The organism is Mycobacterium sp. AT1 (genome assembly GCF_002043095.1).
Lineage (GTDB): Bacteria > Actinomycetota > Actinomycetes > Mycobacteriales > Mycobacteriaceae > Mycobacterium.
On record NZ_MVOC01000028.1, the window covers coordinates 57,096 to 114,766 of the forward strand.

Consider the following 57,671-nt stretch of genomic DNA (forward strand, 5'->3'; position numbering starts at 1 on the left):
GGCCGCCGCGTCCGAAGGGCTACGAGTGATTTACCACTGACCGAGCTGGCACTGCAGGTTGTACGGTGCGTCCTGCTGCACGGCGATCTGACCGTCGACGGCGATGTCGCAGTGCGGGTTCGGCGCCGCGCGACCACCGTGAGTGGTGCTGCTGACCGTGAGGATCGCCCACTGCGGGTCTGCGAGCGTGGTTTCGAACACCCACGGCACACCGGCGGCCAGGGTGATTTCTTCCTTCTTCAGATAGGCGTAGGAATCGGCGTTGTACGCCGCCTTGTCCGCCGGCTGGTTGACCAGATAGAAGAGGTCGAAGTCCGCGTCGCCCGCCGAGACCAGCGTGTATCGAACCTGATGACCTGCAGGTTCGGCGTTCGAAGTGGCCGGTGAGGCCAACCCTGCGGCGGCCACCAGCGCCGCCATTCCGAAGGCTGCCCCGATCTTGCTTGTCGCTTTTCGCATGATCGTCACATCGTCGAACGGTACCGGACCGTTACACCGCGGGGGCGGTCAGAGCTCCAGCATCAGCGTCACCGGACCGTCGTTGACGAGCTCGACGGCCATGTCGGCGCCGAAGACACCCGTCTCGACGTGCGCTCCGAGGCCTCGTAGCGCGTCGGCGAAGGCCGACACCACCGGTTCGGCGACCGCCCGAGGTGCGGCGGCGTTCCACGACGGCCGCCTGCCCTTGACGGTGTTGGCGTAGAGGGTGAACTGACTGACGACGAGGATCGGCGCACCCACGTCGGCGGCCGACAGTTCGCCGTCGAGGATGCGCAGCCGCCACAGCTTGTCTGCCATCCGCGACCCGACGTCCGCGTCGTCCCCGTGCGTGACACCCACCAACGCGACCAATCCCTGTCGGTCGGGGTGTATCTCCCCGACCGACACGCCGTCCACCACGACCCGAGCCGACGTCACCCGCTGCACCAGAACTCGCACGCTCGCTCCTGCGGGTCAGGTCAGCCGGGAGCGAACCTCGGCCGCGACGGCGTCGGATCGAACGTCGACCTGCTCCCCAGTCCCGAGGTCCTTCACACCCACGGTTCCGGCCTCGACGTCACGGTCACCCGCCACCAGGGCGATCCGCGCACCGGACCGGTCGGCCGCGCGCATCGCGCCCTTGAGTCCCCGGTCCCCGTAGGCGACGTCGACCCGAAGGCCTGCCGCGCGCAGTTCACCCGCCACCGTCGCCAACGCCAGCTTCGCCGCGTCACCCAGCGGTACGCAGAACACCTCGACGCGGGCGGTCTCCCCGACGGTCTTGCCCTCGGCCGCCAGCGCCAACACCGTGCGGTCGACGCCGAGACCGAAGCCGATACCCGAGAGATCTTGGCCGCCAAGCTGTTTCATCAGACCGTCGTAACGACCACCGCCGCCGATGCCCGACTGCGCGCCGAGCCCGTCGTGGACGAACTCGAACGTCGTCTTGGTGTAGTAGTCCAAACCGCGCACCATCCGCGGGTTGATCACGTACGGCACGCCCAACGCGTCCAAGTGGCTGAGCACGGTGTCGAAGTGCTGCTTGGCGACGTCGGAGAGGTGGTCGAGCATCAGCGGTGCCGCGGCCGTCATCTCGCGCACGTGCGGGCGCTTGTCGTCGAGCACGCGCAGCGGGTTGATCTCGGCGCGACGACGGGTGTCCTCGTCGAGATCGAGACCGAAGAGGAACTGCTGCAACAACTCCCGGTACTGCGGCCGACACGTCTCGTCGCCGAGGGAGGTGAGCTCAAGCCGGAACCCGTCGAGGCCAAGTGAGCGGAAACCCTCGTCGGCAATCGCGATCACCTCGGCGTCCAGCGCCGGATCGTCGACCCCGATGGCCTCGACGCCGACCTGCTGCAGCTGACGGTATCGGCCGGCCTGCGGTCGCTCGTAGCGGAAGAACGGACCCGAGTAGCGCAGTTTGACGGGCAGTTGGCCGCGGTCCAGGTTGTGCTCGATGACGGCCCGCATGACGCCCGCGGTGCCCTCCGGCCGCAGCGTCACCGATCGCTCGCCGCGATCGGCGAAGGTGTACATCTCCTTGCTGACTACGTCGGTCGACTCGCCGACGCCACGGGCGAACAGCGCGGTGTCCTCGAAGATCGGCAGCTCCACGTGGCCGTAGCCAGCCCGACGGGCGGCGTCGAGCAAGCCGTCGCGGACCGCCACGAACTGCGCCGACTCCGGCGGAAGGTAGTCCGGGACGCCCTTGGGCGCCTGAAAGTCACTCACGTGCGGCACATTTCAGTCAGATTCCTTCGAGGAACGGGTTGGTGCGACGCTCGGCACCGATCGTGGTCTTGGGACCGTGCCCAGGTAGTACCACGGTGTCGTCGTCGAGCACCAACAGTTTTGACACGATCGACGTCAGCAGGTCGCGCCCGCTGCCGCCGTAGAGATCGGTACGCCCGATCGACTGCTTGAACAGTGTGTCACCGGTGAACGCCAGGTCGCCGCTAGCGCCCGGCGACACCCGAAACACGACCGACCCCCTGGTGTGCCCCGGCGTGTGGTCGACGGTGACGGTGACGCCGCCCAGCTCGATCTTGTCGCCGTCGCGGTCCAACTCGACCACCTGGCGTGGTTCGCGGAACATCGTCGACAACGCCAGCTGAGCCAGTCGTGGTCCCAAGCCCTTGATGGGATCGGTGAGCATCTCCCGATCCTCGGGATGGATGAACACCGGGCACCCGTAGGTGTCGGCGACCTTCTGCGCCGACCACATGTGGTCGACGTGGCCGTGCGTCAGCAGGACGGCGGCCGGGGTCAGCCGGTTCTCGTCGAGGATCTTGCGCAATGGCGCCATCGCGCGTTGGCCAGGGTCGACGACGATCGCATCGGCCCCCTGCTTCGGGGCCAGCACGTAGCAGTTGCACTGCAACATGCCTGCCGGAAACCCTGTGAGGAACACGCCGACCAGTTTCCCATCCACCACAATCGCGGGTCGCAGGGCCTCTTCTCAGACATTGCTGGCACACTCGTTGCCGATCACGAACACGAGGAGGACTTCGCGGTGCCGACGAACGAACAGCGGCGGGAAACGGCCAAGCGCAAACTGGAGCGGCAGCTCGAGCGCCGCGCCGCCCAGGAGCGCAAGCGACGCCTCTTCACCATCATCGGTTCCGCGGCGGGAGTGCTCCTGGTCATCGGCGCCGTCGTCGCAACGGTGACCTTGACCAGCAAGGACTCCGACACCCAGGCCTCGGCCGACACGCCGTCGCCGACGAGCGCCGCCGAGCCGACCCCGCCGCCGGGCGGCAGCGGTCTTCCGCCGTTCGTCGCCCCGGCCGACCTTGGCGCCGATTGCCAGTACCCGGCCTCGCAGGGCGAGCCGGCCAGCAAGAAGAACAACCCACCGCGTTCGGGCAAGGTGCCGACGGAACCGGCGCAGATCAGCGCATCCATGACGACCTCGGCGGGCAACCTCGGGCTCCAGCTCGACAATGCGAAGGCGCCGTGCACGGTGAACAGCTTCGCCAGCCTCGCGCAGCAGGGCTACTTCAACGACACCCCCTGCCACCGGCTGACGACGTCCCCGGGCCTCTCGGTCCTGCAGTGCGGCGATCCGACTGGCAAGGGCACCGGCGGACCCGGCTACGGCTTCGTCAACGAGTACCCGACCAACCAGTACCGGCCCGACGACCCAGCGTTGCAGTCGCCGGTGATCTATCCCCGCGGCACGTTGGCGATGGCCAACACGGGCGCACCCGGGTCCAACGGCAGCCAGTTCTTCCTGGTGTTCAAGGATTCTCAGCTGCCCCCGAACTACACCGCGTTCGGCACGATCGACGCGACGGGTCTGGCAACGCTCGACAAGATCGCCGCAGGCGGCGTGGTCCCCGGCGATCGCGGTGCCGACGACGGCGCGCCCAAGACGCCAGTTCAAATCAAGTCGCTCCAACTGGACTGACGCCGGACCGGGCCGACCGCAGTGACCATCCCGCCTCCCCCGCCCTACGGGGAGTACCCGCCATTGCGGTCGGGCCCGGTGCCCGGACCCCCTTATTACGGACCGCCACCGCAGCCGCAGAACACCAACGGGTTGGCGATCGCGTCGCTCATCTGTGCGTTCCTGTTCTTTCCGCTGGGCATCGTCTTCGGACACATGTCCCTGTCGCAGATCAAGAAGTCCCGCGAAGGTGGTCACGGCCTGGCGATCGCCGGCCTGGTGATCAGTTACGTGGTGGCGGTGTTGACTGTGCTGGCAGTCGTCGCCACGGTCGTCCTGGCGGGTGTGCTGATCCGCTTCGCCGAGGACGTCGACGCGAACCGCTCGCGGTCGGGCTCACCGGGCGTCACCGCCTCGCCGCCGGGTCAGCCGCTACCGCCGTTCAAGCCGTCGGCGACACTCGGGTCCAACTGCCAGTACCCGGCCACGACCGCGCCGGCCAGCAAGCCGGTGAACCCGCCGCGGACGGGACGCATCCCCACCACCCCGGAGACCGTCGAGTCCACCGTCGTCACCAATGACGGTGCCATCGGGCTCAGCTTGGACAACGGCAAGGCGCCCTGCACGGTCAACAACTTCGTCAGCCTGGCCCAGCAGGGGTTCTACGACGAGACGCCGTGTCACCGGCTGACCACGTCGAGCACCCTTGGCGTGCTGCAGTGCGGCGATCCGACGGGTGAGGGCGACGGCGGGCCTGGCTACCGGTTCCCCAACGAGTACCCGACCAATCAGTACCGGCTCGCCGACCCGGCGCTGCAGTCCACGGTGATCTATCCACGGGGCACCCTCGCAATGGCGAACTCCGGGCAGGGAACCAACGGCAGTCAGTTCTTCATCGTCTACGAGGACTCCGAGATGCCGCCGACCTACACGGTGTTCGGCACGGTCGACGAGACCGGACTCGCGGTCGTCGACCGGATCGCCGCGGGTGGCGTCAAGGATGGCGGTGACGACGGCAAGCCCGCCGTCGACGTGACCATCGGGTCGATCCGACTCGACTAGGAGCCGGGCGCGCTCAGTTCGCGGTTGGCCTTGCCGACGATCGACCCGAGGAGACCGGGGACTTCCGCCTCGACCGGCTCGACCCGCAATCGCAGCACCGTGTGTCCGTCGATCGCCAGCCGCTCGGTGATCCCCGCTTCGCGGAGGATCGTGAAGTGGTGGGTCGCCGTGGATTTGTTGATGCCGTCGTACAGCGCCGAACAGATCATCGGCCCACCGCTGTTCATCAAGCGTCGGACCATTTCCAGCCGTACCGGGTCGGCGAGCGCGGCCAAGAGCTGCTGCACGCCGGCGACGGGGAACGTCGGAAACGGCGACTCCACCGTGTTCTCCCCCACTGCCGGTTCGACGTTCATCGAACCGAGCGTACTCTTGACCGAGTTCGACGCCCGTCGAACTCCGTCCGCACGAGGAGGATTCGTGGCAGTGGTCGCCTCCGCACCAGGCACCGCCGAGACACAGCGCGGGGCCTACACCCTGCTGCTCGTCCTGAGCGGCGTCGCGCTGGGAGTCTCGGGCCTGCCCGCACCGCTGTACGGCATGTACGAGGAGCAGTGGCACCTCTCCCCGCTGTCCACCACCCTGGTCTTCGCGGTCTACGCCGTTGCCGCACTTGCCGCCGTCCTGGTCGCAGGCAAGGTCTCCGACGTCGTCGGACGCAAGCCCGTGCTCATCGGTGCCGTGGTGGCGATGATCGTCGGTCTCGGCATCTTCCTGATCGCCGACGGCATGGCGATGCTCATGCTCGCCAGGGTCATTCACGGCGCTGCCGTCGGCTCGATCGTGGTGGCAGGCGCGGCGGCCCTGCTGGACCTGCGCCCCAACCACGGAGTCCGTTCCGGTCAGCTCAGCGGGGTGGCCTTCAACATCGGCATGACGGTCGCGATCGTCGGCTCGGCGGTGCTGGCGCAGTACGCGCCGCATCCGATGCGCACGCCGTACGCGATCGTCGCGGTGCTCTGCGCCGTCCTCGGCATCGGCCTCGTCGCGCTGCGCGAGCCACACCTGGCGCGAACCCGCGGCCCCATCCGCATCGCCAAACCCGCCGTGCCCCCCGAGATCCGCGCCGACTTCTGGTTCGCCGCCCTCGGCGCCACCGCGTCGTGGTCGGTTCTCGGCGTCCTGCTCTCGCTCTACCCGTCGTTGGCGGCCCAGCAGACGCACGTCCACAACCTGGTGTTCGGCGGCGCGGTGGTCGGGACGACGGCATTTGCGGCGGCCTTGGCCCAGCTCTTCTCGACCCGGATACCGGCCCGCCGGTCCGCCATCGTCGGCGACGTCGGCATGGCGATCGCCCTGATCCTCACCGTGCCCGTCTTGGCGACGCACAGCTGGCCGATGGTGCTCGTCGCAGCCGCGTTCCTCGGCGCGACGTTCGGGCTCGGCTTCGGCGGCTCGCTGCGCCATCTGTCCCACGTCGTGCCCGCCAACCGCCGCGGCGAGACGATGTCGGCGTTCTACCTGATGGCCTACGGCGCCATGACAGTGCCGACCATCGCCGCGGGCTGGGCCGCGACCCGCTGGCCGCTCGGTGAGGTGTTCCCGTGGTTCGCCTATGCGGTGGCCGCGGCGTGCTTCGTCGCCGCCGGCGTCGGCGCGATCAGCTCACGCAACCGCTGACCTGACCCCGCCGAGTGTGGACTTCGCCCACGCCGGGCAGTCGAATCGCGTGACAAATGTCCACGTTCGGCGGAGGGGATCTAGGCGGCGGACGTCACCCGGTAGACGTCGTAGACGCCCTCCACGTTGCGGACCACGTTCAGCACGTGACCCAGGTGCTTGGGGTCGCCCATCTCGAAGGTGAAGCGGCTGATCGCCACCCGGTCGTTGGACGTCGCGACCGACGCCGACAGGATGTTGACCTTCTCGTCGGCCAGCACGCGCGTCACGTCGGACAGCAGCCGATGACGGTCGAGGGCTTCCACCTGGATGGCGACGAGGAAGACCGACGACGGGGACGGCGCCCACTTGACGTCGATGATGCGTTCGGACTGCGCTTCCAGCGACGTCGCGTTCGTGCAGTCGGTGCGGTGCACGCTGACACCGCCGCCGCGGGTGACGAAGCCGAGGATGTTGTCACCGGGCACCGGAGTACAGCACTTCGCCAACTTGGTGAGGACCCCGGGCGCACCGGGAACCGCGACGCCGACGTCCTCGCTGGTGCGTTGCCGCACCGGCATGGTCGCCGGCGTCGACCGCTCGGCGATCTCGTTCTCGGCCTCTTCGTCCCCACCGAGCTGGGCGACCAACCGCTGCACGACGTGCCGCGCCGAGACGTGTCCCTCGCCGACCGCGGTGTACAGCGACGACACGTCGACGTAGCGCAGCTCCCGAGCCAGCGCCGCCATCGACTCGGCATTCATCAAGCGCTGCAACGGAAGACCGCCGCGGCGCACCTCCCTGGCGATCGAATCCTTACCGGATTCGAGGGCTTCCTCACGGCGCTCCTTGGCGAACCACTGCCGGATCTTGGCCTTGGCCCGCGGGGACACCACGAACGTCTGCCAGTCCCGCGACGGGCCGGCGTTGAGCGCCTTGGAGGTGAACACCTCGACCACTTCGCCGTTTTCCAGCTTGCGCTCCAGCGCCACCAGTCGACCGTTGACCCGCGCACCGATGCAGCGATGGCCGACCTCGGTGTGCACCGCGTAGGCGAAGTCCACCGGCGTCGACCCGGTCGGCAGCGTCACCACGTCACCCTTGGGGGTGAAGACGAAGATCTCCTGCACCGCAAGGTCGTAGCGCAGCGACTCGAGGAACTCACCAGGGTCGGCGGCTTCCCGCTGCCAGTCGAGGAGTTGACGCATCCACGCCATGTCGTCGATCTCGGCGGCGGCGTTGTTGGCCGGAATGCCGTTGCGGCCCTTGGCTTCCTTGTACCGCCAGTGGGCGGCGATGCCGTACTCGGCGGTGCGATGCATGTCGCGGGTGCGGATCTGCACCTCCAGCGGCTTGCCCTCGGGCCCGACCACCGTGGTGTGCAGCGACTGGTAGACGCCGTAGCGCGGCTGGGCGATGTAGTCCTTGAACCGGCCCGCCATCGGCTGCCACAGCGAGTGCACCGCACCGACGGCGGCATAGCAGTCGCGGATCTCGTCGCACAGGATGCGCACGCCCACCAGGTCGTGGATCTCGTCGAAGTCGCGGCCCTTGACGATCATCTTCTGATAGATCGACCAGTAGTGCTTCGGCCTGCCCTCGACGGTGGCGTTGATCTTCGACGAGTTCACGGTGTTGGCGATCTCGGCCCGCACCTTGGCCAGATAGGTGTCCCGCGACGGTGCGCGGTCGGCAACCAACCGCACGATCTCGTCGTACTTCTTCGGGTGCAGGATCGCGAACGACAGATCCTCGAGCTCCCACTTGACCGTCGCCATGCCAAGCCGATGAGCAAGCGGCGCAATCACTTCCAGTGTCTCGCGGGCCTTGCGGGCCTGCTTCTCCGGCGGCAGGAAGCGCATGGTGCGCATGTTGTGCAGCCGGTCGGCGACCTTGATCACCAACACCCGCGGGTCGCGCGCCATGGCGATGATCATCTTGCGGATCGTCTCGCCCTCGGCGGCGTTGCCAAGAACCACCTTGTCGAGCTTGGTGACGCCGTCCACCAGGTGGCCGACCTCGACCCCGAAGTCGGTGGTCAACGCCTCGAGGGTGTAGCCGGTGTCCTCCACGGTGTCGTGCAGCAGCGCGGCGACGAGCGTGGTGGTGTCCATGCCGAGTTCGGCGAGGATGTTGGCCACCGCCAAGGGGTGGGTGATGTACGGATCACCGGAGCGGCGCAACTGGTCGGCGTGCCGCATCTCGGCCACTTCGTACGCGCGCTGCAGCAGTGCCAGGTCGGCCTTCGGGTAGACCTCGCGGTGCACCGCAACCAGCGGTTCGAGGACCGGGTTCACAGCGCTGCGCTGTGAGGTCATCCGGCGGGCGAGCCGGGCCCGCACTCGTCGGGATGCACTCGAGGAACTCTTGGCGGTCTCGGGCGCGACCGTGTCCGGGGTGATGACGGGCATCGGCTGGGTTTGCGTCAACGCGTGATCGTCGGCCACCGCGCTCACCTCCTGCCCATGCCGGTACCCACCGAGGATATCCCCGTCGGCCCCGCAACTGTTCGCATCACACCACGTACAGGCTGGTGACTGCCAGGTCTGGCAGTTTCGCGCGGCCGGTGAGCGCCGCGAGTTCCAACACGACCGCGGTGTCCGTTACCGTCGCGCCACCGGTCCGCAGCAGCTTGGCCGCTGCGGCAAGGGTGCCACCAGTCGCGAGGACGTCGTCCACCAGCAGAACGCGCAGACCCGTCAAATCCATTCCGTCGGCCGGAATCTCGAGCGCCGCGCTGCCGTATTCGAGATCGTAGGTCTCGCGGTGCACCGGCGGCGGCAGCTTGCCACCCTTGCGGATCGCCAGCACGCCCGTGCCAAGGCGGATCGCGACCGCGGCGCCCAACAGGAAGCCGCGCGCGTCGATGCCCGCCACCAGGTCCACCTCGCCGGCGACGGCGGCCAGCGCGTCGGTCACCGTCGCGAGTCCGCGCGCGTCGGCGAGCACCGGAGTGAGGTCCTTGAACTGGATTCCTGGCTCCGGGAAGTCGGGAACCTCGCGCATCAACGACTCGATCACCGCCGCAACGTCGACGGCGGAGCCGCTCACGGTCGCTTCACTCATCGACTCAGTGCCCAACGGTCCATGTTCCACCCTGCACCCCATCGCGTCGGACTGCTGTTCACGGCCGTCATCTTCGTCGACGCCAGCAGAGTTCGCTGCTGACGGTACAACGGCAGAGTTGGCATGTCGTCCCACAGTACGGGTGCACCCTCACCCAACAGGCGGGCGAACTCCTTCGGGTCGGACGTCACCGCCAATGCGCCGATGACACCGTCCACCTGCTCGTTTGCGTACCCCGACAGGTTGTTGCCGTTGCCGCTGAACAGGTCGTAGGCGTCCATCGCCGACGAACCGGTCGACCCGCTGCCCGCCGCACCGCCCGTGCTCGCAAGCAACACGTCGATCTGGTTCTGCCGCAACGAGTCCGGGCCGATCGCATCCGACGCGGCATCCTCGACCGCGATGCCCGCCGGCTCGCACGCCTTCGCGATCGCACCGACGGTCGCCGCCAGTCGCGCATTCGGGCTTTGATAGCCGATGCGAACGGTCAGCGGCTTGCCGCCAATCGCTTCTCGCGCCGCCACGGGATTCGACGCGCTGAACCGGCCGCCCTCCGCGGCGTTCTCTGCGGCCGTCGTCGAGTCCTCCGCGGTCGGATTCAGCCGACTGTTGGACACCGGCACTTCAGCGTTCCTGGCAATCGCGTCCCGCGGCGTGCACAGGGCAACCGCGCGACGCGCCGCCGGGTTCAGCAGCGGCCCGCTCGGCGCGAAGATCAATTGTTCGATGCCCGCCGACGGGCTGTCGGTCCGCACGAAGTCGTCGGGCAGGTTCAGTGTGCCCGAAGACCCGGCCGCGATGTCCACGACGTCGTAGTCGCCCGCGTTCACCCGCTCCTGGACGTCGGCGCCACGCGGCCACACGGTGATCTTGCCCGTGACGGGCATTGCGCCCCACCACTTGTCGTTGGCCACCAGCACGACGGCACCGTCGTCGCCGACCGAGCTCAGCTTGTACGGCCCCGACGACGGGAACCGTTTCAGATCCAGATCGGGGGTCAGATTCCAGATGGTGTTCCACAGCTGGGCGATGCGCTCGATCCTCGGCAGGTCACCGGACTGGATTGCGGCGGTGACCGCGCCGTCGCCCGCACCGAGCTCGTCGGCGATGACGTGTGACGGCATCATCGCCGTCGCCGCGAACAGTTGTCCGAAGTCGACGAACCCGCGGTCCTGGGCGAACGACACCCTGGCCTTCTTCTGTCCAGGGGCGCAGTCGACGTCGGCCACGTCGCCGTACCCCGCCCGGCTGGCGGCGTCGAATCCGGGGAACCGGCCGGACTGCGCCGCCCACGCCAACACCATGTCGTCACACGTGACGGGCTTGCCATCGGAGTACACGGCGTCGTCGCTGATCACGTAGTCCAGCAGCAACGGTGCGCGCCCCACCACCGAGATGGTGCCGAAGTCGCGATCGCCGACGACCTGGCCCTCGGGCCCGTGATAGTTGAACCCGGTCAGCACGCGCGCGAACGCCTGCGGTCCCGCCGAGGCGGCCCCCGTCACCGTGTTGGTGTTGTAGGTGACCAAGGTGCCGTCGACGGCGTAGTCGACGTCGTCGGCCGGTCCGCTCGCGCAGGACGACAAGCCGAGACAGCCGACCAGCGACATCACTGCCGCCAGGATCGAGACCCGCCGAGGTCGGGCGATCATCGAGGCTTACCGCCTGGTGTTCCGCTTACCCGACGGCCTACCGGTGGGACGGCTCGGCTTGGCACCGGGTACCGGCTTCTCGGGGGCGGGGGTGGCCGCGACGGACACCTTCTCGGGCTCGGCATCGGTCACCGAGTCGACGGGATCCCCCGCCGAGTCCACCGGCGTCGAACTCCGGCCCTTGCGCCTGTTGTTCACCCGCCGGGTGTGTGCCTTGACCAACTCCGTCCGCTCCCGCATCGCCACCAAGAGCGGCGTTGCGAAGAAGATCGACGAATACGTGCCGACGACGACGCCGACCAGCTGCACCAACGCGAGGTCCTGCAGGGTGCCGACACCGAGCAACCAGACCGCCACGACGATCAGCGCGAGGATCGGCAGCACCGAAATCAAGCTGGTGTTGATCGACCGCATGAACGTCTGGTTGATCGCGAGGTTGGCCTGTTCGGCGAAGGTCCTGCGCGTGGTGTGTTCGAATCCGTGCACGTTCTCCTCGACCTTGTCGAACACGATGACCGTGTCGTACAGCGAGAAGCCGAGAATCGTCAGAAGACCGATCACCGTGGCTGGGGTGACCTCGAAGCCGACCAAGGAGTAGACCCCGGCCGTCACCAAGAGGTCGAACACCAGCGCCGCCAGCGACGCCGCCGCCATGTACCGCTCGTAACGAATCGCGATGTAGGCAGAGACGAGAACCAAGAAGACCACCAGCGCGATGAGCGCCTTCTTGGTGATCTGGCCGCCCCAGGTTTCCGAGACGTCGGAGCTGCTGACCTCGGCCTGGCTGGGTTGACCGTCGGCAGCCTTGGGCTGGAACGCCTCGAACAGCGCGGTGCGCAGTTTTTCGTTGTCCGGGTTGCTCAGCTTCTCGGTACGGATCTGGATCGTTGCCGAGGCACCGTTGCCCACCTGGACCACCGACTCGGGCGTGCCGCCGAGCGTCTTGTTGAAGACGTCCTCGACCTGCTGGGTCGTCACCTGACCCTGCATGCCCGCCGCGGGCATCGACACCTTGGTGCCGCCCTCGAAGTCGATGCCGAAGGTGAAACCGCGAATGGCGATGCTGACGAGGCAGACCAGGACGATCGCGCCACTGATGCCGAACCACAGCTTGCGCTTGCCGACCACGTCGAACGCGCCGGTACCCGTGTAGAGGCGGACGAAGAAATTGTGTCGAGGTGCGCCTGCGCCTGCCGTGCCCAGATCCTGGGCAGCCGAGTCGTCGAGTTCGACTGCAGCACCGTCGTCGGTCACGTCGTTCTTGGATTCATGCTTGGCCATGTCGCTACCGCCCTCCCGCTGACGTGGCGGCGGCTCGGCGTTCACGGGCAATCTGCTGCACCGCACCGAGGCCGTTGAATGCCGGCTTGGACAACGTCGCCGACTTGGATGCGAGGAACACCAGCGGCCAGGTCACCAGGAACACCACGACGACGTCGAGGATGGTGGTCAGGCCAAGGGTGAACGCGAAGCCCTTGACCTGTCCGACGGCGAGCACGTAGAGCACCGCGGCGGCCAGGAAGCTGACCGCGTTGCCGGACAGGATCGTCTTGCGGGCGCGGGCCCAGCCTCGTGGCACGGCCGACCGGAAGGAACGGCCCTCCCGGATCTCGTCCTTGATGCGTTCGAAGAACACCACGAACGAGTCGGCGGTGGTGCCGATGCCGATGATCAGACCCGCGATACCTGCCAGGTCGAGCGTGTAACCGATGTACCTGCCGAGCAGCACCAGGATCGCGTAGACCATCGCGCCCGAGGCCACCAGCGACAGCGCCGTCAGCAGTCCCAGCACGCGGTAATACAGAAGCGAATACAGCAGCACCAGCCCAAGGCCGATCGCACCGGCGATGAGACCAGCCCGAAGCGACGTCAGCCCGAGGGTTGCCGAGACGGTGTCGGCCTCGGAGGACTCGAACGACAGCGGCAACGAGCCGTACTTGAGCACGTTGGCGAGCTCACGGGCCGAGTCCTGGGTGAAGTTGCCGGTGATCTGGGTGCGCCCGCCGGGAATCGCCTCGTTGATCTGCGGGGCGCTGACCACCTGCGAGTCGAGGGTGAACGCGGTCTGCGTGCCCACGTTGGCTGCGGTGAAGTTGGCCCAGATGTCGGAGCCCTCGCCCTTGAACTGCAGGTCGACGACGTACTCGCCGCGCTGCTGGTCAAGGCCGGAGGACGCGCTCTCGATCTGCTCGCCGCTGATGATCGACTTGTCGAGCAGATACACCTCCTTGTGGTCCTGCGAGCAGGTCACCAGGGGGAGGTTGGGGTCGTCGTTTCCGGCGAGGATGTCCTCGTCGTTGCAGCGAGTGGCCTGGAACTGCAGAGCCAGGAGCTGGATCTGCTGATCGGCGCTCTGCCGCAGCGCCTTCTCGTCGGAGATGCGTTGCGCCAGATCCGCACCCTTGGGGTTGGGATTGGGCGCGGCAGGACCGCCGGGAGCGGGCGCGCCGGGTGCCGGTGCAGGTCCTGGCGTCGGTGCGGGCGTGGGCGCCGGTTCCTCGGGATAGGGCCGCGGCTGGGGTGCGGGTTCGGCGGGTGCCGGTTCGCCGGCGGGTGGCGCGGTTACCCCAGCGCCGTCCTGGCTGGGCGGCACGATCGGAGCGCCCGGCTCCGCAGGTGAGATCAGGGGCGGCATGCCCGGCGGCATCCCCGGCTGACCAACGGGAGCTCCCGGCAAGCCACCGGGTGCTCCTGGTGCGCCGACCGGCGCTTGACCTGCCGGCGGTGGCGTCTGTCCCGCGGGGATGGCGTGGATGACGGGGCGGATGTACAGCCGCGCCGTTTGGCCGAGGTTGCGGGCCTCGTTGCCGTCGTTGCCCGGCACGGTGATGACGAGGTTGTCGCCGTCGACGACGACCTCGGAGCCGGAGACGCCGAGCCCGTCGACGCGGGAGGTGATGATCTCCTGCGCCTGCAGGAGGGACTCACGAGTTGGTCGGGTGCCGTCCGGGGTGCGGGCGGTCAGGGTTACGCGGGTGCCGCCCTGCAGATCGATGCCCAGCTTGGGCTTCGGTTGCTTGTCTCCGGTCAGAAACACCAGCAGATATGCACCGATGAGTAGAACCAGAAAAAGCGTCAGGTAACGGTAGGGATGCACCGGCGCCGAAGGCGATGCCACGTTCTTGGTTCTCCTCAGATCGGTACGTCAACCCGCAAAGAGTACGTGGTTGCGCTGTGTGCTCAGCCGTCAGTCTTTGGTGAGACGGTCCGGGTCGGACTTGACCTCGGTGCCGGCGCCGGGTCGGTCGAGTTCCTGAGCCGTCGACTCCTCGGCCACGACGGTGTCGTCGTCCTCGTACTCGTCGGCGTCGTACTCGTCCTCGTCGACCACGGTCTTTTCCTTGACGGCGAGCTTCAGCATGGTGACCACGACGCCGGGGGCGATCTCGACGTCGACCTTGGAATCGGAGACGGCGGCGATGGTGCCGTAGAGCCCGGCCGTGGTCATGATCTCGTCGCCGACCGCCAGCGAGTCGTGCAGGTTGATGGTCGCCTGCATGGCCTTCTTTTGCCGACGTGACGCGAAGAACATGAACGCGCCCATGACGACGAGCAGTGGGACGAAGATGGCGAGATCCATGTCAACTCTGACTTTCGTATCGATTTCGGTCATGGCTCCCCGGAACGGATGCAATTACACGGGGGCCTAGTCACCGACCAGTGTGCCATTACCGCGACCGTCCGCCGACCTGCCCCGTCACGACGTCAGGGCAGTTAGTGCCGCTAACCGCTCATTCCGTCGCACCGAGCGCCGCGCAGCACCGAAAGCGTCAGAAATGTGGTCCCTTGGGCACGAATCCGAGCGTCGGATTGCGCACATGCCGAGGTTTCCGTTCGCGTCGTCCGTAGCGGCGACTAGGCTTTGCCCTGACGTTTCGACGTCTCCTCCCCCTCTTCGTTTGCAGGAGTCATGACGTGAGCACCATCGAACAGAGCCGCCACCTCGCCACCGCGATCCCCGGCCCCAAGTCCTCGGCGTTGATCGCCCGCAAGTCCGGCGCCGTTGCTCGTGGCATCGGCAACACGATGCAGGTCTACGCCGCCCGTGCAGGTGGCGGCATCGTCGAAGACGTCGACGGCAACCGGCTCATCGACCTGGGGTCCGGCATCGCCGTCACCACGGTCGGAAACGCCTCCCCTCGCGTCGTCGAGGCCGTCGCCGCCCAGGCCAAGGCGTTCACCCACACCTGCTTCATGGTCACCCCCTACGAGGGGTACGTCGCCGTGTGCGAGCAGCTCAACCGGCTGACCCCCGTGGCAGGCGAGGCGCGGTCGGCGCTGTTCAACTCGGGTTCGGAAGCCGTCGAGAACGCGGTCAAGATCGCGCGCACCTACACCGGCAAGCAGGCCGTCGTCGCGTTCGACCACGCCTACCACGGCCGGACCAACCTGACGATGGCCCTGACCGCCAAGTCGATGCCCTACAAGCACGGTTTCGGTCCGTTCGCGCCCGAGGTCTACCGCGCGCCGATGTCCTACCCCTACCGCGACGCGGAGTTCGGCAAGGAGATGGCGACCGACGGCGAGTTGGCCGCCAAGCGGGCCATCAACGTCATCGACAAGCAGGTGGGTGCCGCCAACCTGGCCGCGATCATCATCGAGCCGGTCCAGGGCGAGGGCGGGTTCATCGTTCCCGCCGAGGGCTTCCTGCCGACCCTGCTCGACTGGTGCCGCAAGAACGACGTGGTGTTCATCGCCGACGAGGTGCAGTCGGGGTTCGCCCGAACGGGTGCGATGTTCGCCTGCGAGCACGACGGCGTCGAACCCGACCTCATCGTCACCGCCAAGGGCATCGCCGACGGACTGCCGCTGGCGGCAGTGACGGGCCGCGCCGAGATCATGGACGCCCCTCACGTCGGCGGCCTGGGAGGCACCTACGGCGGAAACCCGATCGCCTGCGCCGCCGCCCTTGCGACGATCGAGACGATCGAGAGCGAGGGCATGGTCGCCCGCGCCCGCGATATCGAGGCCTTCATGAAGGAGCGCCTCGGGCGGATGCAGGCCGACGACGACCGTATCGGTGACGTGCGCGGCCGCGGCGCGATGATCGCCGTCGAGTTGGTCAAGTCCGGCACCAACGAGCCGGACGCGGAGCTGACCAAGGCCCTGTGCGCCGGGGCGCACGCGGCCGGAGTGATCGTATTGTCTTGTGGCACTTACGGAAACGTGCTTCGCTTCCTTCCGCCGCTGACGATCGGTGACGAACTGCTCGAGGAAGGTCTCGACGTACTCGCTCTGGTCCTCAAAGACCTCTGACCATGACGACGGTCAAGAACTTCATCGGCGGGGAACTCGTCGACTCGGTGAGCGGCGCGACGATGCCGTTGGTCGACCCCACCACCGGTGAGCGGTACGGCACTGCGCCCGTGTCCAACCAGCAGGACGTCGACGACGCCTACGCCGCGGCGGCGAAGGCGTTCAAGGACTGGAAGCGCACCACCCCGTCGGTTCGACAGAAGGCACTTCTGGACTTCGCCGACGAGGTGGAACGCGCGGCCGACGACCTGGTCGCTGCCGAGGGCCGCAACACCGGCAAGCCGGACCACGTCACCAGGGCGGAAGAGATTCCGCCGATGGTCGACCAGATTCGGTTCTTCGCCGGTGCCGCAAGGATTCTCGAAGGCAAGTCGGCCGGCGAGTACATGCCGGACCACACGTCGTGGATCCGGCGCGAGCCCGTCGGCGTGGTCGGTCAGGTGGCACCGTGGAACTACCCGATGATGATGGCGGTCTGGAAGTTCTGCCCGGCGTTCGCGGCGGGCAACACCGTCGTCATCAAGCCCAGCGACACGACGCCCGTGACCACCGTCATGCTCGCCGAGTTGGCGGCCAAGCACTTCCCGCCCGGGGTGCTGAACGTCGTGACCGGTGACCGGGTCACCGGTGCCTCCGTCGTCGCCCACCCGACCCCGGCAATGGTGTCGATCACCGGGTCGGTGGCGGCGGGCCGAGCGGTCGCCGTCAGCGCCGGCGGCCACCTGAAGCGCACCCACCTCGAACTGGGCGGCAAGGCACCGGTCATCGTGTTCGGCGACGCCGACCTCGCCGCGGCGGCCGAAGGCATCGCGTCGGCCGGCTACTTCAACGCCGGGCAGGACTGCACCGCGGCCACCAGGGTGCTCGCGCATGCCTCGGTCGTCGACGAGCTGACCGCGGCGCTCGCCGAGCAGGCCGGCAAGGCCTTGACCACGTTCGGGCGAGCCGCCGGCGACGAGGATGCCTGGGTGCCACCGGTCAACAACGTCGACCAGATGGAACGCGTACTCGGCTTCTTCGACGACGTGCCCGACCACGCCACCGTCGCGGCCGGCGGACATCGGCAGGGCGACACGGGCTTCTACGTCGCCCCGACCGTCATCGGCGGCGTAAGGCAGGACGACCGGCTGGTTCGGACCGAGGTGTTCGGACCCGTCATCACGGTGCAGTCATTCGCCGACGAGGACGACGCCCTCGAGAAGGCGAACGGCGTGGAGTTCGCGCTCGCGTCATCGGTCTGGACGAAGGACGTGTCCACCGCCGTTCGCGTGTCCAACGCCCTGGACTTCGGGTGCGTGTGGATCAACACCCACATTCCGCTCGTCGCGGAGATGCCGCACGGCGGATTCAAGTCGTCGGGACACGGCAAGGATCTGTCGATGTACGGCCTCGAGGACTACACCCGCATCAAGCACGTGATGGTCTACACCGGATAGTTCGGCGCTACCGACCGACGAGGGTGTCTTCCTGGCCGCGGCGCTTGAACCGGTCCCGCCAGCTGCGCCGCGGAACGTTCCCGCCGTACGTATGGCTCGTAGGCGTCGGCCCGGTCGCGGGGAGCATCGTCGTGGTCGGCTGATTGCCGGCGTCGACGTGCTCGACACGGTCGGCGGTGGCCACCCGTTGGGCGTAGTCGACGTCACGCACGCTGCGCACGGACAACCGTCCCAGCCCCATTGCGCCGAGGAAGATGATCAGCGCCCCGAGACCGTAGAAGTACGTCAGCTCCAACCAGGCCGCCTTGATGTCGTTGTCCGCGACCGGACGCCCGATCTCGCCGATGGTCAAGGTCGTCGCCATCACGCGCCCGATGACGAACCACGCGCCCGCGACGACGCTGAGCCATCCGCCGAGCATCGCAGTGGCACGGTTGCGGGAGCGCACCAGAAGCAAGCCGCCGATGACGGCGACGACACCCGGAAGCACCTCGAGCCAGCCTCGGGGGCTGCTCCACTCCGAGCCCTGGTCGGGGTTGTACGCAAAGTCGAACGCGGGCCCGACGAACGGCACCAACGCACCCCACAGACCCAAGACGACGATCAGCAACCCGCTACCCGCACCACGGCTGCGGGGGATGCGCATCCTTCCGCCGTGCACCGCATCGTCCGAAACGACCCGTGACATGTCGACCTCCTCTTTAGCCGCAGGAGTACCCAAGTTCTCGACGACCTAACGAGTTGGTCGCCGGCGAATGTTCTTGGCGACCCCAGCGAAGGTAGCTCTGCGCGAGACGACGGCACATCGGTCCCGGTACCCGCCCCTGGCTGCGGGTCGTCACGATGTCGTCGGGACCGTGGCGGCAACGCCGCATCCGTTCGCCACCATGCGCGATTCGTGGACCGCCAGCAATCCGCCGGTCACGACGGGTCCATCGGGGTACCGTCCGCCCGCCAATCCGCCGGCAGTATCTCGTCGACCTCCGGCAAACTGTCCCTCGTTCTTGTACGATCCGGCTGGGGAGTTCGTCACGTGAGCTGAGACAACGCCGTGACGGCCGAGGCACTCGAACGGCAAGGGCGAACAGGCAAAGTGGACTGGATGTGTCGCTGGTGGCGGCAGCCCGATCACTACCAGTGGCTGTCTGCGTATCTGGCCGTCCGCAACCTCCAACGGTTCACCCGTCACATGATGGCGACCATCGTCTTCTCTCTGGGCGTCGTGCCGGTGCTGATGTTGTTCACGCCCGCAGGCCCGCAGGCCACCGCCGCCAGGGTGGCCTCGATCGTCATCGCCGTGGGTTGTGCGGTGATGGCGGCACTGTGGTTGGCGAGGTGGCCCAATCGGAGCCAGTCCGCCGCCTTCGTCGTCGTCGCCAACGTCTTCATCGCCGCGACCTGCCTAGTCGGCGGCCGACCGGGCACCGGAATCCAGGGTGCGACCGTCTTTGCCGCGCTCGCCGGATACGTCGCCTTCTTCCACACCGCCCGATATCTGGCGTTGACTCTGGCGGCCGCCGTTGGCACCGCGCTTGCCTGCGCCGCGGAGATCGCGAGCGAAGGGGATCTCCCCTTGGCCGCCAGCAAGCTGCTGGTCCTCGGCATCACCATCTTCGCCGTGCCGTTCTGCGTCCAGGTGCTGGTCCACACCCTGGGCATCGACGCGCTCAATTCGGACATCGACCCCCTCACGGACCTGCCCAATCGACGAGCGTTCAGACGGTCGGTCCGAATCCTTGCCGCCGAGTCGAGCCGAGACGGCGCGGCCCATCTAACCGTGGTGATGGTCGACCTCGACGACTTCAAGCGCATCAACGACACCGCCGGGCACGCGGCTGGCGATCAGACCCTGGTCGTGGTCGGCGGCATCCTGCGGCACATCCGCCGCGGCGACTCCATCGCCGCGCGAATCGGTGGCGAGGAGTTCGTGGTCGCGGTGTCAGGCGATCGCAAGGACGCCATCGGCCTCGCCGAGCGGATCCGCCGGGAGATCGCCCAGGCACCAACGCGGGTCACCGCCAGCATCGGCGTGGCCAGCGCGTCGCTCTACCGCGTCCCGTCGCGAGACCTCATCACGCACGTGGACTGCCTGGTCGAATCGGCGGATCGGGCGATGTACCGGGCCAAGCGGTCGGGTGGCAACCGCATCCACGTCGTCGGCCACCCCCAGGAGACCTACGTCGAGAAGCCGATGGCGAGCAGTGCGACGGCCACCAACGGCAACGCTCCCTGGGTCACGGCGGAGCGTGCCTTGTCCGGAGCGGACGCCAGGAGCACGGCGGCCGCGGCCAACATCGATCCGACACCGGCGAAGAGCAGCGCAGCGCCGACCCGCGTGCCACCGGAGATCGTGAATGCCACCCCGACGAAGGTGACGATCGCCAAGAAGAGGTTGTAGAAGCCCTGGTTGAAGGCCATCAGCTTGGTGGTCTCGGCTTCCTCGGCCGACGTGCCGAAGGTTGCCCGGGTGCGCGGCGCCGTCCACCGGAACGATTCCAGAATCCAGATGTAGACGTGCAGTAGGGCGGCCAGTCCCGCGAAGATCACACCGGCAATGATCATGTTTTTCGTTGAATCCGTTCGGTCGGCTAGTCGTAGAGGGCTTGTTGCCCGAGGCCCATCACGCCGCTGGGCGGCGTCATGCCCAGATGCATCCAAGCTTGAGCGGTCGCCACGCGGCCACGCGGGGTCCGCGCAATCATGCCCGCCCGCACCAGAAACGGCTCACACACCTCTTCGACCGTCGTCGCCTCTTCGCCAACGGCGACCGCAAGCGTCGACACACCCACCGGGCCACCGCCGAAACTGCGGGTCAACGCCGTCAATACCGCCCGGTCGAGCCGGTCAAGCCCGAGCTCGTCGACGTCGTAGACCGCGAGTGCCGCCTTCGCGACGTCGCGGGTGATGATGCCGTCCGCGCGGACTTCGGCGTAGTCGCGCACCCGGCGCAACAGCCGGTTGGCGATCCGTGGCGTGCCACGCGAACGCCTGGCGATCTCCGAGGCGGCATCGGCACCGACCCCGATGCCGAGGATCCCCGCCGAACGCACCAGCACCCGTTCCAGTTCGGCGGGCTCGTAGAAGTCCATGTGCGCGGTGAACCCGAAGCGGTCCCGAAGCGGACCCGTGAGCGCCCCCGATCTGGTGGTCGCACCGACCAGCGTGAACGGTGCGACCTCGAGCGGAATGGACGTGGCGCCCGGGCCCTTCCCGACGACGACGTCGACGCGGAAGTCCTCCATGGCGAGGTACAGCATCTCCTCGGCGGGCCGGGCGATCCGGTGGATCTCGTCGATGAACAGGACGTCGTGCTCGACCAGGTTCGACAACATCGCGGCCAGGTCACCGGCGCGCTCCAGCGCCGGGCCCGAGGTGAGGCGCAACGACGTGCCGAGCTCGGCCGCGATGATCATGGCCAGAGACGTCTTGCCGAGCCCGGGCGGCCCCGACAGCAGGATGTGGTCGGGGGTGCCACCGCGGTTCTTGGCTCCCTCGAGGACCAACTGCAGCTGCTCGCGAACCCGCGGTTGGCCGATGAACTCGTTGAGTGTGCGGGGTCGCAGGCTGGCGTCGACGTCGCCCTCCCCGACCGTCAGCGCGGCGGACACCTCGCGGTCGGTGGTGTCTTCGTGTTCGTCGGAGTCGAAGCGGCCCACGTGCTAATTCTTCCCCAGCGTCGACAAGGCGGCACGCAGCGCGCTCGATGTCGTGACCTCGGGATCCGCCGCGAGCACCTTGTCGGTGGCGTCCTCGGCCTGTTTGATCGGAAAGCCGAGCCCGACAAGGGCTTCGACGACGAGCCCGCGGATGGCGTGACCACCGACGGCGGTGGTGCCGCCGGCCGTGACGACCGACCCGATCTTGTCCCGCAACTCGAGGACCATGCGCTCGGCGCCGCGCTTGCCGATGCCGGGCACCCTCGTCAGTGCGGTGACGTCGCCGTCGGCCAACGCCTGCCGCAGGGCCTGGGCGTCATAGACGGCCAGCGTGGCCAGACCGATCTTCGGGCCGACGCCGGAGACGGAGAGCAGGATGGTGAACAGGTCTCGCGATTCGGCGTCGGCGAACCCGTACAGCGTCATCGAGTCCTCGCGCACGATCATCGCGGTGATGAGCCGTGCCTCGGTACCGCGTCGCAACGTCGCCAGCGTGGTCGGCGTCGTCATCACCTTGTATCCGACCCCGGCAGCTTCGATGACGGCGTGGTCGAGGGCGATGTCGAGGACCTCGCCGCGCACCGAGGCGATCACGTGGCCGCCTTCAGCTTGGCCTTGTACTTTCGGCGCTGTTCGGCCGCCATCGCCTCGGCCTCGGCCATCCTGGCGATCATCGGCGCCCGCCAGCAGTGACAGATGGCGAGCGCCAGCGCGTCGGCGGCGTCGGCAGGCGTCGGCTTGGCTTGCAGCGCAAGGATTCTGGTGACCATCTCGGTGACCTGCGCCTTGTCTGCGCGCCCGTTTCCGGTGACGGCCGCCTTGACCTCGCTTGGCGTGTGGAAGTGGACGTCGATGTCACGCCTGGCGGCGGCAAGGGCGATGACTCCGCCCGCCTGCGCGGTGCCCATCGCGGTGTTCGCGTTGTTGTTGGCGAAGACCCGCTCGATCGCGAGCACGTCCGGCCGGTGGGTGTCGAGCCAGTGCTCGACGGTGTCGCTGATGGTCAGTAGCCGCATCTGCAGCGGTTGGTCCGACGGGGTGCGGACGACGTCGACGTCCAATGCGATCACCTGTCGACCGCGGCCGCTCTCGATGACCGAGAGCCCGCATCTCGTCAGCCCAGGGTCGACGCCCATCACCCGCACTGCGACTCCCTTGCGACGAATGCCGCCCGTGGTACGAACAGCTGTTCGATACCTTAGTGGTCCGCACCGACGTTGGCGGTTAGGGACACGCCCGGCGTCAGCGTCGTGCCGCGATACCGGGCGCCGAGGACGCGACCGACGGCACGCAGCGGCTCGGCGTCGCGCAGACTGCGCGCCAGGATGAACGCGCCCTCCAGTGCGCCGACCACCGTGATCGTCAGATCGCGGGCGGCCGTCGGCGGGATGCCCCGCGACGCGAAGTACGCGGTGCCGCCGTCGAGCCAGCCGGTGAAGACGGCCGCGGTCGCGTGGCGCAGCTCCTCCACCGTGTCGGCGACCTCGGCTGCGACGGTCCCCACAGGGCACATGTTCGCGAACCCGGTCTCGGCCATGTCCGTCGCGGCCTGCGCGAACACCGATTCGACGGCCTCCCCGAGGTCGTCGTGCGGCGCGACCAGCGTGGGGATCAGGAGGCCGTAGGCGGCGCCTGCGGCGACGAGTGCCTCTCGCGCGATCTGCGTCTTGCCGCCGGGAAAGTGGTGATAGATGGAGCCGATCGGCGCGCCGGACGCCGCGACGACGTCCTTCATGCCGACGGCGCCAAAACCCTTGACGCGCATCAACTCCGCGGTCGCGGTGAGAATCGACTCCCTGGTTGACCTTGCCAACGTCGCCTCCTCAAGACACACTAGAGCATACGTTCTAGAATGGTCGTTCTAACAGGGTGGCTCAGATGAAATCGGTCGACGTGACGGCGGGGACCCTCGAGTACCGAGACGAAGGCGACCCCACCGGTCCCCCGGTCGTATTGCTGCACGGCCTCCTGATGAACGACAGCCAGTGGGACTTGGCGCTCCCCCTGCTGCCCGCCGGCCACCGCTACCTGCTGCCCGTGCTGCCCTTCGGTGGCCACCGCGTGCCGATGCGAGACGACGCCGACCTCACGATGCCCGGCATGGTGAACCTGGTCGCCGACTTCCTCGACGCACTCGACCTGACCGACGTCGACCTGGTCGTCACCGACTGGGGCGGACCGCTGTTCCTCACCGACATCGGCCGGGACGACCGAGTGGGCAGGATGATCATCTGCCCGTCGGAGGCCTTCGAGAACTTTCCACCGGGACTTCCCGGCAAGGTCACCTGGGTGGCTACCCGTAGCCCATTGACGGTGTCGATCGCGATGCGGATGCTCGCCGTCGGCTGGCTGCGACGGCGGTACCTCGTCTTCGGCATGATGGCCAAGAAGCCGATTCCGCAGTCCATCGTCGACCACTGGTTCGGCAACGCGTTGCAGCACACTGCCCTTCGGCGCGACGTCATCAGGTACGCACGATCCCGGTTCGTCAAGAGCGAGCTGGTGCGGGCCACCGAGAGCCTGGCCCGCTTCGACGGCGACGTCCTGGTGCTGTGGAGCCACAACCCGGTGATGCCCGACTGCCATGCCCGCAGACTGGCCGACCTCACCAACGCCACCCTGCGCTACGTCGACGACGCACACGTGCTGATCATGCTCGACCAACCCGAACAGACCGCCAGGGAGATCGGCGCATTCCTCTCTCGGGGCTAGCTTGGAGAGGTGACCGTTCTCGACTCCCCCATCCCACGCTTCCATCTGGCCATCCCCGTCGACGACCTCGACGCCGCATGCCACTTCTACGGCACCATGCTGCAACTCGAGCAGGGCCGCAGCGCGGAATCGTGGGTCGACTGGAACCTGCACGGTCACCAGCTCGTCACCCATCTGACTCCCGTCGGGCCGGCCGGCGCGCACAATCCCGTCGACGGCCACGACGTGCCGGTGCCCCACTTCGGACTGCTGCTGTCCGTCACCGAGTTTCACCGGCTCGCCGAACGGCTACGAGGCAACCACACCGAGTTCGTCATCGAGCCGTACCTGCGCTTCGAGGGCAAACCCGGCGAACAGTGGACGATGTTTCTCCGCGACCCGGCTGGAAACGCGTTGGAGTTCAAGGCTTTCGCCGATGATTCACAGGTCTTTGCGACGGAGGGACACAACTGATGCGCGTAGTCATCGCCGGCGGACACGGCAAGATAGCCCTGATCCTCGAAAAGCTGCTCGCCGAACGCGGCGACTCGGCGGTGGGCCTGATCCGCAACCCCAAGCAGTCGGGTGACCTCGAGGCCGTTGGCGCGGAGGCCGTCGTCGTCGACCTGGAGAACGCCACGGTCGACGAGGTCGCCGGTCATCTCAACGGCGCGGACGCCGTGGTGTTCGCCGCGGGCGCGGGGCCGGGCAGCGGGATCGACAGGAAGACCACGGTCGACCGCGACGCCGCCATCCTGCTGGCCGACGCCGCCGAGGCAGCGGGAGTCGGCCGCTACCTGATGGTTTCCGCCATGGGGGCCGACGAGCCTGCCTCGGGCGAGGATCCGGTCTTCACCGCATATCTCGCGGCCAAGGCGGCCGCCGACGACGCGGTGCGGCGACGGTCCGGGCTCAACACCACCGTCGTCCGGCCCGGCGGCCTCACCGACGACCCGGCCACGGACCGCGTGCGCGTCGCAGAGTCGACGGGACGCGGAACCATCCCGCGCGCCGACGTCGCGGCGATGCTGGTGGCGCTTCTCGACGCACCCGCGACCGGCGGGGTGACGTTCGAACTGATCTCCGGCGACATGTCGATCGCGGAAGCCGTCGCCGTTCTGACGCCCTAGCGGTCAGTCCTCGTCGAGCTGGGCGGCGACCTCGTCGGAGATCTCTACGTTGGTCCAGACGTCCTGCACGTCGTCGCTGTCCTCGAGTGCGTCGACCAACTTGAGGACCTTGCGCGCCCCCTCGACGTCGACCGGTACCGACACCGACGGCTGGAAGCTGGCGTCGGCGGAGTCGTATTCGATGCCGGCGTCCTGCAGCGCCGTGCGGACGGCAACCAGGTCGGTGGGCTCGGAGACGATCTCGAAGGTGTCGCCGTGGTCGACGACGTCCTCGGCACCTGCGTCGAGGACCGCCGTCAAGACGTCGTCCTCGGACAGGCCGTTCTTCTCCAGCGTCACCACACCCTTGCGGGTGAACAGGTATGACACCGATCCCGGGTCGGCCATGTTGCCGCCGTTGCGGGTCATCGCAATGCGCACCTCGCTGGCCGCGCGGTTCTTGTTGTCGGTGAGGCATTCGATCAGCACTGCCACGCCGTTGGGCCCGTAGCCCTCGTAGGTGATGGGCTGCCAGTCGGCGCCGCCCGCCTCTTCGCCGCCACCGCGCTTGCGGGCCCGTTCGATGTTGTCGTTGGGGACCGAGGTCTTCTTCGCCTTCTGGATGGCGTCGTACAGCGTCGGGTTGCCCGACGGGTCACCGCCGCCGGTCCGGGCCGCCACTTCGATGTTCTTGATCAGCCGCGCAAATTCCTTGCCGCGGCGCGCATCTTTGACAGCCTTCTGGTGCTTGGTGGTGGCCCACTTGGAATGGCCGCTCATGCAGGTACTGCTCGCTTTCGAATGTCTCGGCTCAACGGAGAAGTCTGATCGTCGAGTCTACGTGGACGTTGGGGGCTCCCGGGATGGCCTCGCCTGGTTGCGCTCGACGAGCACGCGGGTCCGACATTTCCGGGATTTCATACACAGTGGGCGATTCATCCACAGATCGGTTCTGACCTGCCATTTTCTGCCGACATGGGTCAAGGTCCAGCCCTAAAATCGAAAGCATGTTCGACTTCTTGGTCGCCGCCACGACCGGCACATCCGGGGCTACGGCCGTCGATGCCTGGACCCGAGTAGAGAACGCCGCCTGCGCCCGACGGTTGACCGCGATGCTCACCATCCTCGATCGCGCGTACGCCGCCTCGGACTCCGCCAACCGAGACCAGTGGTGCCTGGACAACTGGGATGCGGTCATCGCCGAGATCGGCGCCACCCAGCGGACGCCCAAAGGCGTCACCGAAGGCTTCCTGCTCACCGCCCTCGCGCTGCGCGACCGCTTCCCTGGGGTCGCCGCCGTGTTCGCCGACGGGCTCATCACCTACGCCATGGCCCGGCTGATCATCACCCGTGGAGCCCTCATCCGCGACGCCGACGCACTCCACACCGTCGACGCCGCCATCGCCACTGCCCTGCGGTCAGGGCATTCGATGTCGCTGCATGAAGCCGCAAGGACCCTCGACGCGCTGATCGCCCAGCACGACCCGCACGCCGAACACCGCACCCGCACCAAGGCCCGCGACCGATCCGTCGACGTGGTGGTCGACGACGCCACCGGACTGGCACGAGTGTTCGCGACCCTGTTCACCCACGACGCACATGCCTTCGATGCCCGCATCGACGCACTCGCCCGCACCGTCTGCTCCGACGACCCTCGCACCCTCGACCAACGCCGCGCCGACGCCATCGGCGCCCTCGCCCATGGCAACGACCGACTGGCCTGCCTCTGCGACGCCACCGGCTGCCCCGCGGGTGGGAATCCACCCTCGACGGGGGTGGTGGTCTACGTCATTGCGAGCGCGGACACGGTCAATCCACCGGCCACCGAGCCGGACCCCACGCCAGAGCCCGAGCCCGAGCCCGACGATGCCCCCGATCTCAGTGGGGACAGCGAGCCCACCGAAACCCCCACTGCCGGAGCAGAATGCGAAGCACTCGACGGCGAACCCCCGGCACTGTTCACCACGCCGCTGCGCGAGCTCACCCTGACCGAGGCCCTCACCCCCGCCCCGGAATTCTTCGCCGGCATCCGACCCGCAGCCATGATGGGCGGGCATCTACTACCCGGCTCGATCGCCTGCCGCGCCGCCATCGGCGCCACCGTCATCCCGATCGCGCACCCCGGACTGGCCCCACCCGAACCGCAGTACCGACCGTCGAAGAAGCTAGCCGCCTTCGTCCGCAGCCGCGACCAAACGTGCCGCTTCCCGGGCTGCCACCGGCCGGCCACCACCGCCGACATCGACCACACCATCGCGTGGCCCTACGGCAAGACACAAGCATCCAACCTGAAATGTCTATGCCGCCGACATCATCTCCTGAAGACGTTTTGGGGTGGTGAGAATGGTTGGCGCGACAGGCAACTCGACGACGGCACGATCGTCTGGACCGCGCCTGACGGCCGAACGCACACCACCGCACCAGGCAGCCGAATCCTGTTCCCGGAACTCTGCGCACCCACCGCACCGGCGGTCACGGCCGGTAGACCCACCGCCCACACCGCGGGACTGACCATGCCGCGCCGCAAGACAACCCGCGCCCAAGACCGCGCCCGTCGCATCCACGCCGAACGGAAACTCAACAGAGAGGAGGCCGGACTATGAGAGGGAGTCGACGAAGAGGCGGTGCACGCGACGGTCGCCCGTCATCTCGGGGTGAAACGCCGTGGCGAGCGTGCGGCCCTGGCGTACCGCGACGGGATGTCCACCGGCCCGCGCCAGCACCTCGACCGACGGCCCGACCCGCTCGACCCACGGCGCCCTGATGAACACCGCGTGCATCGACCCGTCGAGACCGTCGAACGCGACGTCCTCCTCGAACGAGTCGACTTGGCGGCCAAAGGCGTTGCGCCGCACCGTCATGTCGATCCCGCCGAGGGGCAGCGCCTCGCGGCCCGGCACACCGGCGTCGGCGATCTCAGTGGCCAGCAGAATCATCCCGGCACACGACCCGTACGCGGGCATGCCGTCGGCCAACCGGGCCCGCAGCGGCTCCAACAACTCGAAGTCCCGAAGCAACTTGCTCATCGCCGTCGACTCGCCACCGGGAATCACCAGCGCGTCGACGGAATCCAGCTCCGCACGCCGCCGCACGGTGACCGCGTCGGCACCCGCTTCGGACAACGCGGCCAGATGCTCCCTGGTGTCACCCTGAAGGGCAAGGACACCGACGCGCACCGTCACGTGGCCGGCGGGGTGAAGTCGCGAACGTAGCGGGTCAACCCCTCCTGCATCACCGACGCGACCATCTCGCCGTACCGGTTGTACAGCTTGCCCTCCGTCAACGAACGGCCACCGCAGGCCGACGGCGAGGACTGGTCGTAGAGGAGCCACTCGTCGGCCCGGAACTGACGCATGAACCACATGGCGTGATCCAGCGAGGCGACCATGAGGTGCTTGCGCTCCTCGGGATGGTTGACCTGAGCCGAGCCGAGCAACGTCAGGTCGCTCAGGTACGCGAGCGCGCAGATGTGCAGCACCGGGTCGTCTGGCAGCGGGTCGCGATGCCGGAACCACACCTGCTGCTGCGAGGCCTTGCCAGGCAGGAAGTTCATCAGGTCGCGCGGCACGATCCGCACGTCCCACTCGTCGAACTGCCGGAAGCTGGCGTCGTCGAACACCCGGCTCGCCGACTTGAAGTCCGGGATGTCGTCCGGCGGCGGCGCCGCGGGCATGACGTCCTGGTGCTCGATGCCGCTCTGATCGGCCTGGAACGACGCCGACATCGAGAAGATCGTCTCGCCGTGCTGAATGGCGGTCACCCGGCGGGTGCAGAACGATCCGCCGTCGCGGATGCGTTCGACGGTGTACACCGACGGTGAGCGGGCGTCACCGCCCTTGAGGAAGTAGCCGTGCAGCGAGTGCACCTGAAACTTCGGGTCGACGGTGCGCACCGCCGACACCAGCGACTGACCGGCGACGTGGCCGCCGAAAGTGCGCTGCAGGAACCCGGATTCGGGGCTGAAGACGCCGCCTCGATAGATGTTGACCTCGATCTGTTCCAGATCGAGGATCTCTTCGATCGACACTTATCGTCCGCTCTTCGCGCAAGCGCTCATCGACCGGTCTACCAACCGCGCTCGGCGAGCCGATGAGGCTGCGCGATGTCCTCCACGTTGATTCCGACCATGGCCTCACCCAGTCCGCGCGACACCTTGGCCAGCACGTCGGGGTCGTCGAAGAAGGTGGTGGCCTTCACGATCGCCGCGCCGCGCTCCTCGGGGTTGCCCGACTTGAAGATGCCCGATCCGACGAAGACGCCCTCGGCGCCCAGCTGCATCATCATCGCGGCGTCGGCCGGGGTGGCGATGCCACCGGCGGTGAACAGCGTCACGGGCAGCTTGCCGGCCCGCGCCACCTCGACCACCAGGTCGTACGGCGCCTGCAATTCCTTGGCCGCGACGTACAGTTCATCCTCCGACAGGGAGGTCAACCGGCGGATCTCGCCGCCGATCTTGCGCATGTGCGTGGTCGCGTTGGAGACGTCCCCGGTGCCCGCCTCGCCCTTGGAGCGAATCATGGCCGCACCCTCGCTAATGCGACGGAGCGCTTCGCCGAGGTTGGTCGCACCGCACACGAACGGCACGGTGAACTTCCACTTGTCGATGTGGTTGGTGTAGTCGGCCGGGGTGAGCACTTCGGATTCGTCGACGTAGTCGACGCCCAGGCTCTGCAGGATCTGCGCCTCGACGAAGTGGCCGATGCGGGCCTTCGCCATGACCGGAATGGTCACCGCTTCGATGATGCCCTCGATCATGTCGGGGTCGCTCATCCGCGACACGCCGCCCTGCGCGCGGATGTCGGCGGGAACGCGCTCGAGCGCCATCACCGCGACGGCGCCTGCGGCCTCGGCGATGCGGGCCTGCTCGGGGGTGACGACGTCCATGATGACGCCGCCCTTGAGCATTTCGGCCATCCCGCGCTTGACCCGCGCGGTGCCTGTCAACGGTGTTTCAAGGGAATCCACGTCAATCTCCTCCAAATAAGTACGAAAACAGTCTAGTGGCCGGGCCAAATCGCTTTGATCCGCAGTTGGCTTCGGCCGTCATCTGATCGATTGCAGTTGTCTCGCAGGCCCGGTCGACCCAGGAGCGGCCATGGCGTTGGCCTCGGCGAGCAACTCTCCGAGCTGCAGCGGATACACCGTCTCGCCACCTTCGACCAGCTGAGCGATGGTGTCCTCGTCGCACCAGCGGTGCCCGTGGATGGTCCGGGTCTCCAAGGGGGTGAAACCCGTGGTCGACGGTTCGAACCTCAAGGTGCGGTAGACGAAGAACATCTCCTCGCTGCGGATCACCGAACCGTTGAAGTCGAAGACGGCGTCGCGTTTCCACACCGGTCCGATCAGGTCGGCCTTGCTGACGCGCAGCCCCGTCTCCTCGGCGAGTTCCCGCACCGCCGCGTCGGGAAGGGTCTCCCCTGGCTCGACTGCCCCGCCCACGGTGAACCACCAGCGTGGTGCCTTTTCGGTGGCCGGGTCGGAGCCGCAGAACAGCAGGACGTAGCCCAACTCGTCGAGCAGCACGATGCGGGCCGACGTGCGCCGGTAGACCTGCTGGCCGAAGGAGCGCTGGGCGGCGCGTTCGGCGATCTCGAAATAGGTTGGCATCGGGGCGGTTCCGCCGAGGTGCAGCCACCGCACGAGGGGGCGTTCGCGCAGCGCCAGGGTGTCGCGCACGGCGTCGTTGTGAAAACGCCGCCCGAGTAGCACGCGCGCCTCGGCGTCGGCCATCTCCGCGACGAGGGCCACGGGCAGCGACGTCGGGTCGACGGCCGCCAACGCCGTCGACAGCTCGTTCTCCGCGGCCTCCCTGGCGTTGCGCGGCGCCCGCTCGGCGGCGTCGGCCAGCGCGGCCAACTGCCTGCCCGCGGGGCCGTTGCCGTAGGCGTCGGTGGCCACGGCGCGGGCGACGACGGCGCGGCGGGCCAGGATGCCGTCGAGCGCCTGCCAGGACAGGTCGTATCGGACGTGCAGACGGTCCAGTCGGTGGGCGGTTTGGAACGCCCAGATACCGCCGACCAGCAGCACCACCGCCAAGAGGGCGAGGGCGACGACGACCAACCAGGTGATCACGCCATGTCCTTCGCCGCTTCGCGTTCGGCGGCCTTGGCGCTCGCCCTCGCGGCTCGGCGGCCCGGCGGCTTGCGGCTGCCGGTCGACTCCCCGTTGCCCGTCGTGCCTTCGACGCGGACCTTCACGCCTGCCCCCGCCACGGTTTCGTAGACCCGCAGGATCTCCTGCGCGACGACCGACCAGTCGTAACGGCGCACTGCCCTGCTCCCGGCCTCCACGTATTGCCGGCGTACGGCGTCGTCGCCGAGGACGTCGACGAGCGCCGCGGCCAGTGCCTCGGGGTTCTCGACCGGGACCAGACGTCCGGCCGCGCCGTCGTCGAGCACCCGTCGGAACGCGTCGAGATCGCTTGCCACCACGGCCGTACCGGCGGCCATCGCCTCGACCAACACGATGCCGAAGCTCTCCCCGCCGGTGTTGGGCGCGCAGTACACGTCGGCGCTGCGCATCGCCGACGCCTTCCCGGCGTCGTCGACCAGCCCCAAGAAGCGCAGGTGACCGGCCAGGTCGCCGGCTTCCTTGGCCAGCTCCTCCTCGTCGCCGCGGCCCACGACGAGGACTTCGAGGTCGGGGAACGACTCGACCATGGCGGGCAACGCCCGGAGCAGGACGGCCATCCCCTTGCGCGGTTCGTCGAACCGGCCGAGGAACAACACCGACCGGCCCGGCCGGGGGTAACCGTCAAGGACGGGGGCCGAGGCGAACGAGTCGACGTCGACGCCGTTGGGGATTTCGACGGCGTCGGAGCCGAGCGCCTCCATCTGCCAGCGCCTGGCGAGGTCGGACACCGCAATGCGGCCGACGATCTTCTCGTGCCAGGGCCGCAGGATGCCCTGAAAGACGCTGAGCGTCAACGACTTCGTGGTCGACGTGTGGAACGTCGCGACGATCGGCCCCTCGGCGATCATCAGCGCCAGCATCGACAGGCTCGGCGCGTTCGGTTCGTGAATGTGCAGCACGTCGAAGTCACCGTCGACTAGCCACCGCTTCACCATGCGATGGGTGGCGGGGCCGAACCGCAGCCGCGCGACCGATCCGTTGTACGGAATTGGGATCGCCTTGCCGCCGGAGACGACGTAGTCGGGCAGCGTCGCCCCCGGTGACGACGGCGCAAGGACGCTCACGTGATGCCCGTAGCCGCGCATCACCTCGGCGAGCTGAAGAACGTGCGCCTGCACACCCCCCGGCACGTCGAACGAGTACGGGCAGACCATCCCAATCCGCATGGCTACTGACCGCCGCCTGTTTGCTCGAGCCGCGCCTGGCGCTCCTTCGACAAATCGGCGATCCACTGCGGCTGCAGCATGTGCCAGTCGGCGGGATGGGCGGCGATGTTGGCGCCGAACTGGTCGGCCAAGGTCTGCGTCACGGCCCTGACGTCTCCCGACGAGGTGTCCAGCGGTGCGCTGATCGCGGTGACCGTCACGTCGGGTTCGTAGTACGAGTGCACGGGCAGCAGCGCGGCACCGGTCGCCATCGCCAGCTTGGCGGGTCCCGCAGGCAACCTCGTCGGTTCTCCGAAGAGGTCCACGCCAACGCCGGACTTGGTCAGGTCGCGGTCGGACATCAAGCACACCAGCCCGTTTCCGCGCAGCCGCTCGGCCAAGACCTCGAAGGGAGGCCGGGCGCCGCCGGTCAGGGGTAGGACCTCGAACCCGAGGCTCTCCCGGTAGTCCAGGAACCGCTTGTAGAGCGACTCGGGTTTGAGGCGCTCGGCCACGGTCGCGAACCGACCGTGGGTGTTGGTCAGCCACACCCCGGCCATGTCCCAGTTGCCGCTGTGCGGCAGCGCCAAGACCGCGCCGCGGCCCGCGTCGAGTGCCGCGGCGACGTGCTCACCGCCGACGGCTGCCGCGTCGAGCTTGCTGGCCAGGACCTGGTGATCCATCGACGGCAGTCGGAACGCCTCGCGCCAGTAGCGGGCATAGGACGCCAACGACGCGCGGATCAGGTCTTCCGGCACGTCGGAGGGTGCGACACCGACCACCCTGGCGAGGTTCTTGCGTAGCTGATCGGGACCGCCGCCACGTGCGGCGTACAGCGCTCCGGCCTGGAAGGCATTGCGGGCGGCGAACTCCGGCATCGCACGCACCAGTCGCCAGCCGGCGGCGTAGCCGAGGTCGGACAGCTGGCCCCCGCTCACGGCTCGCTCGGCTCTTCGGAGTCGTTCGTCGGCGGCGTGGCCCGCATGGGTTCCGTCGCCCCTGGCGAGGTGCGGACGGAGTGCAGTCGTTGCCCCAGCGTGACGACACTGGCCACGGCCAATGCCCACATGGCGACCTCGAGAAGCCACGGGACGTGCAGGAACGACACCCCGGACAGGCCCGCGCCGAGCAGCACGATGATGAGCCGCTCGGGACGTTCGATGAATCCGCCGTCGCCCTTGAGACCGTTGGCCTCGGCCCTGGCCTTGACGTAGGAGATCACCTGCGAGGTGACCAGCGAGATCATCGTCGCCACCGCGAGTGACGTGCTGTGGATTCCAAAGGTGGCCCACCACAACAGACCACAAAAGACGGCGCCGTCGCTGACCCTGTCACACGTCGCGTCGAGAACGCCTCCGAACGCGGTGCTGAACCCCCGCTCGCGCGCCATCGCGCCGTCGAGCATGTCGGCGAGGACGAAGACGAAGACCGCGAAGGCACCCCACCACAGCTGGCCGATCGGGAAAAGCGTCAGCGCCGCGATGACGGTCCCGGCCGTCCCGATGATCGTGATGCTGTCGGGGGTCAGCCCCATGCGCAGCGACGCCTTGGCCACCGGGCGGCTCAGCTTGGCGTACGCCGCCCTGGTCAAGAGGTAGAAGTCGCTCACGACTGCGCCGCCCACTCGTCTGCCAACAGCTGGCGGGTGTCGCGGAGCAACTGTGGGATGACCTTCGAGTCGCCGATGATCGTGATGAAGTTGGCGTCCCCGCCCCAGCGCGGCACGACGTGCATGTGCAGATGCTCGGCGAGGCTTCCGCCCGCCGAGTGTCCGAGGTTGAGGCCGACGTTGAAACCGTGTGGCCGGGAGACGGTCTTCATCACCCGAATTGCCTTCTGGGTGAAGGCCATCAGCTCGGCGCTCTCCGCGTCGCTGAGGTCTTCGAGTTCGGAGACCCTGCGGTACGGCACCACCATCAGGTGGCCGGGGTTGTACGGGTACAGGTTCAACACCGCGTACACGAGCTCGCCGCGCGCCACCACAAGACCGTCCTCGTCCGACATCGCGGGGATGTCGGTGAAGGGTTCCGAGGACCCGGCAGACCCAGCCGAGCCATCGGACGTCTTCGCCTCGGCGATGTAGTTCATCCGGTGCGGAGTCCACAGCCGCTGAAGGTGGTCGGGATCGCCGACGCCGCGGTCGGTGATCGTGTTCTCCGGGTCCTCTGTCACACCGTGACCAATTCCGCTGTGGGAGCCGCATTCTCGCGTCGGGCGATCCAGTCGACGATGGCCTCGACCGCCACGTCGCGCGGCACGCCGTTGATCTGGGTGCGGTCGCCGAACCGGAAGCTCACCGCGCCGGCTTCGACGTCGCGCTCGCCCGCTAGCAGCATGAATGGCACCTTCTGGTTGGTCTGGTTGACGATCTTCTTCGCCATCCGGTCGTCGCTGGCGTCCACGTCGACCCGGACACCCCTCGCCTTCAGTTGGGCGGCAACGTCTTCCAGGTACGGCACGAAGGCGTCCGCGACGGGGATGCCGACCACCTGGACGGGTGCCAGCCAGGCTGGGAAGGCGCCGGCGTAGTGCTCGGTCAACACCCCGAAGAACCGTTCGATCGACCCGAAGAGGGCGCGGTGGATCAGCACCGGCCGTTGCCGGCTGCCGTCCGCCGCGGTGTATTCCAGCTCGAAGCGTTCTGGCATGTTGAAGTCCAACTGGATGGTCGACATCTGCCAGGTCCGCCCGAGGGCATCTTTGACCTGGACCGAGATCTTTGGTCCGTAGAACGCCGCGCCGCCCGGGTCGGGCACCAGGTCGAGCCCTGATGCCTCGGCGACCTCGCGAAGCGTCTCGGTGGCCTCTTCCCAGTCGTCGTCGGAGCCGACGTACTTCTCGGGATCCTTGGTGGACAGCTCGAGGTAGTAGTCGTCGAGACCGTAGTCGGCGAGCAGGTCCAGAACGAAGCGCAGCAACGAGCTGAGCTCGTCGCGCATCTGCTCCCGGGTGGTGTAGATGTGCGAGTCGTCCTGGGTCATGCCGCGCACCCGGGTCAGCCCGTGCACGACACCGGACTTCTCGTAACGGTAGACCGAGCCGAACTCGAACAGCCGCAACGGAAGTTCGCGGTAGGACCGTCCGCGCGCCCGATAGATCAGGTGGTGCATCGGGCAGTTCATCGGCTTGAGGTAGTAGTTCTGGCCGGGCTTGCGCACCGTGCCGTCCTCGTTGAGTTCCTCGTCGACGTGCATCGGAGGGAACATGCCGTCGGCGTACCACTCGAGGTGACCCGAGGTGATGTACAGGTGTTCCTTGGTGATGTGCGGGGTGTTGACGAACTCGTAGCCCGCCTGCTCGTGCTTGCGACGCGAGTAGTCCTCGAGTTCACGCCGGATGATGCCGCCCTTGGGATGGAACACCGGCAGCCCGGAGCCCAGCTCGTCGGGGAAGCTGAACAGATCCAGTTCGACGCCGAGCTTGCGGTGATCGCGGCGCTGGGCCTCCTCGATCAGTTCGAGGTGATGGTCGAGCGCTTCTTGGCTCTCCCATGCGGTGCCGTAGATGCGCTGCAGACTGGCGTTGGCCTGGTTGCCTCGCCAGTAGGCCGCCGAGCTGCGGGTGAGCTTGAACGCGGGGATGTACTTGGTGGTCGGAATGTGCGGACCGCGGCACAGATCCCCCCAAATACGTTCCCTGGTACGAGGATTCAGGTTGTCGTACGCGGTGAGCTCGGCGCCGCCCACCTCCATGACGTCCGGGTCGCCGGACTTGTCGTCGATCAGCTCGAGTTTGTACGGCTCGTCGGCGAGATCCTCACGGGCCTCGTCCTTGGACGAGTACACCCGGCGGTCGAACAACTGGCCGTCCTTGACGATCTTCTGCATGCGCTTCTCGAGCGCCACGAGGTCCTCCGGGGTGAAGGCCCGAGGCACCTCGAAGTCGTAGTAGAAACCGTCGGTGATGGGTGGGCCGATGCCCAACTTTGCCTCGGGGAACAGACCCTGGACCGCCTGGGCGAGGACGTGTGCCGCCGAGTGCCGGATGACGCTGCGTCCGTCCTCGGTGTCGGCGGCGACCGCGGTCACCTCGGAGTCGACGTCGGGCGTCCAGGACAGGTCCCGCAGCTGACCGTCGGCGTCACGGACGACGACGATCGCGTCGGTGGCTCCTCGGCTGGGCAGGCCGGCGTCACGCACCGCCGCGCCGGCCGTGGTCCCGGCAGCGACCCGGATCGGGGCTGCTGGGGCAATGCTGGCGACGGCGGTCATCGGTGGGTCTCCTCGTCGGGGGGTTGAACTATGGGGCGTACGGCGCGTTGGACGCGACCATGGTATCGGGGTGGGTGTCGGGGTGAACGCTCAAGACCCCAGGCCGACGGGACTCTTCAGCCACGGCTCCTCGACACCGAACAGGCCTGCGGCGAAGCTGAGCGCCCCGAACAACCACAGCGTGGCGATCACGACGGCCGCGGTGAGGATGAAACCGAGCGCCTGCACCCACAGACCCTGCGCCTTGAACCAGTCCATCACCCGGTCGTAGCGCTTCTTGGTGTAGTGCAGGAGTCGATGGGCCCATTCGAATTCGGTCGCCAGGATTCCGAGTCCGAGGAAGACGATCGCCCATCCCGGCCCCGGGTACGGGATTGCGAGGATGCCGAGGCCAAGCACCACCAGGCCCACGACGCCGACCACGACGCGGTAGGTGAGGTCGTAGGCGCGTCGTTCGCGCAATCCGTCGCGCCACCGCGCCCAGCGGCGCTTGGCGTCACTGAACGTGCTCATGGTTGACCCGGCAGCAGCGTCAGGAACAAGGCCTCGGCTTCGCACAGCACGGCGTCGCCGTCCAGAAGGCGGCCGGTGAGGAAGATCTTGCGTCCGTCGATCCGGTCGATCCCGGCGTCCACTCGTAACTCCTTCTCCACCGGCACGATCTTGCGGTAGTCGACGTGCAGGAACGCGGTGCGTTGCCGCGGGCTCTCGCTGAGCTTGAATGCGGTGTAGCCAAGCAGCGAGTCGAACAGCAACGCCAATGCGCCGCCGTGCACCGCGCCGTTGCGGCCCAGGTGGAACCGGCGGAAGCGCGCCGTGCCTGCGACGTGGGCGTCGACGACCCCGATGTTCACCGGGACCTGCATGATGTTGCCTCGGTTGGGCAGGTCCATCCGCCGTCCCGACGGCGACCGCCACTCGTCGGCGTCATACGGCGCCAGCAGCGCGTTGACGTTCTCGATCAGGTCGGCCGCCTGTGTGACGACGTCGTCGGGAGCGTCGGCCCCACGGGTCAGATCCTGCAGCATGCGGACCGCTTCGACGAACCTCCCGTAGTCGGGACCGCCGCTGGTGGTCGGCACCGGCGGGTTGAACCCGCCGCCGGACTGCAGGTCTTGGGGGTCGGGGGCCACCCGCCCACCGTATTGCCTGCGTGGTTGCCGAGGCGTACCCGGTTCCTACTGTTCTGGCTCGCTGAGCGCGGCGAACTCCTCGTCGGTGAGCGTGACCTCGGCTGCCGACACGTTCTCGTCGAGGTGCGCGACGCGGGACGTGCCGGGGATCGGGATCATGACGGGTGACCGTTTGAGCAGCCAGGCCACGGCCAGCTGCGACGGCTTGATGCGGTGCTTGGAGGCGATGCGCTGCAGCGGGCCGCCGTCGGCGACCAGCGGTCCGGAGCCGAGCGGCGCCCACGGGATGAAGGCGATGTTCTGCGCCTCGCAGGCTTCCAGCAGTGGGTCGGCGCCGCGCTCGGCCATGTTGTAGCGGTTCTGTACCGAGGCGATCGGAGTGACCTTCTGTGCCGCCGTCAGCTGGTCGACGGTGATCTCGGACAGTCCGATGTGCCGGATCTTGCCCTCCTTCTGCAGCGCGGCGAGCTCACCGACCTGATCCTCGGCGGGGAACTTGGAGTCGATGCGGTGCAGCTGGAAGAGGTCGATGCGATCGGTGCCGAGCCTGCGCAGGCTCATTTCGACCTCTTGGCGCAGATAGGCGGGGAAGCCGAGCGGCGTCCACTCGTTCTCGCCGGTCCTCAGCAGCCCCGCCTTGGTGGCGACGACGAGGTCGTCCCGATACGGGTGCAGTGCTTCGCGGATGAGTTCCTCGGCCACGTACGGGCCGTAGGAGTTGGCGGTGTCGAAGAAGTCGATGCCGAGTTCGACGGCGCGACGCAGCACGCGGATGGCTTCGGCACGGTCGTCGGGCGGGCCCCAGATGCCGTTGCCGGTCAGACGCATGGTGCCGAATCCCAGCCGGTGGACGGTGAGATCGCCACCGATGGTGAACGTTCCAGATGCACGAGCGACGGGGTGCGTGGTCACGTGATCGACGGTACCGCTGAAATGGCATGGTGGGTTGGTGAAATCGAGCGAGCTCGCCGGCCTCCCGTTCACCTACCCGGAGGTCGGCGCCACGGCAGGCCCGCCGCCGGCCGGTTACCGGCATCTGAACGCCTCTGCGGTGATCGGGCATGGGCGGACGAGATTCGAGGAAGCCGCCGCGGAAGTGATGCGATGGGGCATGCTCCGCGGCGCCGGACTGCGGGTGGACGCGACGACGGAGGTGGCCGCCGTCGGGTCCGAAGTCGTCGTCGGGCTGGGCCCGGTGCGGGCGCCGTGTCGGGTGGTCTACGTCGTCGACGAACCCAATCGCCGCGGCTTCGCGTACGGCACGCTGCCGGGGCACGCCGAGACCGGCGAGGAACTGTTCGCCGTCCGGTACGACCCCGCCGACGAGACCGTCCACGCGGAGATCAGCGCGTTCTCCCGGCACGGCACGTGGTGGAGCAAACTGGCCGGGCCCTTCACCTCGCTGATGCAGCGGGTGGTGAGCGGGCGGTATCTTCGGGCGCTGTGAGCAAGGAGGGAGGGTGAACGAATCGTGAAGGTGCACCACCTCAACTGCGGAACCATGGACTCCCCCGGAGCGCCGACCATCTGCCACGTGCTGCTGCTCGAGACCGACAACGGCCTGGTTCTCGTCGATGCGGGGTTTGGCCTGCTCGACTGTGCAGATCCACGTCGCATCGGTCCGTCGCGGCGCGTGATCCGGCCTCGTTTCGACGTCGCGGAGACGGCAGCCCGCCAGGTGGAGGCGCTCGGTTTTCACCGCACCGACGTCCGCCACGTCGTCGCGACGCACTGCGACGTCGACCACGTGGGCGGTATCGCCGACTTTCCCGACGCCGCGATTCACGTCACCGCAGCGGAGGCCCTCGGCGTGCTGAAGGGACCGACGCGCATGGAGAGGTTCCGCTTCAGGTCGACGCAGTGGGCGCACGGACCGCACGTCGTGGAGCACGAACCCACCGGCGAGAAGTGGCGCGGCTTCGCCGCCGCCAAGGAACTCGACTCGATCGCGCCGGGCATCGTTCTCGTCTCGCTCCCCGGCCACACACGTGGGCACGCCTGTGTCGCGGTCGACGCGGGCCACCGCTGGGTGCTCCATTGCGGTGACGCCTTCTACTACGAAGGCACCCTGGACGGCCGATCCCGCGTCCCGTTGGGACTGAAGCTCTCCGAGAAACTCGTCGCTTATGATCGAAAGGCGGTGTACGACAACCACTCCCGACTCGCAGAGCTGTACGCGCACCGCGATCCCAAGCTGCTGATCGTCTCGGCCCACGACCCGAGGTTGCTGGCCAACGCGATCGCCACCGCCGTTTAGCGGGTGGGTGCGCGATACTGACGACATGCCTGATCGCAACGTGCTCGGTGGCCCTCTGGACCCATGCGGCACCGACCCACTCACCGGGTTCCACCGCGACGGCTGTTGTTCGTCGGGTCCCGAGGACGTGGGCGTGCACACCATCTGCGCCGTCGTGACCTCTGAGTTCCTCGACCACCAGCGCAGCATCGGCAACGATCTGACCACGCCGATGCCGCAGTATCGATTCCCCGGCCTGGTCCCCGGTGACCGGTGGTGCGTCACCGCCCCGAATTGGCTACGCGCGCAACGGGATGGCTGCGCCGCGCCGGTGGTGCTGGCAGCCAGCCACGAACGCACCCTCGACGTGGTGCCACTCGAGGTGCTGCGCGAGCACGCCGTCGACGTGCCCGACGACCTCGGTGGCCTCTAGCCATCCAGGGTCGGGGCCGTGACTTCGCATCACCGTGCGCCGATCTCTTCGCCTGCGGAAACCCGAGGCCAACACTGAGCCCGCAGGAATGCCCCGAGCGGGAGGGGACGTTGTGCTGGTGACCGTGACCGAAAGTGAGAACGTCCGTGCCCGGTAGCTCCGATCGACTTCATCTCGCCGTCGCACTCGACGGGACGGGATGGCATCCCGCGTCCTGGCGTGAGCCCGACGCCCGGCCCGCCGACCTGCTGACGGCCGGCTATTGGACCGACCTGATCGCCGAGGCCGAACGAGGTCTGCTGGACTTCGTCACCGTCGAGGACGGTTTGGCGTTGCAGTCCGAGCACCCACTGCGGACCGACGACCGAACCGACCGCGTGCGGGGCCGCCTCGACGCCACCCTGATCGCCGCACGGGTCGCACCCCGCACCAGTCACATCGGGTTGGTGCCGACGGTGATCGCGACCCATACCGAGCCCTTTCACGCCTCGAAGGCCGTCGCGACCCTCGACTACGTCAGCTCGGGCCGCGCCGGCGTGCGGATCCAGGTCTCCGCGAACCCGGCGGCCGCAGGGCACTTCGGCCGTCGGACCATGCCCGATCCCGACTTGCTAAGCGAGGCAGGCGATTACGTCGAGGTGATCCGAAGATTGTGGGACAGCTGGGAGGACGACGCCGAGATTCGCGACGTGACCACCGGCCGGTTCGTCGACCGCACAAAACTGCACTACGTCGACTTCGAAGGACCATGGTTCTCGGTGAAGGGTCCGTCGATCACCCCGAGGCCGCCGCAGGGGCAGCCGATCGTCGCCGCGCTCGGTCACGTCGACGCGGCCTACCGACTCATCGCCTCGAGCGTCGACGTCGGATTCATCACCCCTCACGACGCCGCGGAGACGACGACGATCGTCGAGGCGATCGCCACCCACCGCGGCGAGCAGCCACCGGTACGGGTCTTCGCCGACCTCGTGGTGTTCCTCGACGACACGACCGCCGCGGCACGATCCCGCCGGGATCGGCTCGACGAGGTCGCGGGACGAGCGCTGCGGAGCGATGCCGAAATCTTCACGGGGACGCCGGCAGAGCTGGCCGACCTGCTGGCGCAGTGGCACGACGCGGGCGCCGACGGGTTCCGGCTGCGGCCCGCTTCGCTGCCGCACGACCTACTCCAGATCACCGACGGACTGGTCCCGGAACTGCGTGCGAGAGGCGTGTTCCACGCCTCGTATGCGAGCCACAGTTTGCGTGAGTCACTCGGGTTGTCCCGACCCGCCAACCGGTACTCGACCGCCGCCACCTCTTAGGACTTCGCGATGACCAAGGCACTCAAGCAGATTCACCTCGCCGCCCACTTCCCCGGCGTCAACAACACCACGGTGTGGAGCGATCCCGCCTCCGGCAGCCACATCGACTTCAGTTCGTTCGTCCACTTCGCCAAGACCGCCGAGCGCGGCAAGTTCGACTTCATGTTCCTGGCCGAGGGGTTGCGCCTGCGCGAGCAGGGCGGCGAGATCTATGACCTGGACGTCGTGGGCCGCCCGGACACGTTCACGGTGTTGGCCGCCCTTGCCGCCGTGACGGAACGCCTCGGGTTGACCGGCACGATCAATTCGACCTTCAACGAGCCGTACGAGGTCGCACGGCAGTTCGCGTCACTCGACCACCTCTCCGACGGGCGGGCCGCGTGGAACGTCGTCACGTCGTGGGATGCCTTCACCGGAGAGAACTTTCGTCGTGGCGGTTACCTCGCCGAAGACCAGCGATACCAGCGCGCCGAGAGCTTCCTCGCGGCGGCGCACACGCTCTTCGACTCCTGGCGCGGTGACGAGGTCGTCGCCGACAAGGACGGTGGTGTCTTCCTCGACGACGCGTCCGCCGGGTCGTTCGCGTACTCGGACGAGCACTTCGACATCAGCGGCCGGTTCAACGTGCCCCGCAGCCCACAGGGCCGACCGGTCATCTTCCAGGCCGGCGACTCCGATCACGGCCGCGAATTCGCCGCCGCCTCAGCCGATGCCATCTTCTCCCGGCACGGAACCCTTGAGGACGGGCAGGCGTTCTACGCCGACGTGAAGGGCCGGCTCGCCAGGTACGGCCGTCGGCACGACCAACTGCTGATCCTGCCAGCGGCGACGTTCGTGCTTGGCGACACCGACGCCGAGGCCGCGGAGGTCGCGCAAGAGGTGCGACTGGCGCAGGTGTCGCCCCAGACCGCGATCAAGTTTCTCGAACAGCTCTGGAACCGCGACCTCTCCGACCACGACCCCGACGGTCCGCTGCCGACCGTGGACCCGGTGGTCGGCGAGAACACCATCGCCCGCGGCAGGGCCAGCGTGCGGATGTACCGCGACCCCGTCGCGACGGCGCACGAATGGCGCGCCAGGGCCGAGGCCGAGGGCTTGACGTCCAGGGAGCTGATCGTCGAGGTCACCGGGCGGCAGAACTTCGTGGGGTCGCCTCAGACCGTCGCCGAGCGGATCGACTACCTGGTCCAGGCCGATGCCAGCGACGGTTTCATCCTGGTCCCGCACGTCACACCCGGAGGTCTCGACGCGTTCGTCGACCGGGTGGTGCCGCTGCTGCAGGAGCGCGGGACGTTCCGGTCCGACTACGAGGGCACGACGTTGCGCGAGCACCTCGGGCTTTCGGCGCCCGCCAGGATCGAGGACGCCGCATCCGCCGTGTGAGGCGGAGCTTCCCTCGGACCGCGGTTTACGATCGGAGTTTGCCGGCCTGAAGCAAGGACACCGCGGTGCAGACGAACTCGGACGCCAGGACGTCACCCGTTGAGCCGGCAGGCACCAATCACACCCCGCCGTTTCGGGCCGCGCTTGTGCTCGGCGCGCTCGGGGTGGTCTTCGGCGACATCGGCACCAGCCCGATCTACACCCTGCAGACGTTGTTCGACCCCGCCGACCCCCACCCGGTGCCGGTCAGCGTCGACAACGTGTACGGCATTGTCTCCCTGATCTTCTGGTCGGTGATGATCATCGTCACGTTGACCTACATCACGTTGGTGATGCGCGCCGACAACGACGGCGAGGGCGGCATCATGGCGCTCATCACGATGCTCAAGCACGGGGTGGCGTCCCGCGGTCGGCGGACTGCGGCGGTGCTCGCGGCACTGGGGTTGTTCGGCGCGTCGTTGTTCTTCGGCGACAGCATGATCACGCCGGCGATCTCGGTGCTGTCGGCGATCGAGGGCATCAAGGTCGTGACACCGGATCTTCAGGACTGGATCGTGCCGATCACCGCGGTCATCATCGTGTGCCTGTTCATGGCTCAGCGCTTCGGCACGGCCAAGGTGGGCCGGCTCTTCGGGCCGGTGATGATTCTGTGGTTCCTGTCGATCGGGGGGTTCGGCATCGGGGGAATCGTCGACCACCCGGAGATCCTGAGGGCCGTCTCCCCCACCTATGCGCTGTCGTTCATGTTCGGGCACTTCCACATTGCCTTCTTCGCGCTCGCGGCGGTCGTCCTCGCCGTGACGGGCGCCGAAGCCCTGTACGCCGACATGGGGCACTTCGGTCGGCGGCCCATCACGCTGGCGTGGCTCTTCATCGTCCTTCCCGCCTGCATGCTGAACTACTTCGGTCAGGGCGCGCTGATCATCGGCGACGAACGCAACGTCAGTGCACCCTTCTTCCTGCTGCTACCCGGCTGGGCGCGGCTGCCCATGGTGTTGCTCGCCACCGCGGCCACCATCATCGCGTCCCAGGCCGTGATCACCGGGGCGTTCTCGGTCGCCTCGCAGGCCGCGAAACTCGGGCTGCTTCCCCGGCTGCGCATCGTGCACACGTCGGCGTCGGCGTACGGGCAGGTCTACGTTCCCGCGATCAACTGGATGTTGATGGTGTCGGTGCTGATCCTGGTGTTCGCCTTCGAGAGTTCGGCCAAGCTCGCCTACGCCTACGGGATGGCCGTCATCGGGACCATCACCATCGTCACGTTGCTGTTCTTCTACCTGGCCAGGACGCGGTGGGGCACGCCACTCTGGATGGTCGTCATCGGCGGCGGTGCACTGTTGCTAGTGGACGCGCTGTTCCTGGCGGCCAACTTGACCAAACTGGTGCACGGCGCCTGGCTGCCGCTGCTGATTGCCGTCGCGGCCTGGACGGTCATGATGACCTGGGAGCGTGGGCGCAAGCTCGTCACGGCGGCACGGGAGCGAGCCGAGGGGCCGTTGACCGAGTTCATCGAAGGGCTCTCCCAGTGCGAGCCGCCCCTGTCCCGGGTTCCCGGCACCGCCGTCTTCCTCAACCGAGGCAAGGAGACGGCTCCCCTGGCGATGCGCGCCAACGTCGAACACAGCCACGTACGCCACGACCACGTCGTGATCATGACCATCGAGACCGAGCCGGTGCCGCGCATCCCCGAGGATCAGCGGACCGACGTCGACGCCCTCGGTTACGCCCAGGACGGAATCGTCCACGTGACCGCACGATTCGGCTACATGGAACCCGCCGACGTCCCAGCCGCACTGCGGCTGCTCACCCCGGAGGAGACCGAAGGGGTGATCGACGTAGACCAGGCGTCCTACTTCCTGTCCAAGCTGGAACTCGACGCCGGACCGGAACCCACCATGGCCCCGTGGCGCAAGAGGTTGTTCATCGCGACGTCGTACCTCGCGGCCGACGCGGCCGACTTCTTCCACCTGCCCCACGACCGGACGGTGGTCATGGGTTCGCGCATCGAATTCTGAGGGCGGTCAGGAGTTTTGCGGCACGGGAGACGGCTGCGTCCGTAACACCGGGGGGCGCAACCGTTCCGGCAGGGCCCGCAGGATCGCGGCGACCACCGCGACGACGCCAAGCGCTCCCGCCACGACCAGCGCGACGGGAATGCCGGGGAAGACGTTCTCCAGCAGCATGTAGACGCCGAAGAGGAGGAACAGGGCGGCGGCGGAAATCTGAATCAGCCGCTCGGGCAGGTGCTTTCCCGCAATCGCGCCGACCACGATGGCGAGCCCGTCGGCGGCGACCATGCCGAGGGTTGAGCCGATCCAGACGCCAATCCAGTCGTGATCGGCGGCGAGGGTGATCGTCGCGATCATCGTCTTGTCGCCGAGCTCGGCGAGCACGAAGGCGGACATGACGACGAAGAAGGCTGGCGCCGTGGCCTTTTGGGCCCGACTGGCGTCGGCGTCGGTGAGCTTGTCGCCGCGCAGGGTCCACATGGCGAAGAAGACGAACATCAGTCCGGCGATGATGCCGAGCAGATGCGTCGGAAGGGCGGCCCCGAGGTAGTGGCCGATGGCGACCGACAGAACGTGCACGAGGGTGGTCGCCGCGGTGATGGCGGCGAGCACCACCCACCACTTGTAGCGAAGCGCGAACATCATCGCCATCAGTTGAGACTTGTCACCCATCTCGGCGACGAAGATCACGGCGAAGCTGAGCAGCAGAGCGGCGAGCACCCATCACTCCTTGGTCGGTGGGTGTCGCGGGGGTACGTAATACGTGCCTCCGGCCGACGAACCCAATGGTCACAACGGCCGAAGGTCTCGCCCACCGGTCGAAGGACCGGTCCTGGCAACCGGGCGGCGCGAGCGCTGCCAGCATGTCGACTGCCAGATTGGGGGCTACTCCCCTTCGTTGCCACCACCCTACCCGTCGGCCTCCCGGCGATGCAACTCGAAGTGATCGAAAACCCAACGCCCTCAATAAGTTTGGGCACCAGGGGCGACAAAGTTCGGGAACCCGGATCTCGCCGAGCAGCAAAGCCGCAACGAGCGTGACGGCCACGGTTCGGCCCGACTTCGGGCAATGTCACGGGAGGGCACGGTGGGGCGCCCGCGACGGCTGAGACCCATGTGACGCAGAGTGGCACGACGATCGGCCAACGCCTGCGCGTCCCGCGGAGCGCCGTCGGCGGCGTGCCCTATCTTGAAGCCCTATCTTGGACCGTCGACGGAACACAACGAGGAGGACATCAGGTGGACGACGCCGCGGCTGCATCCTTCGCGACGGCAGCCGAGCTCCTCGACGTCAACCGCGACATCCAGGGTTCGCCGACCATCCGACTGTTGGCGACTCTCAACCTCGGCGTGTACGGCACGTTGATGGAACGCCACCTCAGTGACGGCGTGGTCGGCGAGACGGACCTGGTGGTCCGGCTGGAACGCGACCTCGACGACCTGGGACGCCCCGGCGGCGAGCAGTCCGGCCTCGCGCTGATCAAGTCGTGGGCCAGCCAGGGGTGGCTGCACCGCGTCGCCGACCAACGCGCGGGCGTCGAGCGCAACCTCTGCTACCTGACGCAGGACGCCCGCCGGGCGTTGGACTTCCTCCGCGGCATGCGCCGCAAGGACACCATCGCCACCGGAGGCTCCATCAACGGCATCGCCTCCCGGCTCAAGCAGGTGGCCCTGCGGGTCGGCAACGACCCCGACCGCATGCGCGCCAGCATCGAATCCGAGATCGCCGCCTTGCACGCCGCGCTGGACGCGCTCGATCGCGGCGACGACGACGTGGCCCGTCCCGAGCCCGACCTCACCGACGTCTACGACGAAGCCCGGGCCATCGCCCTACAGATGGAACGGCTCATCACCGACATCGGGCAGTACGGAACGATGATCGAGCAGGCCACCGCCGCGCTGGACGAGCCGATCGACAGCAATCTCGAGTACCGCGACCGACAGCGCCAGATGTACGCCGACTACCAGGCCGCCTGGGACTCCAAGGGCCGCGACTCGCACCGCGCCTTCCTGCGGATGGTCAACGACCCCGATCAGCGCGCGGAATTCGAAGCCGACGTCGCCGCCGTCGCCGAGGCGCTGCCTGCGCTCGACCCGGCCCTGCGCAAGGTGATGGCCAGCTTCTTCGAACTGGTCGGGCACCAGATCGACGAGGTCGAACGCATCCAGCAGCGCTGCGCCCAGCGGGTGAAGAGATTCACCGCGTTCGGCACTCTCGAACAGAGCCGCGGCGTGGCTCGTCAGCTCAACGAGGCCATCGGCGCCGCCCGCGCCCTGCTGAAGTCCTCTCTCACCGACTCGCGGATCGACCTCGAGTTGCCGTTGGCCCGGCACGCGATCAGCTCGGTCGGCGCGCTGAGCTTCCGCATCGGCGACCTGTCCAACCCGCGACCCGCCCAGACCGCGAGCACCGAGGTCGACCTGTCCAGCTTCTCCGCGCTCACCACGCAGGTCGACGCGCCCGCCATGTCGGAACTCATCAACACCGCGATCACCGAGGGCCCACTGTCCCTGCCCGCCGCCGTCGAGATGCTCGACGCCGCGTACCTGGGCCACGTCATCGTGCTCTGGTCCTGGGCCCTCAAACAGCCCGACACCGTCGGGGCATCCGAATCCGTCACGGTCCGCTTCCAGTCCCTGGACGGACGCGACCGTGAAATGGAGGTTCCACACCTGATGTTCACCGAACCGATCTCCAGCCTGCTGGGAGCAGCCTCGTGAACCAATCCGTGCCCTCCCCCGACGACTACGCGGGGTTCTCTTCGCTGCCCGAGGTCGACCAGACCGCCCGGCCCCCACACCAGCGCAAGCCACGCTTCGACGGTGACGTCAGCGAGCTGCCCGACCGCGCGTGCTGGGCGTTGCAACACCTGCTGACCCGGCGCTACATCAGCGCCGAGACCGAGCGCGATCTGTACACCTGGGTGCTGGAGTACCGCAGTCAGCTCACCGTCCGACTCTCCGAACTCGACCTCGTCCTGAAGGTGGTCGACGGGGTGGACGTCGCGTTCGTCGAACAAGCCCGGTACGAATCCGCCCGCGGGGTCAAGCTGTTGCGCCGCGAACCGCTTGGCACCTACGACTCGATCCTGGCACTGCACCTGGCCCAGATGATGCGCGCCTCGGGCGATCACAGCGTGCTGATCAGCCGCGACGAAGTGCACGGCTTGTTCGCCGGCGTGCTCAACGACGTCGACCGCGACGTCGTCACGTTCACCGCGAGGATCGACGGCGCGATCGCGCGGCTTGCCTCACTGGAGATTCTGCGCAAGAGCCGCGACGACGAGGACAGCTACATCGTCAGTCCCGTCATCACCGCCGTCATGACGGCGTCGGTGATCACCGAATTACAACAACAGTTCGAGTTGCTCCTCAGCGGTGGCAGCACGGGTCTGCCGAGCGAAGTGGACGTGTCACTGGATGTCTGAGCAATTTCACCTGTCCCGCCTTCAGGTGATCAACTGGGGCGTATTCGACGGGTACCACTCGATCCCGTTCAGCGAAGGCGGCGCCTTGATCGCCGGCGCGTCGGGCAGCGGCAAATCGTCACTGCTGGATGCGATTTCGCTGGGATTCCTCCCGTTCAACCGGCGCAACTTCAACGCCTCTGGTGACAACTCAGCGGCCGGGTCCAGCGCGGGGCGCCGCACCGTCGACAAGTACGTTCGCGGAGCCTGGGGGCAGCGCAGCGAGGCTGGCGCCAGCAAGGTGATGTACCTCCGTGGCGACGGCGCCGCATGGTCCGCCGTGGCCGTCACCTACACCAGCAACACCGGCCGCGCGGTGACGGGCCTGGTGCTGAAATGGCTTACCGGAGAATCACGTTCGGACTCCTCAAGCCGATTCGTGCTGGCCGACGGGGACCGCGACGTCGAGGACGTCTGCAACCGGTGGGCCTCGAGCCGCTTCGACGCGGGCGTGTTCAAGGACAATTGGCGTTTCTCGACCAAGGTCGAGTCGCAGTATCTCGCGCAGCTCTACGCGACCATCGGCATCCGCGCGTCCGACGCCGCCCAACAGCTGCTCGGAAAGGCCAAGTCGCTCAAGAGCGTTGGCGGACTCGAGCAGTTCGTCCGCGAGTTCATGCTCGACGAGCCAGGCAGCCTCACCCGCCTCCCCGACGCGCTCAAGCAGATCGACCCACTGGTCGACGCCCGCGAGTTGCTCGCCGTGGCGCAGCGCAAGCGCAAGATCCTCGGCGACATCGAGAAGATTCAGCAGCGCTACGGCTCGGAGTCCTCCGACCTCGGCATCATCGACCTCGTCGACGCACCGATGGTGCGGGCCTACACCGACCACCTCAGGCTGTCGCAGGCACCCGTTCAGATCGAACAACTCGACGCCACCATCGACCAGCTCGGCAACGAGTACGAGGACGTCACCCGGTCGCTGAACCTCGCCAAGGCCGAAGCGGATTCGCTCAACGCGCAGATCAGCGGATCCAGCGCCAGCATCGGACCGCTGCAGTCCCAGGTTGCCGCGGCCGAGGCGCAGGCCGAGGAGGTCTCCCGCCGCCGGGCCGCCTACGAGGCGATGCTCGCGCCGCAGGACGTCGACGTCCCGGACACCGCCGACGAGTTCTGGAATCTGCGTGAGGAACTCAGCACCCAAGCCAACGAACTCCTCGCCAAGCTGGACCGCGGCCGGGAAGCGTCCACCGACGCCGAGTACGCGCAGAAGCTCGCGCGGATCGCCCGCGACGACGCGACCAAGGAACTGCGCCGGGTCGAGCACGTCGGGTCGGCGTTGCCCGAGTCGGCCATCACGATGCGCGACCACATCTGCGCAGCCGTCGGCGTCGAGTCCAGCGAACTGCCCTACATCGCCGAGCTGATGGACCTGCGGCCCGAGCACAGTCGCTGGCGCGTCGCGGTGGAGAAGGTGCTGCGCGGCGTGGGACTGCGGCTGCTGGTACCCGACAGCCACTACGCGGCGGTGCTCCGATTCGTCAACGACACCAACATGGGCGGGCGGCTACAGCTGCATCACGTCCGCGCGAAGTTCGTGGGCGCGCCACCCGTGGACGCCGAACCAAACACGTTGGCGGGCAAGCTCTTCGTCGTCGACGTGTTGCACCCCTGTGCCGCCGAGGCGGCCGACGTCGTCACCGCAGCCGGTGACCACGTCTGCGTCGACGTCCCGGACGTGTTCCCGCGCTTTCGGCGCGCGGTCACCGACACCGGCTTGTACAAGGACTCCGATCGGCTGTCGATCAAGGACGACAGGCGCCCACTTCGACAGGCCGACTACATCTTCCAGGGTGACGTCGCCGCCAAGATCGACGCGCTGACCGTCGACTTGGCCGCCGCCGAGGAGGCCTATCATCAGGCCCGCAGCGCCGCCGACGCCATCGCAGCGGAGCGCCAGCAGTGGCGCGACCGCGCTGCGGCGTGCAAGGCGATCTGCGAGCAGTTCCCGCAGTGGAATCAGGTCGACACCGAGTCCGCCGACGGGCACGCCGAACGGCTCCGCGACCAGTACGAGCTGCTCATGGCCGAACACCCCGACATCGAGGCCCTCAACGCACGGGCCGACGAGTGTTGGGACGAGATCCAGTCGCTCATGACTCGCCGCGGCACGATCCAGACCCGCCGCGACGACCTCGACAGCCGGCGGACCCGGCTGCTCGAACTGGTCGAACGGCTCACCCCGGCGTTCGTGTCGGAGCCGTTGACCGACCTGCTGAACCGTTACGCGAGCGACGTGCCGGTGACGTTGGAGCTGCTCAACCCCGAACCACACCGGGATGCCGTGTTCACCGCGATCCGCCGCGAGCGCGAACAGCTCCGCGAAAGCCGCAGGCGCTCCTACGACGAGCTCGCCCGCATCCTGAACACCTTCGACACGGCGTTCCCCGATGCCATCCCCAACGACAGCGACGCCTTCGACGAGCGCGTGCACGACTACGTGGCGCTGTGCCGCCACATCGACGAGCGGGAGCTTCCGGAGGCCTACGAGCGGATGATGCGGCTCGTCACCGAACAGGCACCCGATGCGATCCTCACCCTGCATCGGGTGGCGGAGCAGGAAACGCGGCGCATCAGCGAGCAGATCAAGCGGGTGAACACCGGCCTTGGCGCGGTGGAGTTCAACCGCGGTACCCGGCTGACACTGCGGGCCACGCCGCGCAGCTTGACCGCAGTCGCGGAGCTCACCGACATCGTGAAGGCCATCTCACGACGAATCGCCGAGGTCGGTCTTGGCGACAAGCAGGCGATCCTCGATCAGTACGCCGACATCCTGCGGCTGCGCAACCGGTTGGCGTCCACCGCACCCGAGGACAAGGCGTGGACCCGCGACGCGCTCGACGTGCGCAACAGGTTCACGTTCGACTGTGCCGAGTGGGACGTCGCCACCGAGGAGCTGATCCGCACGCACAGCAACGCCGGCGACAATTCCGGTGGCGAGCAAGAGAAGCTGATGGCCTTCTGTCTTGCAGGTGCGCTGAGCTTCAACCTGGCGAACCCCGAGCAGCCCGGATCTTCGGCTGCCGCCGAGGGGCACGACAACCGGCCGGTTTTCGCGCAGCTGATGCTCGACGAGGCGTTCTCCAAGTCCGATCCGCAGTTCGCGCAGCAGGCGTTGCAGGCGTTCCGCAAGTTCGGCTTCCAGCTCGTCATCGTCGCGACGGTGCAGAACGCCACCACCATCCAGCCCTACATCGACAGCGTGGTGATGGTGTCCAAGGCCGACGCCACCGGCCGCAACGCCCGACCGGTCGCGACGGTGGCGACCAAGACCATCTCGGACTTCACCGCACTGCGACAGGACATGATGGCCTCCGCCGCCGCGGCCCGGGTGCCTGCGACGGTCTGACTGCCGGTTAGCAGAACGATTCACCCGCCGCAAGGGCCGGACGGAGGAGTCAGGGCCGGGAATTGGCGGCCCGTCGGCTGATTCGGCCGGCGCAGCCACACCGAAGACTCAAGGGGTCAGCTCAGTGACCCACAGCCTTCGGAGGAAAACCGTGTCATCCCCCTCTCGCCGACGATTCCTCGTCGGTCTCGCGGCGAGCCCGGTCGCTTTGGCACTGTCGTGCTCGGCGACCGCCACGCCGCGCCCACCGATGGACGACGAGGTCCTCCGCCGCCGCCCACTGCCGATCCCGCCACTGGCGGACTCGACCGTCGACGACGAGGGCACGAGAACCTTCAGGCTGCGGGCCGCACCGGGGACCACCTCCATCGTGGCCGGAACGACCACGGCTACCTGGGGTTACAACGGTTCAGTGCTCGGACCCACCCTGAGGGCCCGCGACGGGGAAGCCGTTGCGGTGGAGTTCGAGAACGCGCTGCCCGTAGCGTCCACCGTGCACTGGCACGGCATGCATCTGCCTGCCCGGTGTGACGGTGGCCCGCATCAGACCGTCGCCCCTGGCGGACGCTGGCGCCCGGCCTGGACGATTCGACAGCCCGCGGCCACGCTGTGGTATCACCCGCATCCGCACGGGGAGACGGAGAAGCACCTGTATCGAGGACTCGCCGGCCTGTTCATCGTGGACGACGACGCCTCGCCCGACGCACTGCCCCACGAATACGGCGTCGACGACATTCCGCTGATCGTCCAGGACCGCAAGTTCACCTCGACCGGCGCTCTTGACGAGTCCGACGCGACGGACGTCGGCCTGCTCGGAGACACGATCGTCACCAACGGCATTGCGGATGCCTACCTTTCGGTGCGGTCGGAGAGGGTCAGACTCCGCATCTTGAACGGCTCCGGCGGCCGGTTGTACAACCTGGGCTTCGCCGACGATCGGGAATTCCATCTCGTCGCCAGCGACGGAGGCCTGCTGGCGGAGCCCGTCGCGGCCCGACGCGTTCAACTGAGTCCCGGCGAGCGGGTCGAGATCGTCGTCGCCGTAAACCCCGGGACCCCCGCGTTGCTGAAGTCCTTTCCGATCGAGGCGCGGGCCGGGCTGCCCTCCCGCAAGGCACATCAGTTCGGAGTCGACGACTCCTTCGACGTGCTCGAGCTGCGGCCGCACCGGACACTGTCGTCGAGCTCAGCCCTGCCTGCGGTCCTGACGCACCTCCCCGCCCCCGTGGCGTCCCACGCCCAGACGGCGCGATCGTTCGACCTGCAGTGGCACATGATCAACTCGCAGCGGATGGACATGAACCGCGTCGACTTCTGTAGCACGGTTGACACGGACGAGGTCTGGACCGTGCGCAACGTCGACGACTGGCCGCACAACTTCCACGTCCACGACACCCAGTTCAGGATCCTCGACGTCGACGGCGAGGCACCCCCCGCCGCGCTCGCGGGTTACAAGGACACCGTGTACACCCCTCCGGGACAACGGTTTCGGCTCGCACTTCGGTTCTCGGAATACACCGACCGGACCTACCCGTACATGTATCACTGCCACCTCGCGATGCACGAGGATCAGGGGATGATGGGCCAGTTCCTCGTCCTCGCCCCCGGCGAGGAGCCCGCGCAGGAGCAGATGGACATGCCCGATCACGCCATGCGCTGATACCCGTGGACTGCCAACTGAACTCGGTTGGCCGATCCGGTCTTCTCCATCAGGTTCGCGACGTGGGTCTTCACCGTCGTGACTCCCAGATGGAGTCGGTCGGCGATCTCCTGGTTGGAGAGACCTTCCACGACCAGTGGTAGGACGTCGAGCTCGCGCGCGGTGAGCGGGTCCGCGGGTGGCCCGGTGGGCGCGGCCGCGTCGGCGACCTCGGCATCGGTGACCCTGGCGACCAACCGCCGCAACAGGTGCGGCGACAGCGAATAGTCCCCCCGCGCAGTGCGACGGATGGCGTCGACCAACTCTGCCGGACTGGTGTCCTTCACCAGGAATCCCGCCGCACCGGCGGCGAGCGCCGGGTACAGGTGGGCGTCGTCGTCAAAGGTGGTGAGCGCCAACACCTTAGACTCCGGCCTGGCCGACATGACGAGGCGAGTGGCTTCGATGCCGTCCAACCCCGGCATCCGCAGATCCATCAGGATGACGTCCGGAACCAGTTCGAGCGCCGATTTCACCGCCTGTTCTCCGTCGGCGGCCTCCCCGACCACGTCGAGGTCCGGGGTCGACTCGCACAGCATCCGCAGCCCGGCCCGAACCAGCCTTTGGTCGTCGACGATCAGCACGCGGATCGCGGTCATCGCGGTACCTCCGCGGAGGTCGGGGACGGCGGCAGCCACGCCTCGACCACCCAGTCGCGCGGAGTGCGCCGGACCTCGAACCGGCCGCCGACGCGGTCCAGCCGTTCCGTCATCCCGATGACTCCGTGCCCCTCGGCCGAAGGCGAGGAGCCCGGTACGACTCCACTGGTGACGCGGACCGAGACGCCGCCATCCCGTCCCTCGACGTCCACCTCGACGGGCGTCGACGGATCCGCGTGCTTCATCACGTTGGTGAGTGCCTCCTGCGTCACACGCAGCAGGGTGAGCCGTGCGATCGCGTCCAGTCCGGTCAGTTGACGATCGATCCGCGAGACGACGGTGAACCCGGCCGCGCGGGCTCGCGCGACGGCCGCGTCGACCTCGGCCCACACCGCCTCGGGTTCGATCATCGCGATCTCACCGAGGACCGGATCACGCAGCGCCACCTGCAGACGCCGGATGTCGGCAAGCGCGTCCGCGGCAGTGGAGTGGACGTCGGCGAGCACCGTGACCACCCGCGAATCCAGATCCTGGAACACGTGCTCGGCAACGCCAATCCGCACCACGATCGAGGCCATGTGATGCGCGACGAGGTCGTGCAGCTCACGCGCCATGGCCGTGCGCTCCTCGGCCCGCACGGCGAACTCCGTTGCCACCCTTCGTGATTCAGCATCGGCTACCCGACCTCGCAGGGTGGCCGCAAGGCGCCGCTGGCCACGTAGATAGAGGCCGAGCAAGATCGGTAGGCCGACACCGGCGACGAGCGTCACCGCGTTGGTGGCACTCCATAGCGCACCGTAGGCGTCCAGCCAGTTGCCAAGGAGCAGTGCCGTCAGCCACGTCACGGCCACCACGACGACGGCTCGATTCCGGTCGCTTCGCGCCGCGACGTCCGCGACGGCCACGGCGCCGAGGTAGGGCACCAGGCCGGACAAGCCCCAGGCCTCGGTAGCGAACAACGGCACCGCCAGGGCCGACAGGACGAGCGACGCCGCCACGGGCCACCACCGTCCGGCGGCGAAGGTGACGGCGGCCGCGATCGCGAGCGCCCAGTACGCAGCCGAGACGTGGAAACGTCCGGGGAACGTACTCGCCGCCAACATCACCGGCACCAACAACAGTGGTGCCAGTCGAATCCCCCACTGGACCCGGGCTGCGTGCGACGTCACCCCAGGCTCGATCCTCAGATGTACATCGCGGGGTCGATGTAATACGTCGGGTCGACGCCCTCTTCGCGCTGCTTCTCCGTCCGCACGCGCACGACGGCGGGGATGCCGGTGGCGATGGAGCCCGCGGGCACGTCGCGCGTCACGACGGCGTTGGCCCCGATCGCGCTGTCGTCGCCGACGGTCAGCGGGCCGAGGATCTTGGCGCCCGCGCCGATTGTCACCCGATGGCCAATCGTGGGATGGCGCTTGACCTGTTGCATGGTCCGGCCGCCAAGCGTCACACCGTGATAGATCATGACGTCGTCACCGACCTCGGCGGTTTCGCCGATCACCACGCCCATGCCGTGGTCGATGAAGAACCGCCGCCCGATGGTCGCACCGGGATGGATTTCGATGCCGGTGAGGAAGCGAGTCAGCTGCGTCAAGACCCTGGCGGGCCCGCGCAGCGCCTGCTTGTCCCACAGTCGGTGGGCGAGCCGGTAGGACCAGATGGCGTGCAGACCGGAGTAGACGAGGGCGTTCTCGAGGTCCCCGCGTGAGGCGGGGTCGTGCGCCCTCGCGTTGCGAAGGTCCTCGCGCAGCGTCGACAGCAGGGTCACGTGGCGATCAATCCCTGATGTGGTCGAACAGCACGGTGGAGATGTAGCGCTCGCCGAAGTCGCAGACCACCGCGACGATCAGCTTGCCGGCGTTCTCCGGCCGCTTCGCCAGCTCGAGTGCCGCCCAGACGATGGCGCCCGAGGAGATGCCGCCGAGGATGCCCTCCTCGGTGCCGAGTTCGCGCGCGACCCTGACGGAGTCGTCGAGCGTGACGTCGATGATCTCGTCGTAGCTCTCACGGTCGAGGATCTCGGGGATGAAGTTCGCGCCGATGCCCTGGATCTTGTGCGGGCCTGCCTCGCCCTTGGTCAGCAGCGGTGAGTCGATCGGTTCGACGCCGACGATCTGCACGCCGGGCTTGCGGGACTTCAGGACGGGTCCGACGCCGCTGATGGTGCCGCCGGTGCCGATTCCGGCGACGAAGACGTCGACCTTCCCGTCGGTGTCGTCCCACACCTCCTCGGCGGTGGTCGCCCGGTGGATAGCCGGGTTCGCGGGGTTGCCGAATTGGTTTGCCGCCACCGCGTTCTCGGTCTCGGAGATGATCTGCTTGGCCCTCGCCACGGCGCCTGCCATGCCCTCGGACCCCGGGGTGAGGACGATCTCGGCGCCGTAGGCCCGCAGCATCACCCGCCGCTCGGTGGACATGGTCTCCGGCATCGTCAGGATCACCTTGTACCCGCGCGCCGCACCGACCATGGCCAGCGCGATGCCAGTGTTGCCGCTAGTGGCTTCGACGATCGTGCCGCCAGGCTTGAGTTCACCGGACTGCTCGGCGGCGTCGACGATCGCCACGCCGATGCGGTCCTTGACGCTGTTGGCGGGGTTGTAGAACTCCAGTTTGGCCACGACCTGCGCGCCGAGCCCATCAGTCAACCGGTTCAGCCGGACGAGCGGGGTACGCCCGACCAGCTCGCTGACGTTCTCGTAGATCCTGCCCATGGCTGACCCTTCGTCGTGGCCGGTCGGCACCGGCGCCTCGTTCGAGTTTATGCGTGCTCCCCAATACCCGTGGGTGCGGCCACCAGGGCGAGCACTCACCCCCACAGATTGGTCCCAGGCTCGGCGCGTACGTTCGTCGGTTGGCGGGCATTCGGGTGACGTTGCGCGGGTCGTGCCGGCACGGAACCAGAGGAGCTGCAGGCGTTGAGTACACGGATCAGTCGACGATGACCGCGACGTCGACTACCGCGGTCGGATTCCGGTCCGAACGCGGACCGCTTCTCATCTCGGTGATGCTGAGCACCGGCCTGGTGGCCGTCGACTCGACGGTGCTCGCGACGGCGGTGCCGTCCATCGTCGGCGAGCTGGGCGGCTTCCATCAGTTTCCCTGGCTGTTCTCCGCATACCTGCTCGGCCAGGCCGTCACCACGCCGATCTACGCCAAGCTGTCCGACGTCTTCG

The 57,671-nt window shown here is 67.8% G+C and carries 55 protein-coding genes and 1 pseudogene (1 of these 56 only partly in view); 21 read left to right on the forward strand and 35 right to left on the reverse strand.

What is annotated here, in order from left to right; translation table 11 throughout:
- Nucleotides 1-30 precede the first annotated feature (30 nt).
- From B1790_RS14005 to B1790_RS14020, 4 genes are read right to left on the reverse strand one after another with little or no spacing between them, the layout of a single operon-like run.
- A complete protein-coding gene (locus B1790_RS14005) occupies nt 31-459 on the reverse strand; it encodes a hypothetical protein (RefSeq protein WP_142271305.1) in 429 nt (142 codons plus the stop codon).
- 48 nt (nt 460-507) lie between these two features.
- Nucleotides 508-939 (reverse strand): D-aminoacyl-tRNA deacylase, encoded by a 432-nt coding sequence (gene dtd, locus B1790_RS14010; protein WP_079923835.1) that lies wholly within the window; start codon nt 937-939, stop codon nt 508-510.
- A 15-nt stretch (nt 940-954) separates the two neighbouring features.
- The gene (gene hisS, locus B1790_RS14015) at nt 955-2,214 is read right to left on the reverse strand and encodes a histidine--tRNA ligase (protein ID WP_079923908.1); all 1,260 of its coding nucleotides are present in this window, start codon (nt 2,212-2,214) and stop codon (nt 955-957) included.
- Nucleotides 2,215-2,230: 16 nt separating this feature from the next.
- On the reverse strand, nt 2,231-2,893 hold the full coding sequence (locus tag B1790_RS14020; RefSeq protein ID WP_079923909.1) for an MBL fold metallo-hydrolase: 663 nt from the start codon (nt 2,891-2,893) through the stop codon (nt 2,231-2,233).
- Nucleotides 2,894-2,995: 102 nt separating this feature from the next.
- Here B1790_RS14020 and B1790_RS14025 point away from each other — a divergent pair, with 102 nt between their 5' ends.
- Together B1790_RS14025 and B1790_RS14030 are read left to right on the forward strand one after the other, a co-directional pair.
- On the forward strand, nt 2,996-3,892 hold the full coding sequence (locus B1790_RS14025; protein WP_079923837.1) for a peptidylprolyl isomerase: 897 nt from the start codon (nt 2,996-2,998) through the stop codon (nt 3,890-3,892).
- A 78-nt stretch (nt 3,893-3,970) separates the two neighbouring features.
- Complete coding sequence (locus tag B1790_RS14030; RefSeq protein ID WP_233165112.1) at nt 3,971-4,933, forward strand: peptidylprolyl isomerase; 963 nt, start codon at nt 3,971-3,973, stop codon at nt 4,931-4,933.
- Here the strand turns inward: B1790_RS14030 and B1790_RS14035 are convergent.
- A complete protein-coding gene (locus B1790_RS14035; protein WP_079923841.1) occupies nt 4,930-5,289 on the reverse strand; it encodes a helix-turn-helix transcriptional regulator in 360 nt (119 codons plus the stop codon). The two genes, B1790_RS14030 and B1790_RS14035, sit on opposite strands and share 4 nt — an antisense overlap.
- Nucleotides 5,290-5,359: 70 nt before the next feature.
- Between B1790_RS14035 and B1790_RS14040 the strand changes: the two genes are divergently transcribed.
- Complete coding sequence (locus B1790_RS14040) at nt 5,360-6,553, forward strand: MFS transporter (RefSeq protein ID WP_079923910.1); 1,194 nt, start codon at nt 5,360-5,362, stop codon at nt 6,551-6,553.
- A gap of 80 nt (nt 6,554-6,633) precedes the next feature.
- Here B1790_RS14040 and B1790_RS14045 read toward each other — a convergent pair whose 3' ends face one another.
- The 6 genes from B1790_RS14045 to yajC all read right to left on the reverse strand — a co-directional run bounded on the left by B1790_RS14045 (nt 6,634) and on the right by yajC (nt 14,830).
- A complete protein-coding gene (locus tag B1790_RS14045) occupies nt 6,634-8,943 on the reverse strand; it encodes a bifunctional (p)ppGpp synthetase/guanosine-3',5'-bis(diphosphate) 3'-pyrophosphohydrolase (RefSeq protein WP_079923911.1) in 2,310 nt (769 codons plus the stop codon).
- 103 nt (nt 8,944-9,046) lie between these two features.
- Nucleotides 9,047-9,598, reverse strand: a complete 552-nt coding sequence (locus tag B1790_RS14050) for an adenine phosphoribosyltransferase (protein ID WP_233165113.1) — start codon at nt 9,596-9,598, stop codon at nt 9,047-9,049.
- On the reverse strand, nt 9,595-11,250 hold the full coding sequence (locus B1790_RS14055) for an ABC transporter substrate-binding protein (protein WP_079923844.1): 1,656 nt from the start codon (nt 11,248-11,250) through the stop codon (nt 9,595-9,597). Before B1790_RS14055 ends, B1790_RS14050 begins: the two co-directional genes overlap by 4 nt.
- 6 nt (nt 11,251-11,256) lie before the next feature.
- Nucleotides 11,257-12,531, reverse strand: a complete 1,275-nt coding sequence (gene secF, locus B1790_RS14060; protein WP_079923912.1) for a protein translocase subunit SecF — start codon at nt 12,529-12,531, stop codon at nt 11,257-11,259.
- 4 nt (nt 12,532-12,535) lie between these two features.
- Nucleotides 12,536-14,368 (reverse strand): protein translocase subunit SecD, encoded by a 1,833-nt coding sequence (secD, locus tag B1790_RS14065; protein WP_079923845.1) that lies wholly within the window; start codon nt 14,366-14,368, stop codon nt 12,536-12,538.
- A 69-nt stretch (nt 14,369-14,437) separates the two neighbouring features.
- Nucleotides 14,438-14,830 (reverse strand): preprotein translocase subunit YajC, encoded by a 393-nt coding sequence (yajC, locus tag B1790_RS14070; protein WP_079923846.1) that lies wholly within the window; start codon nt 14,828-14,830, stop codon nt 14,438-14,440.
- A gap of 335 nt (nt 14,831-15,165) precedes the next feature.
- Here yajC and gabT point away from each other — a divergent pair, with 335 nt between their 5' ends.
- A complete protein-coding gene (gene gabT, locus B1790_RS14075; RefSeq protein WP_079923847.1) occupies nt 15,166-16,506 on the forward strand; it encodes a 4-aminobutyrate--2-oxoglutarate transaminase in 1,341 nt (446 codons plus the stop codon).
- Nucleotides 16,507-16,508: 2 nt separating this feature from the next.
- The gene (locus B1790_RS14080; protein ID WP_079923848.1) at nt 16,509-17,942 is read left to right on the forward strand and encodes an aminobutyraldehyde dehydrogenase; all 1,434 of its coding nucleotides are present in this window, start codon (nt 16,509-16,511) and stop codon (nt 17,940-17,942) included.
- 7 nt (nt 17,943-17,949) lie between these two features.
- On the opposite strand, the gene B1790_RS14085 is transcribed toward B1790_RS14080, so the two are convergent.
- Nucleotides 17,950-18,630, reverse strand: coding sequence for a hypothetical protein (locus B1790_RS14085; RefSeq protein ID WP_079923849.1), 681 nt, complete (start codon nt 18,628-18,630; stop codon nt 17,950-17,952).
- Nucleotides 18,631-19,254: 624 nt separating this feature from the next.
- On the opposite strand from B1790_RS14085, the pseudogene B1790_RS14090 reads away from it, so the two are divergent.
- A pseudogene (locus B1790_RS14090) lies at nt 19,255-20,085 on the forward strand (GGDEF domain-containing protein); the annotation flags it as partial.
- A gap of 32 nt (nt 20,086-20,117) precedes the next feature.
- On the opposite strand, the gene B1790_RS14095 reads toward B1790_RS14090, so the two are convergent.
- From B1790_RS14095 to B1790_RS14115, 5 genes are read right to left on the reverse strand one after another with little or no spacing between them, the layout of a single operon-like run.
- Nucleotides 20,118-20,504: a DUF1304 domain-containing protein gene (locus B1790_RS14095; RefSeq protein WP_079923850.1), complete on the reverse strand. Its 387-nt coding sequence runs from the start codon at nt 20,502-20,504 to the stop codon at nt 20,118-20,120.
- 26 nt (nt 20,505-20,530) lie between these two features.
- A complete protein-coding gene (gene ruvB, locus B1790_RS14100) occupies nt 20,531-21,598 on the reverse strand; it encodes a Holliday junction branch migration DNA helicase RuvB (RefSeq protein ID WP_079923851.1) in 1,068 nt (355 codons plus the stop codon).
- Between the two features lie 3 nt (nt 21,599-21,601).
- On the reverse strand, nt 21,602-22,192 hold the full coding sequence (ruvA, locus tag B1790_RS14105) for a Holliday junction branch migration protein RuvA (protein ID WP_079923852.1): 591 nt from the start codon (nt 22,190-22,192) through the stop codon (nt 21,602-21,604).
- Nucleotides 22,189-22,743, reverse strand: coding sequence for a crossover junction endodeoxyribonuclease RuvC (gene ruvC, locus B1790_RS14110; protein WP_079923853.1), 555 nt, complete (start codon nt 22,741-22,743; stop codon nt 22,189-22,191). Before ruvC ends, ruvA begins: the two co-directional genes overlap by 4 nt.
- A gap of 53 nt (nt 22,744-22,796) precedes the next feature.
- Nucleotides 22,797-23,411, reverse strand: coding sequence for a TetR/AcrR family transcriptional regulator (locus B1790_RS14115; RefSeq protein ID WP_079923913.1), 615 nt, complete (start codon nt 23,409-23,411; stop codon nt 22,797-22,799).
- Nucleotides 23,412-23,476: 65 nt separating this feature from the next.
- Here B1790_RS14115 and B1790_RS14120 point away from each other — a divergent pair, with 65 nt between their 5' ends.
- From B1790_RS14120 to B1790_RS14130, 3 genes are read left to right on the forward strand one after another with little or no spacing between them, the layout of a single operon-like run.
- On the forward strand, nt 23,477-24,310 hold the full coding sequence (locus B1790_RS14120) for an alpha/beta fold hydrolase (protein ID WP_079923854.1): 834 nt from the start codon (nt 23,477-23,479) through the stop codon (nt 24,308-24,310).
- A gap of 9 nt (nt 24,311-24,319) precedes the next feature.
- Nucleotides 24,320-24,763, forward strand: a complete 444-nt coding sequence (locus B1790_RS14125; RefSeq protein ID WP_079923855.1) for a VOC family protein — start codon at nt 24,320-24,322, stop codon at nt 24,761-24,763.
- Nucleotides 24,763-25,419, forward strand: a complete 657-nt coding sequence (locus B1790_RS14130) for an NAD(P)H-binding protein (protein WP_079923856.1) — start codon at nt 24,763-24,765, stop codon at nt 25,417-25,419. The genes B1790_RS14125 and B1790_RS14130 overlap by 1 nt, the downstream gene beginning before the upstream one ends.
- Nucleotides 25,420-25,422: 3 nt before the next feature.
- On the opposite strand, the gene B1790_RS14135 is transcribed toward B1790_RS14130, so the two are convergent.
- Entirely contained in the window at nt 25,423-26,178 is a 756-nt protein-coding gene (locus B1790_RS14135; protein ID WP_079923857.1) for a YebC/PmpR family DNA-binding transcriptional regulator, read from the reverse strand.
- 227 nt (nt 26,179-26,405) lie between these two features.
- On the opposite strand from B1790_RS14135, the gene B1790_RS14140 reads away from it, so the two are divergent.
- On the forward strand, nt 26,406-28,001 hold the full coding sequence (locus B1790_RS14140; protein ID WP_079923858.1) for an HNH endonuclease signature motif containing protein: 1,596 nt from the start codon (nt 26,406-26,408) through the stop codon (nt 27,999-28,001).
- Here B1790_RS14140 and pdxT read toward each other — a convergent pair.
- From pdxT to B1790_RS14200, 12 genes are all read right to left on the reverse strand, one after another.
- Complete coding sequence (gene pdxT, locus B1790_RS14145; protein WP_079923859.1) at nt 27,996-28,580, reverse strand: pyridoxal 5'-phosphate synthase glutaminase subunit PdxT; 585 nt, start codon at nt 28,578-28,580, stop codon at nt 27,996-27,998. The two genes, B1790_RS14140 and pdxT, sit on opposite strands and share 6 nt — an antisense overlap.
- On the reverse strand, nt 28,577-29,425 hold the full coding sequence (gene tesB / locus B1790_RS14150) for an acyl-CoA thioesterase II (protein ID WP_079923860.1): 849 nt from the start codon (nt 29,423-29,425) through the stop codon (nt 28,577-28,579). The genes pdxT and tesB overlap by 4 nt, the downstream gene beginning before the upstream one ends.
- Nucleotides 29,426-29,463: 38 nt before the next feature.
- On the reverse strand, nt 29,464-30,363 hold the full coding sequence (gene pdxS / locus B1790_RS14155; protein WP_079923861.1) for a pyridoxal 5'-phosphate synthase lyase subunit PdxS: 900 nt from the start codon (nt 30,361-30,363) through the stop codon (nt 29,464-29,466).
- Between the two features lie 78 nt (nt 30,364-30,441).
- Nucleotides 30,442-31,467 carry an NUDIX domain-containing protein gene (locus B1790_RS14160; RefSeq protein ID WP_369832348.1) on the reverse strand — a complete coding sequence of 342 codons (1,026 nt, stop codon included), beginning with the start codon at nt 31,465-31,467 and terminating at the stop codon, nt 30,442-30,444.
- Nucleotides 31,467-32,696, reverse strand: a complete 1,230-nt coding sequence (locus B1790_RS14165) for a glycosyltransferase family 4 protein (protein ID WP_079923863.1) — start codon at nt 32,694-32,696, stop codon at nt 31,467-31,469. Before B1790_RS14165 ends, B1790_RS14160 begins: the two co-directional genes overlap by 1 nt.
- 2 nt (nt 32,697-32,698) lie before the next feature.
- Nucleotides 32,699-33,613, reverse strand: a complete 915-nt coding sequence (locus B1790_RS14170; protein WP_079923864.1) for a phosphatidylinositol mannoside acyltransferase — start codon at nt 33,611-33,613, stop codon at nt 32,699-32,701.
- Nucleotides 33,610-34,284 carry a phosphatidylinositol phosphate synthase gene (gene pgsA, locus B1790_RS14175; protein WP_079923914.1) on the reverse strand — a complete coding sequence of 225 codons (675 nt, stop codon included), beginning with the start codon at nt 34,282-34,284 and terminating at the stop codon, nt 33,610-33,612. Before pgsA ends, B1790_RS14170 begins: the two co-directional genes overlap by 4 nt.
- Nucleotides 34,281-34,847, reverse strand: coding sequence for an HIT domain-containing protein (locus tag B1790_RS14180; protein WP_079923865.1), 567 nt, complete (start codon nt 34,845-34,847; stop codon nt 34,281-34,283). Before B1790_RS14180 ends, pgsA begins: the two co-directional genes overlap by 4 nt.
- Nucleotides 34,844-36,886, reverse strand: a complete 2,043-nt coding sequence (gene thrS / locus B1790_RS14185; protein WP_079923866.1) for a threonine--tRNA ligase — start codon at nt 36,884-36,886, stop codon at nt 34,844-34,846. The genes B1790_RS14180 and thrS overlap by 4 nt, the downstream gene beginning before the upstream one ends.
- 90 nt (nt 36,887-36,976) lie before the next feature.
- Nucleotides 36,977-37,399: a TIGR02611 family protein gene (locus tag B1790_RS14190; protein WP_079923867.1), complete on the reverse strand. Its 423-nt coding sequence runs from the start codon at nt 37,397-37,399 to the stop codon at nt 36,977-36,979.
- Nucleotides 37,396-38,019 (reverse strand): PaaI family thioesterase, encoded by a 624-nt coding sequence (locus tag B1790_RS14195; protein ID WP_079923868.1) that lies wholly within the window; start codon nt 38,017-38,019, stop codon nt 37,396-37,398. The genes B1790_RS14190 and B1790_RS14195 overlap by 4 nt, the downstream gene beginning before the upstream one ends.
- Before the next feature lie 45 nt (nt 38,020-38,064).
- Nucleotides 38,065-38,931 carry an aldo/keto reductase gene (locus B1790_RS14200; protein WP_079923869.1) on the reverse strand — a complete coding sequence of 289 codons (867 nt, stop codon included), beginning with the start codon at nt 38,929-38,931 and terminating at the stop codon, nt 38,065-38,067.
- 37 nt (nt 38,932-38,968) lie between these two features.
- On the opposite strand from B1790_RS14200, the gene B1790_RS14205 reads away from it, so the two are divergent.
- The 6 genes from B1790_RS14205 to B1790_RS14230 all read left to right on the forward strand — a co-directional run bounded on the left by B1790_RS14205 (nt 38,969) and on the right by B1790_RS14230 (nt 45,390).
- On the forward strand, nt 38,969-39,466 hold the full coding sequence (locus tag B1790_RS14205; protein WP_079923870.1) for a DUF1990 domain-containing protein: 498 nt from the start codon (nt 38,969-38,971) through the stop codon (nt 39,464-39,466).
- A gap of 24 nt (nt 39,467-39,490) precedes the next feature.
- Nucleotides 39,491-40,276 (forward strand): MBL fold metallo-hydrolase, encoded by a 786-nt coding sequence (locus B1790_RS14210; RefSeq protein ID WP_079923871.1) that lies wholly within the window; start codon nt 39,491-39,493, stop codon nt 40,274-40,276.
- A gap of 25 nt (nt 40,277-40,301) precedes the next feature.
- Complete coding sequence (locus tag B1790_RS14215) at nt 40,302-40,688, forward strand: DUF2237 family protein (protein WP_079923872.1); 387 nt, start codon at nt 40,302-40,304, stop codon at nt 40,686-40,688.
- A 134-nt stretch (nt 40,689-40,822) separates the two neighbouring features.
- Entirely contained in the window at nt 40,823-41,992 is a 1,170-nt protein-coding gene (locus tag B1790_RS14220; protein WP_233165114.1) for an LLM class flavin-dependent oxidoreductase, read from the forward strand.
- Between the two features lie 9 nt (nt 41,993-42,001).
- Nucleotides 42,002-43,375: an NtaA/DmoA family FMN-dependent monooxygenase gene (locus B1790_RS14225; RefSeq protein WP_079923874.1), complete on the forward strand. Its 1,374-nt coding sequence runs from the start codon at nt 42,002-42,004 to the stop codon at nt 43,373-43,375.
- A gap of 146 nt (nt 43,376-43,521) precedes the next feature.
- Nucleotides 43,522-45,390, forward strand: coding sequence for a potassium transporter Kup (locus B1790_RS14230; RefSeq protein ID WP_079923915.1), 1,869 nt, complete (start codon nt 43,522-43,524; stop codon nt 45,388-45,390).
- Between the two features lie 6 nt (nt 45,391-45,396).
- On the opposite strand, the gene B1790_RS14235 is transcribed toward B1790_RS14230, so the two are convergent.
- On the reverse strand, nt 45,397-46,104 hold the full coding sequence (locus B1790_RS14235) for a TMEM165/GDT1 family protein (RefSeq protein ID WP_079923875.1): 708 nt from the start codon (nt 46,102-46,104) through the stop codon (nt 45,397-45,399).
- Nucleotides 46,105-46,623: 519 nt separating this feature from the next.
- On the opposite strand from B1790_RS14235, the gene B1790_RS14240 reads away from it, so the two are divergent.
- The 4 genes from B1790_RS14240 (at nt 46,624) to B1790_RS14255 (ending at nt 53,860) form a co-directional block, all read left to right on the forward strand.
- Nucleotides 46,624-48,105 carry a DUF3375 domain-containing protein gene (locus B1790_RS14240; RefSeq protein ID WP_079923876.1) on the forward strand — a complete coding sequence of 494 codons (1,482 nt, stop codon included), beginning with the start codon at nt 46,624-46,626 and terminating at the stop codon, nt 48,103-48,105.
- A complete protein-coding gene (locus tag B1790_RS14245) occupies nt 48,102-48,812 on the forward strand; it encodes a DUF4194 domain-containing protein (RefSeq protein ID WP_233165115.1) in 711 nt (236 codons plus the stop codon). The genes B1790_RS14240 and B1790_RS14245 overlap by 4 nt, the downstream gene beginning before the upstream one ends.
- Entirely contained in the window at nt 48,805-52,200 is a 3,396-nt protein-coding gene (locus B1790_RS14250) for an ATP-binding protein (RefSeq protein WP_079923877.1), read from the forward strand. The genes B1790_RS14245 and B1790_RS14250 overlap by 8 nt, the downstream gene beginning before the upstream one ends.
- A 151-nt stretch (nt 52,201-52,351) precedes the next feature.
- Nucleotides 52,352-53,860 carry a multicopper oxidase family protein gene (locus B1790_RS14255; RefSeq protein WP_079923878.1) on the forward strand — a complete coding sequence of 503 codons (1,509 nt, stop codon included), beginning with the start codon at nt 52,352-52,354 and terminating at the stop codon, nt 53,858-53,860.
- On the opposite strand, the gene B1790_RS14260 is transcribed toward B1790_RS14255, so the two are convergent.
- From B1790_RS14260 to cysK, 4 genes are read right to left on the reverse strand one after another with little or no spacing between them, the layout of a single operon-like run.
- Nucleotides 53,845-54,498 (reverse strand): response regulator transcription factor, encoded by a 654-nt coding sequence (locus tag B1790_RS14260; RefSeq protein ID WP_079923917.1) that lies wholly within the window; start codon nt 54,496-54,498, stop codon nt 53,845-53,847. The genes B1790_RS14255 and B1790_RS14260 overlap by 16 nt on opposite strands.
- Nucleotides 54,495-55,667 (reverse strand): sensor histidine kinase, encoded by a 1,173-nt coding sequence (locus B1790_RS14265; protein ID WP_233165116.1) that lies wholly within the window; start codon nt 55,665-55,667, stop codon nt 54,495-54,497. The genes B1790_RS14260 and B1790_RS14265 overlap by 4 nt, the downstream gene beginning before the upstream one ends.
- Nucleotides 55,668-55,681: 14 nt before the next feature.
- A complete protein-coding gene (gene epsC / locus B1790_RS14270; RefSeq protein ID WP_079923879.1) occupies nt 55,682-56,266 on the reverse strand; it encodes a serine O-acetyltransferase EpsC in 585 nt (194 codons plus the stop codon).
- Between the two features lie 7 nt (nt 56,267-56,273).
- Entirely contained in the window at nt 56,274-57,209 is a 936-nt protein-coding gene (gene cysK, locus B1790_RS14275) for a cysteine synthase A (protein ID WP_079923919.1), read from the reverse strand.
- 227 nt (nt 57,210-57,436) lie between these two features.
- On the opposite strand from cysK, the gene B1790_RS14280 reads away from it, so the two are divergent.
- Nucleotides 57,437-57,671 carry the beginning of an MFS transporter gene (locus tag B1790_RS14280; RefSeq protein WP_079923880.1) on the forward strand. The gene runs 1,187 nt beyond the window's last position, so only the first 235 of its 1,422 coding nucleotides appear in the window; it begins with the start codon at nt 57,437-57,439; its stop codon lies off the right edge, out of view.

Bases quoted from the DNA above. Each gene is read 5' to 3' on its own strand.
- secF (WP_079923912.1), bottom strand. From the start codon at position 12,531: ATGGCCAAGCATGAATCCAAGAACGACGTGACCGACGACGGTGCTGCA.
- B1790_RS14035 (WP_079923841.1), bottom strand. From the start codon at position 5,289: ATGAACGTCGAACCGGCAGTGGGGGAGAACACGGTGGAGTCGCCGTTT.
- B1790_RS14260 (WP_079923917.1), bottom strand. From the start codon at position 54,498: ATGACCGCGATCCGCGTGCTGATCGTCGACGACCAAAGGCTGGTTCGG.
- B1790_RS14095 (WP_079923850.1), bottom strand. From the start codon at position 20,504: ATGATCATTGCCGGTGTGATCTTCGCGGGACTGGCCGCCCTACTGCAC.
- B1790_RS14250 (WP_079923877.1), top strand. From the start codon at position 48,805: ATGTCTGAGCAATTTCACCTGTCCCGCCTTCAGGTGATCAACTGGGGC.
- B1790_RS14225 (WP_079923874.1), top strand. From the start codon at position 42,002: ATGACCAAGGCACTCAAGCAGATTCACCTCGCCGCCCACTTCCCCGGC.
- cysK (WP_079923919.1), bottom strand. From the start codon at position 57,209: ATGGGCAGGATCTACGAGAACGTCAGCGAGCTGGTCGGGCGTACCCCG.
- thrS (WP_079923866.1), bottom strand. From the start codon at position 36,886: ATGACCGCCGTCGCCAGCATTGCCCCAGCAGCCCCGATCCGGGTCGCT.
- B1790_RS14080 (WP_079923848.1), top strand. From the start codon at position 16,509: ATGACGACGGTCAAGAACTTCATCGGCGGGGAACTCGTCGACTCGGTG.
- B1790_RS14215 (WP_079923872.1), top strand. From the start codon at position 40,302: ATGCCTGATCGCAACGTGCTCGGTGGCCCTCTGGACCCATGCGGCACC.
- B1790_RS14045 (WP_079923911.1), bottom strand. From the start codon at position 8,943: ATGCCCGTCATCACCCCGGACACGGTCGCGCCCGAGACCGCCAAGAGT.
- B1790_RS14140 (WP_079923858.1), top strand. From the start codon at position 26,406: ATGTTCGACTTCTTGGTCGCCGCCACGACCGGCACATCCGGGGCTACG.
- yajC (WP_079923846.1), bottom strand. From the start codon at position 14,830: ATGGATCTCGCCATCTTCGTCCCACTGCTCGTCGTCATGGGCGCGTTC.
- B1790_RS14135 (WP_079923857.1), bottom strand. From the start codon at position 26,178: ATGAGCGGCCATTCCAAGTGGGCCACCACCAAGCACCAGAAGGCTGTC.
- B1790_RS14190 (WP_079923867.1), bottom strand. From the start codon at position 37,399: ATGAGCACGTTCAGTGACGCCAAGCGCCGCTGGGCGCGGTGGCGCGAC.
- B1790_RS14005 (WP_142271305.1), bottom strand. From the start codon at position 459: ATGCGAAAAGCGACAAGCAAGATCGGGGCAGCCTTCGGAATGGCGGCG.
- B1790_RS14085 (WP_079923849.1), bottom strand. From the start codon at position 18,630: ATGTCACGGGTCGTTTCGGACGATGCGGTGCACGGCGGAAGGATGCGC.
- B1790_RS14120 (WP_079923854.1), top strand. From the start codon at position 23,477: ATGAAATCGGTCGACGTGACGGCGGGGACCCTCGAGTACCGAGACGAA.
- B1790_RS14165 (WP_079923863.1), bottom strand. From the start codon at position 32,696: ATGCGGATTGGGATGGTCTGCCCGTACTCGTTCGACGTGCCGGGGGGT.
- B1790_RS14050 (WP_233165113.1), bottom strand. From the start codon at position 9,598: ATGAGTGAAGCGACCGTGAGCGGCTCCGCCGTCGACGTTGCGGCGGTG.
- B1790_RS14130 (WP_079923856.1), top strand. From the start codon at position 24,763: ATGCGCGTAGTCATCGCCGGCGGACACGGCAAGATAGCCCTGATCCTC.
- B1790_RS14055 (WP_079923844.1), bottom strand. From the start codon at position 11,250: ATGATCGCCCGACCTCGGCGGGTCTCGATCCTGGCGGCAGTGATGTCG.